Below are 57,671 nucleotides of genomic sequence, written 5' to 3'. Positions count from 1 at the left end.
TTGTGAGCTTCCCGTTCCCGGGTCTGATCCCTAAACACCAACACCACGCCGCGGCAACGCCCCTGGTCATCCTTGATGGGCGCCGCACTGTCGGCAATGGGATACTCCCTGCCCTGCCGGTGGCGCAGGACAGTGTGATTGGCCAGCCCCACCACCTTGCCCTCCTGCAAGACCCGGCGAACGGGGTTTTCCACCGGTTGGGCGGTGTGCTCATTAAAAATCGGAAAGATTTCTTCGATGGGACGCCCCACCGCTTCTTGCTGAGGCCACCCGGTCAGTTGCTCGGCGGTGGGATTCAAACTCACAATCCGTCCTTGCAAATCCGTCACCATGACGCCATCCGCAATGGAGCGCAGGGTGATGTCCAGCCGCTGATTGGTCTGGCGCAGCTCCGCCAACAACCGGCCAAGATCCTCCTGGTCAGCCAGGACTTTGCCGGCCAGCACCGTCAGCAGGGGGTAGGCCACCAAGATGGGCAGCGCCATTTTCTCCAGGGTCTTCCACCGCACGCTCACGGGCAATGTGATGGTCAGACACAACATCACCACATGCACCACCACGCCGAACAGCAACAACTGGCTCGCCCGGGGCGCATGTGGCTGCTGGCGCCAACGATAATGAAAGGCCAGTCCAATGGCCGCAGAGGTGATTACGGTCAACACCCCCATGTACACCCCATTCCCGCCCAGCCCGGCCCGATACAAGGCCGTGGGAATGACGCTGACCAGGGCCGCCCATGGCCCAAAAAACAATGCGCACAAGCTGAGCATCATGCTGCGGCCGTCAAAAAACACCCCCTTCTCCAACTCCATGGGACGGATCATGCCGATGATTGCCGCCGTGGCAAACAGGAGGCCTTGAATAACCGCGCCGGTGCTGCCCCGCGGATTGAACCGCCTCCCGAAAAATGTGGAAACCACCGTCAGCGCTACCAACAAACTCAGGTTGAGGATCAAATCCATCGCCATACGGCATCCTCCCTTAAAACGAAACCGCCTTCCACAGCCAGGCCCCGGGCGCGCTGAAAACAATTTACCACCCGTATTGGTGGAAGGCGATTCACGGCTACCTGCTTTGTTCCATCGCAGAAAAGGCCGCCAAAGTCCAGTTTGAACTGGAAGCTTCCGGGAAACTTTGCGGCAGCTCATGCCGGCCCCCTTGCTGCACGGCGCGCAACCCGTACCCAGCGGAAGCTGTCGGCTTTCGCGCGCAGGCCACGGGTCTTCAATGAGTTGCCTGTTTCAACCCGGTCATGCGGGGCTTACCGCATTAAAGTAAGAAAAAGAGGTTGGGGCATCATGGTAGTTAAGTTTTTTCCGCCCGGGTCCGCAGGGAACCTGTCTTGCATCCCTTCGTACCAGCCCGATTTGCAGCATTGACAAGGCCCGCCCCACCGGACTTGACTGAGGTCATGCGCTCCAGCATCGCGTGGTGCCTGATGGCCGTTGCCTGGCTCCTGCCGTGGCCGGTCCAAACCGCCCCGGCCCGGCCGCCGCTCAACATTCTCTTTTGTTTTGCCGACGACTGGGGCAAATACGCAGGCGCTTACGCCCCCCATGACCCGCAGCCTAATGTCAACGAAATCGTCAAAACTCCCCATCTGGACCGCGTAGCCCGCGAGGGCGTGCTGTTTCTCAATGCCTTTGTCAACTCGCCCTCCTGCACCCCCTGCCGCAGCTCCATCCTCTCCGGCCGCCATTTCTTTACCACCGGCCGGGGCGCCATTTTGCGTAATGCCGTTTGGGACGACCGCATCCCCAGCTTTCCCCTGCTCCTGCGCGACGCAGGCTACCATATTGGCAAAAGTTACAAGGTCTGGAGCCCGGGCCGGCCCGCCGACGCCCCCTATGGCGGACAGCAATACGCCTATGAGCGGGCAGGACGCGCTTTCAATGATTTTTCGGAAAACGTCACCCGCATGGTCGCCACCAACCTGCCCCTGGCGGAAGCCAAGGCGCGGGTGCTGCAGCAGGTGCGTCAAAACTTCGCCGATTTCCTGGCCGCCCGCCCGCCCGGCAAACCTTTCTGTTACTGGTTTGGCCCCACGCTGACGCATCGCACCTGGGAACGGGGCAGCGGCAAAGCCCTCTGGGGCATTGACCCCGACCGCCTCCGCGGCCGGCTGCCGCCCTTTTTGCCGGATGTGCCCGAGGTGCGCGAGGACTTTGCCGATTATCTGGGCGAAGTGCAGGCGTGGGATGCCGGCGTGGGCGTGCTGTTGGAAGAACTGGAGCGTGTGGGCGAACTGGAGCGCACCCTCATTGTCATCAGCGGCGATCACGGCGCGCCCGGTTTTCCCAACGGCAAATGCAACTTGTACGACTTCGGCGTGCAGGTGGCCCTGATCGCGCGCTGGCCCGGCGCCCGCGGCGGCCGCGTGGTGGAAGATTTCACCCTGTTGATGGACCTGGCCCCCACCTTCCTCGAGGCCGGTGGTCTGCCGCCCGCCCCCGGCATGCACGGACGCAGCCTCGTGCCCCTGTTGGTGAGCGATCGCTCGGGCCAGGTGGATCCCACCCGCACCTGGGTCATCACCGGCCGCGAGCGGCATGTGGATATTGCGCGCGAGGGCAACCTGCCCTATCCCCACCGCGCCCTGCGCACGCGTGATTTTCTCTACATCCGCAATTTCGCGCCGGAGCGCTGGCCCATGGGAGCCCCCCTGGCCGTCACGGCCACCAGCGCGCCGCCCTTTGAGGTGCTCGCCCGCAACACCATGATTGCCTTCCCCGATTTCGACGCCAGTCCCACCAAGGCCTGGCTCATCGCCCAACGCCACGCCCCGGAATGGCAGAAGTTTTACGACATCGCCTTTGGCAAACGTCCTGCGGAGGAATTGTACGATTTGCGCCGGGATCCCCATCAGACGCGCAACGTGGCCGGGCAGACGGAGTATGCCCAAATCCAACAACAGTTGTCCCGCCAGTTGATGGAGGAACTCAAACGCCTGGGAGATCCGCGGGTGACGGGGGACGGGTTGACCTTCGAGCGTCCCCCCTTCACTGACCTGGAGGCCACTGCTCCCCCGCCCAAAGCTGGCGCCGGCCAGAAAAAATCACCCTAGGAGCGGCGGCGTGACCATCCTCGAAGTCATTCAGAAAAGCACGGCTTATTTGGAGCGGCACGGTGTGTCCTCGGCGCGGTGGCAGGCGGAATGTCTGCTGGCGCATGTCCTGCAAACCCAGCGCCTGCAGCTTTACCTGCGCTTTGATCAAGCCGTCGCGGAGCCCGCCCTGGAACAAATGCGGCAACTCCTGCGCCGCCGCGCCGCGCGCGAGCCGCTGCAACATCTGGTGGGCACGGTGGCCTTTGGCGATTTTGAATTGCTTACCACCCCGCAGGCCCTGATCCCACGGCCGGAAACCGAATTATTATTGGAGCACGCCGCCCGCTGGCTGACGGCGCGCCTGGCGCAGCCGGGGGCACCGCCCTCCCCGCGCCTCCTTGACTGGGGCACCGGCTCCGGCTGCCTGGCGATTGGCCTGGCCCGACAATTCCCCCAGGCGCAAGTGACGGCCCTCGACCTCTCCTCCGAGGCCTTGTCCCTGGCCCGGCAGAATGCGGAAAAAAATGGAGTGGGCGGGCGCATTCATTTCCTGCTCAGCGATGGCTACGCCGCCGTACCCTCCGATTCCCGCTTTGATCTGGTGGTGGCCAATCCGCCCTACATTCCCACCGCGGAAATCGCCCAACTCGAGCCCGAAGTGCGCGAGCATGATCCACGGCCGGCATTGGATGGAGGCACCGACGGCCTCCTCTTTTATCGCCGACTGGCTCGAGAAAGCCCCCCCTACCTTGCCCCGGGCGGCACTTTGTGGATGGAACTGGGGCATGGCCAGGCCGCGGCAGTGAGCCAGATTTTCACGGCGGCAGGCTGGCAGATTATGGCTCTGGAGCAGGATTATCAGCGCATCGAGCGCGTCCTCGCCGTGAACTGGCCGGACACGGCCCGAGGGCCACTCCCCCAAAACGCGTAATGCCCGTCGCCCGTCGGCCATCCCCCATTCGGGATGGGGATTACGGCCCGCATCAACTCCCGGGAAAAAAAGAGGCCGAGGCTTGCCTAGCAACCCTCAGTAGCAGGGCGCGATTCCTCCACCACCCCCGCCGGAGCGGCCGGACATGAGGACGGCTCCTCCGCGGTAGGCGCAGCAGCCAGGGTTCCCCCCTCGGCCGGCAGGGAGGAGTTGGCCTCTGGCTCCGCAGCCGCAGCCCCTGCCGCATCAGGCGTGGGCGCGGTGGTGACGGCCTCTGCAGCCGCTGCGGCGGCACCAGCCTCCGCCGATCCCGTAGCCGCCACCTCCGCGGCCGGGGCGGCCGGCGCAGGAGCCGGAGCAGGTTTGGGCGGTTTGGGCGCGGGTTTTTTGGCGGTAAGCAGCACGCCGGTGGCCAGCTCCAAGACGTGCCCTTGATGCACCAGCCAGTGCAAATCGCTGATAATGGCCATCTGCTCCGGCGTGGGCTCCGGCGCCGGCGGCGCCGCAGGCTGGCCGCCTGGCGGGGCTTCGGCGGCAGCCGCCGTGCCCCCGGCTTGCCCGTCGGAGGCAGGCGCTTCCACGGCCGGGACGGCCGAAGGCGGCGCGGGTGCCAGCGCCTCGATGAGTTTCTGGCGGGTGCTGCCAGGATTTTGTTGAATGAACTGGATGATGCGGCGCACGTTGTCGGAGACAATGGACGTCTCCAAATCCAGGTAATGCGGCCGGGCCACGCCCACGTAAGTGATGTCCTTTTCCAGCTTGAAAAACTGCAACTTGCGCTCGTTGAACAGCGCGCTCAAGGAATGGACCAGCTCCAGCGGGAAGCGGCGCTGTTTTTCGATGAGCTGCAAGGCCAGCCGCCGCAGGCCGCGGCAGGGCAACTGCAGGGCCGCCTGCCCGTTGAGCGAGTGGGATTCCACTTCCTGCAACACGTTGGGCAGGTGCACTTCACGGAAGTGCGCCAACACACTCTCGCGGTCGGCCAGCCGGGGCGCCTCCGGCACGTTCAGGCACACGTATTCCGTCTTCCAGCTCTGGTCTTCAATCCACTTCTTGACCACGGCTTCATCGCGCACAATGCGAATCTTGGACTTGAAAACCTCCAGGGGCAGGTGCGCAAAGTGCTCGCGGTGCAGCCGGCGCAATTCCTCCTGATAACCGTGGTAATTGGGCGGGCCCAACACCGCCCCGTTGAGATCGCACACCGCCACAAAGGTGTACACCCCCTTGGGGGGCGCCGTGGGCGTGCGCTCGGCCTGATAGAACATGTCAAAATGCTTGTCCAGCAGGTACTGCACCGCCTCCTCCTTGTCGGTCCACACCGTTTCATCCAGTGCGCAACGGTAAAGCGGCTGCTCGATGGCCCCGCTCTGGTTTTTCAGGACGTGGAAGCGGATCAGAAAACGCTCGTTCTTTTGCAGAATCAAACGGGCCAGATCAAAAATGGGATACGAGCGCCCCGTGGCGCGGATTTGCCGGGCCAGGCTGTCCGCCACTTTCTCTTCAATGGTGATGCCCACCCTGACTTTGGGCAATGGCTCCCGCTCCACCGGCCGGGGCGGCCCGGAGCGGCGGTGATCCCGGCGTCCCCGCGGAGGCGGCGGGCGCTGCGCGCCCTGCTCGGCGGAGCGGGCGGGAGGGCGCTGGCCCTGACGCTCGGCTGCCGGGCCCGGTCCCCGGTCTCCACGGCGCGGTTCACCAAAACCTTCACGACGTCTCCCGGGACCACGGCGGCGGCCCCCGCTTTCTTCCTCGCCCGTGTAATGTTCAAAGCGGTTGGCGGGCGGCGCCTCTTTGGCCCAGGCCGGCAGGAACATCCGTTCCAAATCCAATAATGGCAGACTTTCGCTCATAGATACCCAAGGCCTGTTGTGGACTGCATCGAGTGCACAGCAGGTGTGTTGCCTTGCCCTTTTTCCTCAGGGCAATTCAATCTGAACAGCATGGGCTGTCGCGCACAGGATTGCAAGCGCGCAAATCACCCCCCCCCTCCGCCTCCTCCGCCCCTCCAGGGCCGTTCACGACAATGCCGCCTTCCTCGGAGGCCGCCAAATGTGTTGCTGAACTTGGCCGCCAGGCCGCGGGTTTTGTCCCCGTCCGCACAACGTCTCGCCCCCGCGGGGGGACAGCTGAAGGATTTACCCGCGGCACAAACCCGGCTCCGGCCCGCACACCGCCACACCCCCTTGAGCTCCCGTCCACGTCCCCCCTTGACAACTTTTGCGTTCAAGTTCTTACTACCTACCGTTAGGAAGGGAAGCGTCTCCGGCGGGATAAGCTCCCGCATAGAGAAGAAGCTCCCCATCTTTTGGACATCCGACACCCAAAAGTGCCTTTCGAGGTGGTTTTGGGTGTTTTTCTTTGTGGCAGGCATGGAGCATCGCGTCCAGCCGCGGTGGTGGGACGGCAATCCGCCAGGGATTGAACCGCAGGCCCGCACTGTGCCCGGAGCTCCTGCCCCCAGCGGTGAGCCGGATTTTCCTGCCGCCGCCTTATCCCGGGCGTCTTGAGACGCCCCAGCCCCTTTCTATCCATGCAATGGACCGTTCAAGATGTGGCTCGCGCTTTTGATGTCTCGGAGAAGACCATCCATCGCTGGGTCAAGGAACGCCAACTGCCGGCGTTCCGCGACGGCTCCTGGTTGCGCTTCAGCCGCGAGGAGGTGCTGGAATGGGCGGCCATGCAGCGGCTTCCGCTTTCCCCGCAGTTTCTCGCTGCAGCGGAGAACGATGCCTCGCCCCTGCCCACGCTGGCTGAGGCGTTGACCGCAGGTGGAGTGCATTACGGCGTGGAGGGGGCAGACAAGCAATCCGTGCTGCGTGCGGTGGTCAACCGGTTGCGGCTGCCCCCCAGCATCAACCGCGACTGGCTGTGGGCGCTGCTCTGGGCGCGGGAATCGCTGGAGTCCACCGCCGTGGGCGAAGGCGTGGCCATTCCTCATCCCCGCCATCCCATCGTGCTGGACCTTGCCAGGCCCCTGGTGAGCCTGTGCTTTCTCCGCCAGCCGGTGGACTTCGGCGCCCTGGACGGGCAGCCGGTGTTTGCGTTGTTCCTCCTGATTTCGCCCACGGTCAAGGTGCATTTGCATTTGCTGGCACGCCTGGCCTATGGCCTGCGCGATGCCCGCCTTAAAGCATTGCTGAGCGCGCGGGCCGGTGAGCAGGATCTGCTGGCCGCCGTGGCCGCCACAGAGGCCGGGCTGGCCGCCGCACGAAACACCCCCCCCGCCAAGAAATTATGAACAAGATGGGATTGGCCCTGAGCTTTTGGTTTTTCGGCGGTTTGCTGCCCCTGCTGGTGCGCCGACATCCCCGCTTGGCCATCCTCATGGGGATGGCCGCTCAAATGGGCGGCGCCCTCTTTGCGGGTGCCGCCGCCCTGGACGCCTTGCTCTCCGCGGAGGTCACGAGCTGGCGCCTGCAGTGGCCGTCGGCGGCTGGTCAGTTTCATGTGGCTGTGGACCCCCTTACAGCCTGGTTTCTGCTGGTGATTGCGTGGCTGGCGGCCGTCACCGCGCTTTATGGCGCAGGCTATGGGCAACCCGCACAAGGCCGGCGCTCGCCGGCCGCAGGCTGGTTTTTCTCCAACCTGTTGGTGGGCGGCATGGCCCTGGTGGTGGTGGCGCGGGATGCCGTGCTGTTTCTGGCGGCATGGGAGATCATGACGGTGGCTTCATTTTTCCTGGTCACCTACGAGGATGAATCACCCGCCCATCGCCGGGCCGGCTGGATTTACCTGGTCGCCTCCCATTTGGGGGCGGCTTTTCTGCTGACGTTCTTTCTCTGGCGGGGCCACTTGGCGGGTTCCATGGATTTTGCCGCTTGGGCGGCGCAACCGGTGGACGGCCATGCCCTGGGTGCCTGGTTTTTGCTGGCGATCCTGGGCTTTGGCGTCAAAGCCGGTTTCATGCCCCTGCATGTCTGGCTGCCGGAGGCTCATCCGGCAGCGCCCAGTCATATTTCGGCGCTGATGTCGGGCGTGATGATCAAAACCGGCATCTACGGGCTGTTGCGCAGCCTGAGTTTTTTCGCAAACTGGCCGGAATGGTGGGGCTGGCTGTTCTTTACGGTGGGATTGGTTTCCGGCGTCTTTGGCATTTTGCTGGCGCTGGCCCAAAAAGACCTCAAACGCCTGCTGGCCTATTCGAGCGTGGAAAACATGGGCATTATTACGCTGGGCGCGGGCCTGGGACTGCTGGGAGTCGCCTGGAAATTGCCGGCGCTGGCCGTGGCCGGTTGGGCCGGAGCACTGCTGCATGTCCTCAATCATGCGTTGTTCAAGAGTTTGCTCTTTTTGGGCGCCGGCAGTGTGCTGCACGGCGCCGGCACCCGCAACCTGGAGCAACTGGGCGGACTGCTCCGGCGCATGCCCTGGACCGCCGCATGCTTCCTGGTGGGGGCCATCGCCATCGTCGGCCTGCCGCCCCTGAACGGTTTTCTAAGCGAGTTTTTATTGTACCTGGGCGCGGTGGACGGGCTGAACAGCGCGCATGGCAGGGCGGCGCTGGCCGGCGCCCTGACGCTGGCCGGACTGGCTTTGATGGGCGGCCTGGCCCTGGTCTGTTTCACGAAGGCGGTGGGCGTGGCCTTTCTGGGCGAGCCGCGCAGTACGGCCGCCCTTCATGCACATGAATCCGGGCCGGCCATGCGCAGCGGGCTGCTGCTCCTGGCGGCGGCATGCGGGCTGGTCGCCCTGCTGGCTCCGCTGGGGTGGAAGATCTTGACGCCCCTGATCACCGCGCTTTGCCCGGTTCCTGGAATTTCCGGCAACGAGCGGCTGTTGGCGGTGCTGGCACGCCAGCAGGCACTGCTTTGGCGGCTGAGCGCCCTGGGCGGCGGCCTCATCATCCTCGTGGCCCTGGTGGCACTCCTGCGCCGGGTCTGGCTGCGGGCGCGGCCGGTGAGCCGGGCGGTGACCTGGGATTGCGGCTACGCGCAGCCCACGGCCCGGATGCAATACACCGCCTCCTCGTTTGTGCAGCCGCTCACCCTGCAGTTTCAGGCGCTCTTGCGGCCGCAAACCCAGGGCCGGCCGCCGGAGGGCTTTTTCCCGCGGCATGCCTCCCTGGCCACCGACACCCCGGACACCAGCCAGCGCGAGCTTTATCAACCGTTGTTTGGCCGGCTCCGGGAGACTCTGGGGCGGCTCCGCTGGTTGCAGCATGGCAATGTGCATCTCTATGTGCTGTACCTGGCGCTCACCCTGCTGGCCTTGTTGTTGTTTGCCTTGAGATAATGCCATGATCGCGTTTGTCCCACCTTTGCTGGGCCTGTTGCTCGCCCCCCTGCTGCTGGGGGTGATCCATCGTACCAAGGCCTTTTTTGCCGGACGCCAGGGGCCGCCCCTGCTGCAATTGTATTATGATCTGGGGAAGCTGTTGCGCAAAGGAGCGGTGTACAGCCGCACCACTTCCTGGGTGTTTCGCGCCGGGCCAGTCGTCGCGCTGGTGTGCACCGTGGCCGCCCTGATGTTGCTGCCTTTGCTCCACCTGCCGGCCCCGCTGTCGTTTGCCGGGGATTTCGTGGTGATGGCCTATCTGCTGGGCCTGGCCCGCTTGTTCATCGTGCTGGCGGCGCTGGATACCGGCTCCAGCTTTGAGGGCATGGGCGCCAGCCGCGAGGTGCAGTTCTCGGCATTGGCCGAGCCGGCCCTGTTGCTGGGGCTGGGCACGCTGGTGCTGATGGTAGGCGACAATTCCCTCAGCGGCATGTTGGGCCGGCTGAATGCAGGACACTGGCTTGCTTCCGGGCCATCGCTGATTCTGGTGGTGGCGGCCCTGTTTCTGGTGTTGCTGGCGGAAAACGCGCGCATTCCGGTGGATGATCCCAATACGCATCTGGAGCTGACCATGATCCATGAGGTCATGGTGCTGGACCACGGGGGGCCGGATTTCGCCCTGATTCAATATGCGGCGGCGCTGAAGCTCTGGTTGTTTGCCGCGCTGGTGGCCTCGGTGGCGCTGCCGTTGCAGGCGGGCTCCCCGTGGCTGACCCTGCTCACCGGCACGGCGGCCGTGATGGTCATCGGCATGGGGGTGGGGGTGGTGGAATCCACCATGGCCCGCCTGCGTTTGCTCACGGTGCCGCAGTTTTTGTGGGGCGCCACCGTGCTGGCGGCGGTGGCCCTGCTGCTGGCCGCTTCTCAACCCTGATCCCGGTTTATGTTGATTGATTTCCTTTTAATCCTGGTTTTATTGACCCATCTGCGCCTACTGGCCTCCAGCCGGCTCGGGGCCTGTATTCGCACCACCGCCCTCCAGGGCATTCTTCTCTCGCTACTGCCCTTGCTGGCGGGGGGCGAGACGCCGGGGATGCGGGGCGTGGCCCTGGCCCTGGGCAGCGCCCTGCTCAAGGGCTATGTCTTTCCCCGGTTGCTCTTCCGCACTTTGCGCGAGGCGGAGGTCAGCCGGGAGGTGGAGCCGTATGTGGGCTACGGTTTGAGTCTGTTGTTTGGCGTGCTGGCGCTGGGGGCCTCCTTCTGGATCGCCAGCCATCTGCCCCTGCCCGCGCCGCTGGCTTCGCGTTTTCTGGCCCCGGTGGCCATGCTGGGCATGTGGTGCGGGCTGTTTCTCATCATTGCCCGCAAACGGGCCGTAAATCAGGTGCTGGGGTTTATTGTGCTGGAAAACGGCATCTTCACCTTCGGCGCGGGCGTCATGGGCGAGCTGTCGCTGCTCATTGAAATGGGGGTGTTGCTGGATGTTTTTGTGGCGGTCTTTCTCATGGGCATCATGGTCTTTCACATCAGCCGGGAGTTTGACCACATGGATACCGACCGCCTCTCCCATTTGAGGGATTAATAATTATGATGACCTCTCTGCTTCTGCTGCCTGCGGTGGCCGGACTGGCGGCCTTTTTCCTCCGCCATGCCGGCGTGCGCCGCGGCTTGTGGGTGACGGCCGCCGCCGGTCATGCGGGATTGACGGCCCTTTGCTGGATTCAACGACCCCCGCCCGGGCTGGATGGCTGGCTGGCGGTGGATGCGGCCGGGCTGTTGTTCCTGAGCCTCACCAGCGTGCTGTTCCTGGCGGCAGCAGTGTATGGGGTGGGTTACCTGAATCAGCAGCACGCCGCGCCCGCCCCCCGCGAAACCGGCGAGCCCGAGCTGCTCAGCCCGGCGCCTGAATCCGTGTTTATCGGCTGCCAGTTGCTGTTTCTGGCCGCCATGACCCTGGTGGCCCTCAGCCATCACTTTGGGTTGTTGTGGGTGGCCATCGAGGCCACCACCCTGGCCAGTGCCCCGCTCATTTATTATCACCGCAACCGGCGCTCGCTGGAGGCCACCTGGAAGTATTTGTTGATCTGCTCGGTGGGCATTGCGCTGGCCTTGCTGGGCACGTTTTTCCTCGGCGTGGCCACCATCTCAACCGCCAGCGGCAAACCCCTGGCCCTGGTCGTGGAAAACCTGGTCCAGCACGGCGCAGAGCTGCAACCGCAATGGCTGAAGGCAGCCTTCATTTTGATGCTGGTGGGTTACGGCGCCAAGATGGGCCTGGCCCCCCTCCATACCTGGTTGCCGGATGCCCATAGTGAGGCCCCGTCGGTGGTGTCGGCGTTGTTGTCCGGCGCCTTGTTGAACTGCGCCTTCCTGGGGCTCTGGCGGTTGCAGGAGGTTTGCCAGGCGGCGGGGTTGGCCGAATTTGGACAACACTTGCTGCTCCTCCTGGGCTTGAGCTCGCTGGGGGTGGCGGCGGTGTTCATCCTCGGCCAGAAGGACTACAAGCGCCTGCTGGCTTATTCGAGCATCGAGCACATGGGCTTGCTGGCGCTGGGGGTGGGCGTGGGGGGCGTGGGGGCCATGGCCGCCCTGTTGCATGCCATTTTTCATTCGCTCGCCAAAGCCGGCCTGTTTCTCACCGCCGGCCTGATTTTGGATGCCTATCACTCCAAGGACATCAGCCGGGTGCGCGGGGTCTTGCGGGCGCTGCCCCTGCCCGGCGGTTTGTGGCTGGCAGGATTCCTCGCCATCACCGGGGCGCCGCCTTTTGGCTCCTTTTTTAGCGAATGGCTCCTGCTCCGCGGGGCGGTGGAACGGGGTCATTTGTGGGTGGCCGTGGCCGCCCTCGCCGCCCTGGCGGTGGCCTTCATGGGCATGGCCTCGGCGTTTTTGGAAATGGGCCAGGGTCCGTCCACCTGTCCTGCGCATGGTCCCGAGCAGGCCGTGGAAAGACGGACCTGGATGGCCATGCCTCCTCTGGTGTTAATATGCCTGGCCGCCGTCCTGGGCCTGTATCTGCCAGGCCCGCTGGCGGCGCTGGTGCGTGAAGCCGCGCGCGCGGCAGGAGGATTTTGACATGAAAACACCTGGTTGCAGGATCGCCAACGGTGGCATCGTGGCGGCGGCAGCAATTCCGGAGGCCACAGTTACCGAGTTTCGCCAACGCATTTGCGAGGCGGTGGCCGGCGGCGCCCGCCTCGCCGCGCTCTTCGGTCTGCCCGGCGAGGCGGAGGCGCTGCGGTTGATGGCGGTGTTGGCGCACGATCAGGAAGGCCGCCTGGAGCTGCTGGGTTCCGCACCCGTGGGGGAAAAGTACCCCGCCCTCACCCCTGATTGTCCCCAGGCGCACTGGTTTGAGCGCGAGATGGCGGAACAATGGGGCGTGCATCCTGAAGGCCACCCCTGGCTGAAGCCCATTCGGTTCCATCCCGCCTGGCGGCCGGCGGCCGGCACGCCCCCGGCGCCGGAGCCGGGGGTCACGGATTACTTTCGCGTGGAGGGAGAGGAGGTGCATGAAGTGGCGGTTGGCCCGGTCCACGCGGGCATCATTGAACCGGGCCATTTTCGTTTCCAATGCCATGGGGAGCGCGTGATGCACTTGGAAATATCTCTCGGCTACCAGCATCGGGGGGTGGAACCCGCGTTGCGCGGCGGCCCCAATCGCCGCACGCTCGCCATGATGGAAACTGTGGCCGGGGACACCACCATCGGCCATGCCACGGCTTATTGCCAGGTCCTCGAATCCCTGAGCCAGACGCCCGCACCGCCCCGGGCGCAGGCTCTGCGCGCCCTGGCACTCGAGCTGGAGCGCCTGGCCAATCACACCGGCGATCTGGGCGCGCTGGCCGGCGACGTGGGCTTTCTGCCCACCGCCGCCTACTGCGGCCGCATTCGGGGCGACTTTCTCAACCTGACCGCCCTGCTCTGTGGCAACCGCTTTGGCCGCGGCCTGTTGCTCCCCGGCGGGGTGCGCTTCGATGCCGGGGCCGACCGCCTGCAGGCGCTGGAAAAAGTTCTGGCCCAGGCCATGGAGGATGCGGCCAACGCCGTGGATCTGTTGTGGAACACTTCTTCCGTGCGCGCCCGTTTTGAAAATGCGGGGGCGCTGTCGCGCCAGACCGCCGTGGCTCTGGGGCTGGTGGGGCCGGCCGTCCGCGCCTGCGGCGTGGAGCAGGATGTGCGCCGGGACCTGCCCTGGGGCAGATACTGCTTTCAGCAAATCCCCGTTTCCACCTTTGCCACCGGCAACGTGTATGCCCGCGCTTTTGTGCGCTGGCTGGAAATGCAGCGCTCGGCGGCGTTCCTGCGCGATCTGCTCCACACCCTGCCCCCCGGCCCCATCCATGTCCCCCTTCCCCCGTTGGCCCCTCAGCAAGTGGCCGTCGCACTGGTCGAGGGCTGGCGCGGCGAAATCTGCCACGTGGCCATGACCGATGCCGCAGGCAGGCTGGCCCACTACAAAATCGTGGACCCCTCGTTCCACAACTGGTTTGGCCTGGCCATGGCCCTGCGGGAACAGCAAATCTCGGATTTCCCGCTCTGCAACAAAAGTTTCAACCTGTCCTATTGCGGACACGATTTGTAAGGAGGCCCCCATGCTAAGAGTTCTGGCCGCGCGCTGGCATCAAGGACACCGCACCCTGCCCTATCCGCGGGAGCTGCCGCCCCTGCCCGACCGCCTGCGCGGACGCCCGCAGTTGGACCCCACCCGCTGCCCGCCGGGCTGCCAGATTTGCGAAGAGCTCTGCCCCACGCAGGCCATCCGCCACACACCGCAGGGGCTGGCGCTGGACCTGGGCCGCTGCCTGTTTTGCCCGCTGTGCGAGCAAAGCTGCCCCGCGCAAGCCATCCGATTCACCTCCGAACACCGCCTGGCCGTCCGCCGGCGCGAAGATTTGCAGTTCACCGGCCACGAATATGCCCTGGCCCGGCAGCTCGACAAGGAATGCCGCCGCCTGTTCGGGCGTTCGCTCAAACTGCGCCAGGTCAGCGCCGGCGGCTGCAACGCCTGCGAAGCCGACACCAATGTGCTCACCACCGTGGGCTGGGATCTCGGCCGCTTCGGCATCCAGTTTGTGGCCTCCCCGCGCCACGCCGACGGACTCCTCATCACCGGTCCGGTGACCCGCAACATGGAGCTGCCCCTGCGCAAGACTTACGAGGCCGTGCCCCCGCCGCGGCTGGTGATTGCCGTGGGCGCCTGCGCCATTGCCGGCGGGCCTTTTGTGGAGCTGCCGCAGGTGCGCAATGGCGCCGCCGCCGTCGTGCCGGTGGATTTATTCATTCCCGGCTGCCCGCCGCATCCCCTGACGATTCTGGACGGACTCCTGCGTCTCCTGGGACGGCTGCCCAAGCCGGCCACGCCCACTTAACGCGCGGCCTGCGGCTGGGGTTGACCGCTGGCAATCGAGGCCTCCTCGGCCTCGCAAATTTCAATGGCGCTAAGCCCGTCGGCGGCCGTCACCACGCTGGGCGGCCGGCCGGCGAGGATGCTGTCCAGGAAATGCGCAATCTCGCCCACGTAACCATCAGGTCCCTCGCTCCTGACCACCAGGGGCGGCTGGCCCTCCACAAACACCTTGAGCGCCTCCTCACCGCGGGCCACGTCAAAATCCGCCGTGGCACGTTCGAAGTTGACGGTGTAACTCATACTGAAGCCAAAACCCGGCGCCATGGCCCACCCGCCCTCGGCGTGGACAATGGCCCCGCCGGCCACGCGGTACTGCGCCACCACATGGTCAATGGCGCCACTCAGGCAGGTGTAGCCGGTGGCAAACACGGATTGCGGCCGCCCAAAGCAATACTGGACAAAGTCCACATCGTGAATGTGCAAATCCAGCAGCGCTCCGCCCGATTTCTGGCCGTCCATGAACTGCGATTTGCTCCACGCGGGCGGCTCCGCCACGCGGCGGAAGCGGGCGGCAAGCACGCGCCCGTATTGGCCGCTGTCCACCACGTTTTTGAGCCAGGTCCACCCCGGCCAAAAGCGCATGCACATGGCGGGCATCAGATAACCCTGCGCCTGGCGGGCCGCCTCGACCATCTGCCGCGCCAGGGCGCTGGTGCGGGCCATAGGTTTTTCACAAAGCACATGCTTGCCCGCCGCCAGCGCGGCCAGGGCCACCTCGGGATGCAACGGCGTAGGCAGGCAGATGTCCACCATCTCCACCTGCGGGTCCTGCAACAGCTCGCGGTAATCCTGGTACACTCGCACCACGTTCATGTCCAGGGTCACCGGCCGGCCATCGCCCACATTGCCCCCGGCACTGATCTGCCCGTTCTCCGGCCGGCGCACCGCGTCGCACACGGCGACCACCCGCGCCTGCGGCAGTTTTTGCATGGCTTTGAGATGCGTCACCCCCATGAAGCCCAGCCCGATGACTCCGACATTAACCGTTTTGCTCATAATCTGAATGGTTGGTTGGAAGGTGTGGTCTTTACGGCAGCGTTTCCACCCACCGGCGCGCCGCGAGAATGTCGGCCACGCGCTGCTGGCCGGCCTCGCGCTCGATGCACAAATTGCCGTGGAAGCCGATCTCGCTCAGCGTCTGGAAAAAGCCGCGCCAGTTCACCTGGCCCGTGCCCACCGGCACCTCTTCGCCCCACGTGCCCGGCTGGCGCGTGCGGGTGGCGTCCTTCAAATGACACTGCTTCACCCACGGCCCCAGCAGCCGCAGCGCAAACACCGGATTGCCCTGATCATACAAAATCATGTTGGCCGGATCAAAGTTGACTCCCACATTCGGGCAGCCCAGATGCACTAAAAATTCGCGCAAAGTGGCCGCGCTTTCCTGCCCGGTCTCCAGCCCCAGCGTGATGCCCGCCTCCCCAAACAATTGGGCAATCCGCCGCAGCCGCTCCACCAATTTGGCAAACTCCGGCGCCTGGGCATCGTGCGGCAGAAAGCCCGCGTGAAAGGCCACATACTTGAGGCCCAGGCGTTGCGCCAGACGGGCGTTTTCCTGGATGTTGGCCCAGTTCTGCTCCCACGTGTGATCCGGCACCACCCCCCCGGTGCGCCGGATGCTTTCCAGCGTGCTGTAATCTTCTCCCACACACCCAAACATGCCGCTGACCACAGTCACCCCCGCCCGGGCCAGCAGCTCCGGCGCCCGGCCCCACACGGCGGGCTTTTCACGCAACGGATCCAGCCAAAGTTGAAGGCGTTTGAGGCCCAGCTCCTCCAGCTTCTCCACCAGGATTTCCGGCGTCTCCGGCTGCAGCGACCACGAGCACACGCCCAGATGCGGCACATAACGACGCGCATGCCCGGCGGGGGCGGTCAAGTCCACCCCCGTAAGTTTGTGAATAAACCGCACAAACGCCTCGGCCTGCGCCTCCAAGCGCTGCGCCAGCCCTTCCTGATTCAAATCGCCCGCGCCGTCCAGACAATCCCGGATGCCGGGCAGAAACACCCGCTCGGGCAGCAGATGGGCGTTGCGATAGGCAAAGATCTGTTGCAAGTGCTCCACCGCGCGCAAGGCGCCCCATTGACCGTTGGACAATCCCACAAACGCCACCGGCCGGGCCTGGAAACTCTCCGGGAACTTCAGCAGATCAATAAAGTATTTGAGCACACCGGGAAAACTGCCGTTGTACTCGGGCGTCACCACCACCACTCCCGCCGATTGCAGGATGGACTCGGTGAACGGGGCCAGGGCTTCGGGCTTCTGGGCATAAGCCCCGGGCGCAAAGGCGGCGGGCGGTAGCAGCCCCAAATCCATGACCTGCGCCGGAACGCCGCGGCGGCGGTAACACGCTTCGACCGCGCGCGCCACATGCGCGGTGTTGCTGCCGGGACGATTGGTGCCTGCGATGATGGTTATCATGTCCGGAGAATGCCTGAAGAACAGCAGGGCCGCAAGACTTCTGGCAGATGTTGGCATTGTCGTGCCATAAGACAATACCCCTGCCCTCCCCCGCCCCAACCGTTGCCCGCGCCATACCCCCAGAGTGCGAATCCGCCACCCGCTCCCCACGCCTGGACTTGCCCAAGTTACTGGTGGCACCCCGGCCCGATAAAACCCTCAGCGCGGAGTTGCAACCGCCGCTAAAACTGGCATGTTTGCACCATGCAAACCCCCGGCCATACCTCTTTTCTCTCCATCGCCACCGCGATGGCGCTGCTTGGCCTGACCCAGACGCCGGATTTGCCCGCGGCCACCGCCGCCGAGCTGGCGCAGCAAAAGCAGGTGACGGTCAAGGTCATTGTCATCAGCTTTGACCCCCTCCTCAAATCACGCGGCAACCAACGCCTGCACGCTTATTTTAAGTGGTCGGATCCCTGGAAGCTGTCGGAGACCATGGTGGAAGCCGCCCGCACCATCAGCCACGGCTTCGTGGACTACCGCATCGTCGAAAAAATTGATTTCGACGGCTTCCCCACCTTCCGCAACGGCTTCCGCTATACCGAGGAAACCTTTCTGGAGATGTGGGAAAAAGACCGCAAAAAAGCCAACCGGGGCATGACCAGCTTTCAATGGTTGTTCGAGCATTTCAAGCTGCCCGCCCTGCTGGAGAAACATCAGGCCACCGAAATCTGGCTGTGGGGCGCCCCCTATTTTCAATGGGACGAGCTGCATTGGAAAACCCCGGGCGATCGCATCCCGTACCCGACGGACAACCCCTGGTTTTACCGGCCTTATGACATTCCGGATGTCGGCAAGACCGTGTGGATCATGGGCTGGAACTACGAGCGGGGTGAGGGCGAAATGCTGGAAAGCTACGGGCACCGCATCGAAAGCGTCCTCTCCCTTACCGTCGGCCAGGGCCAATGGAATCCCAAAGGCAACCCCAGCAACGTCTGGAATCAGTTCACGCGTGTGGACAAGGATTTCCCCGGCGAGGCCGAAGTGGGCAGCATTCACTTTGCCCCCAATTCCCTGCGTGATTATGACTGGGACAACCTGACCGAGGTGTGGACCTACGCGGATGACTGGCTCACCTATCCGGATCTGCCGCGCCAGAAGAAAAAACTCAACGCGGTCACCGGCGGGTGGAAGGGCATCACCGCCCACCATCGCTGGTGGATGACCCGCCTGCCGCACCGGCCCGGGATCACCCAGGGTTTCTTCAACAACTGGTGGCAGTATATTGTGAATTACGATGCCGCCATCAAAGCCCTGCCCCCGCCGGGAGCCACCTTTGAAAAAGCCCGCCGCGCCATGTACGCCAGCCCCTGAGGCGCGGCCTCAGCCGGCGGCAGTGCCGGGCTTCTCCTCGTAATCCTTCAGGTACATCTCGTGCGTCTTGTCGAGGCGATCGTACCACGTGAACTTGAGGATCACGGAGGTCACCCCCAGCACGATGACGCACGCCCAGAAGCGCGGCCAGTTGCGGATGACCAGGTAAATCGGGGCCGCCACCATCGCCAACTGCCAGACCAGGCCCACGCCGATGTTGAGCCAGTCCCGCGCCGCGTCGCGATTGGCCTGCAGGCGCGGATGCTCCGCCGCGCACAAATCGTGAATGGGCCGCCACCATCCCCACGGACGCACCGTCAGATAAAACCGCTTGAGCACCGCCTGATCTTCGGGCGCGGTCAACAGGCAGACCACCACGGAAAAAATCATGCTGATGCCAATGATGACCAGCGAAGTCACCGTGGGACTGAGGGGCACAAACAACTTGATCACCGCCGCCGCCGTGCCACTCACCATGCCGGCAAAAAAGCCCCAGCCATTAAAGCGCCACCAGTGCCATTTGAGCACATTGGGCGCCACAAACGCCGGCACCAGCGCATTGGCCACCCACTCGGTCACCTTCTGCACCGAGCCGGTGTAAAAACCAAAACCAATGCCGGCCAGAATGACCATCAGGCTCCAAAAATACCCCATCCGCACCAGCCGCTGCTGGGAGGCGTCGGGCCGGAGGTAACGTTTGTAAATGTCGTTGACGATGTAGGCCACACCGGAGTTGGTGGTGGAAACAAACGTGCTCATGAAGGCCGCCAGCAGTCCGGCCAGAATCAGCCCCTTGGCGCCCACCGGCAGATATTGATTCACCACTTCCGGCAGGATTTTCTCAAAATCCAGCTTCTGCCCGGCTGCGGCCATTTTGGCCAGCTCGGGGCTGAAGTGCACCAGCCCAATGACCGCAATCCCGGCGATTAGCAGAAAACGCGGGGCCAGCGACACAATCGCCATCATGAAGTTTTCCAGCGCCGCCTCGCGCGGGCTGCGGGTGGAAAGCACGTGTTGAATGGCGTAATTGGGCGTCGGCCCGGCCATGCTCACCAGGATGCCTTTGAACAGCAGCATGCCGATGAACAGGAAATACAGCGAGTACCCATCTCCCTGGGTTCCGTAGATCTTGTCATTCAGTTGCGGCACCAGGCCGCTCCAGTCCAGATTCAATTTCCAGCCAAAAAATAATTCCTCCCAACCCGCCGGCACGGCGGCGGAAATCTGCTCCGGGGAGGTCACTGCCATGGCCACCGCGGCAATGATCACTGCGGCGAGCAGAATCAAACCAAATTGAATGACATCATTGAGCACCACGCTGTACATGCCGCCCAAAATGCAGTACAGGCCGGAAACCACCATGATCAGGGTGCCATAGACTTCCGCCGGCAACGGCCAGGGCAGGAACGATTTGGCAAATTTGCCAATGCCCTGAAAGGCGTAGCTCAAAAATCCCACCACACTGACCAGCGCATACAAAACCACGCTCAGGTAGGCCAGTTCCGAGCCCAGGTTTTTGCCAAAGCGCGTCCGCATCCATTCCGCCCCGGTCAACACATTCGAGCGTCGCACCCAGACCCCCAGATAAACCATCCGGAAAATGACGTTGAACAACGGCCAGATCCACAGCAGCCAGATGCCCTTGGCCCCATACACGTAGAGCATCGTCACAAACCACATCGTCCCCGTGATGTCCACCCCGCTGGAGCCATGCGCAATGCCGATGATCCACCACGGCAGGCTTTTGCCCGCCAGAAAATAGGACTCCGCACTCTGCGCCGCCTTCTTCGATACCCACACGCCCACCCCCACCATCAGGGCGAAATAGAGGACAATGATGAGGAGGTCCAGCCAGTGCATAAGCCCGGGCACGCCGGCGGCGGCGCCTTACACGAGCTGCTCCAAAATTTTCGCCGCCGCCCCCACAAACTGGGGGCACTGGGTGGCAAACAGCTTCCGATCCCGCGCCAGCGCCAGCCCCTCCGGCGTGCTGATGTCGCAGCCCAGCAGCTCGCGGCATTGCAACGTCTTGTGCCGCGCCCGAAATTGCCGGCAAAACTCCCGCACCGTATGGTAGGTGAACTCCTTGGCGTCCTTGTCCTGGGGATTGGTGGAACCATAACGCAGGCCAATGACGATGCAGGCGCCATTGACCGCCCCGCACGTCTGGCCCTGCCGCCCCAGTCCGCCCCCAAAGCCGGCCGCCGCCTTCAGGGCCGCTTCGGGACTCACGCCCAGTTTCGGCGCAAACGCCGCCACCACCGCCTGCGAACAGGCATAGCCTTGCTGGAAATGCGCCACCGCCGCCTCGGCGCACTGGCTCCGGGAGGGTTGAGTGCTCATACGTATGCGTACTCGTGTTGCTGTTGTGGCCGCATCATTTCCCATTCACGCCGGACATTGCAACAAATAATCCAGCAGTGCACCAAACGGACACGTGGCCAGGGCGCAGTATTTGTCCCCCGCGCCGTAATACACAAACAGGGTGTCATCCTTGACGATCGTCCCACAAGGGAAACACACCCCGCGGTAAAACCCCTCAATCTCGTAATCCGTCTCCGGCTGCATCAACCAGTCCGGCGTGCGATGCCGCACAATGCTCGGATCCTCCAAATCCAGCAGCAACGCCCCCAGCCGGTAAAACTTGTCCGGCCCCACCGCGTGATACAGGGTGAACCACCCGTACGGCGTGCGGATGGGCGGCGTATTGATGCCCAGTTTGGCCGCCTCCCACGGGTACTTGTTCTTGATCAACAGTTTGCTGCGCGCAAAAGGAAAGCCCATCAAATCATCACTGAACGCAATCCACGCGCATGGATGCTCCGTCCCATACGCCGGCCCCACCCACTCCAGCGGCCGGTGCATCAGCACAAACTGGCCGTTGATCTTCTCCGGGAAAAGAATCGCATCGCGATCATCCAGCAGCGGGTTGGTAATCCACCCCGCCCGAATCCAGTGCCGGAAATCCTTGGTCATGGCCAGCCCCGTCAGCGTGGCGTTAAGTCGCAGATAGCGCGGAAACTCCTCGCCTACCTCCGGCTTGATATACCGATCCCGGCCGCCCGGCACCCAGAACTGGCCAAACGGAAAATGCCGGCAGGCGTAAGTGACATAAAACCACTCCCCCATCTTGATAATGCGCGGGTCCTGAATGGTGGCCCCGTCAAAACCCTCATGGCTGATGTCCATGGCCGGACGGTCCGACACCCGCTCAAAGTGGTAACCATCCCGGCTCTTGGCCAGGCCAAAATAGCATTTGTAGTCGGGATGCGACTCCGCCGCTCGGTAAAGGAGCAGAACCTCCCCCTTCCCGGCATCGTACCACGCCGCAGGGTTAAACACCGCCAAATCCTCCCAGGGATGATCAGGATGGGGGGAAAGAATCGGATTGCCGGCAAATCGTTCTAGTTTCATGGCGCATCAATTATCGGCGGCATCCTGCCGCCCGCGCCTAAGCCTGACAAGCCCCAAACCCCGTCCCCGAGTTCGCCAGGCTCCGGCTGGGGGAAAACTGTGCGGATGACCCCAGGCGTCACCAACTGCTTCGCGTTGCGTGAAAATCCCGGGAGCCGGGTTTGACTTGCACCCTGAAATGTGGTAGGAGTGTTTTTGCCTGTCACGGAGTGTGGGTGTTTGATGCGAGGCGGTCAGCAGAGAATTATGCAGGGGCATATCAGCAAGGTGTGGGGATGCCTCGCCCTTGTCTTTTGCACCTGTCTGAACCATGCCGCGGTGGTCAGCATTACCACCGCCATGGGCCAGGGAGCGGATGCGTACGTGTGGGGCCAGCAACCCACCTTGAACTTCGGCAGCAGCGGCGTCATCAGCAGCCGCAACAACCCCGGCAATCCGGCGCGGAATTACAAGGACTATTTCCGTTTTGATCTCTCTTCCGTATCCGGCTACGACTGGGCCAACGCCACCTCGGTCACCCTGCGCTTCAGCTCCCAACGAGTGCTCTCAGGGGTGGCTTGGGAGTTCTATGGTTTGCCGGACGGTTTGCCAGGGGATGCTGCCGGAGGTTGGACGGAGTCGGGCATTAATTACAACAATGCTCCAGGCAACGTGTCAGATCCTGCCGCCCTGGGCTTCATCACCTCTGCGCCGGGGGATGAAAACGGCAATTACCTCACGCTCCTCGGCTCCCTCACCGGGCAAACCACCGGTGCCGGCACCGTCCACAATTTCAGCAGCAGCGCCTTGTTGGATTTGATCAAGAACGACCACAACGGCCTGATCACCATCGCCGTGCGGCGTCTGGACAACCAAGGCATCGTTCAGCTTGTTTCCAAAGAGTCCACCAGCGGTTTCCTCATTCCCACCCTGGTCATTGATGCCCCCTTGTCGGTGATCCCAGAGCCCGCGGAATATGCCCTGCTGGGGGTGCTGTTCCTCGGCGGCTGCTACTTGTGGCAGCGCCGCCGCTCCCCGGCCATCGCCCCGCCGGCAAACCGTTAGCCAAATTCATTGGGCACCTCGCGCCGGTCCGCCGCCGTGTCCCTTGCGCTTCACGGCTTCAACCAGCGCTCCCACTCCGCCGCGAGGGCCTGCCGGGCCTCCCCTTCAGCACGCGCCCCATGGACGCTGGCCATGATGAGCCGTTGCTCCGTGTTCAACGGGCGGGCCCCCCGGCGGATGGCCCGCAGCACCTCTCTCACCATCGCCCGCTTGTCCACTTGATAATTCACCCCATCCTGCCGGTCACGCCAGAGACAGACATAGACATAGACGGAGCGGCCGCGATCATCGAAAACGTAACTTTGGCAGGGCCATCCCTGCCCGCCAGCCCGCAGGGTGACCTCCGGCCCTTCGCGCAGGAGCACCATGCCCACGGCAGGCAGGCACACCGTGGGCGAATGACCTTGTGCCATCGAGGCACGTGCCATCGTCGGCCGCCACGTCGAAGGCTTCCACCGCATATAGGCAGCCTGCACGCGCATCCCCTCCGTGGTCATCCACGCCGCCATGGTGCCCTCATCGTAGCCCAGCATCTGCTGCGCCGCGGGGCTTAAGGGAACATGCCGGAAACCGGCAGCGTTCGTCGGCCACTGCATCTGCCACGTCACTGCTGCCCGGCCTGTCTCAGCCCGCGCAAACCACCCATAAATAAAGATCTCGCTCAGACATACCACCCCCCCGATCACCCCCAGCGCCAAGCCGGGCACAGCAAAACCTCCGCTCCGGGAAGAGCCAGGCTCGGTGTCCTCTGGAGCAACACCCCTGGCCAACCGATGGGCCAAGGCCATCAACACCAGGAAATTAACCCCCAAAACACCATAACCAGCCGGATCATGCCAGGCCTCCACCAAGCCGGCCCCCTCCCGCGCCGCCAGCCATCCCAGCCCCAGCGTGCGCAGAAAATTCGTGCACACCGCCACCCCCAAACCACCCCCCAACAATTGCAGGCGGCGCCAGCCGGGCAGCCGGCGCAATTCCCCCAAAACCAGGGCCGCCACCAGCGTGGCTTGCAGGGAACGAATGCCACTGCAGGCCTCGTCCACCCCCACCAGGCCGGTTTCCATTTCCATCACGCTGCCACGCGCCAGGGCCGGAATGCCCAAAACTCCCAAAGCGTGAATGACCGCCGCCACGTTGAACTGGACCAGGTGACTCATCACCCACTGCTCCAATCGCGTGGGCCAGGGGAGAAACACCAGCAACAACCATACTGGAAAAGCAAAATGTCGCACCCACAGCCGCCCCCCCGCCAGCCAGGCCACTCCCAGCGTGGCGGCCACCATGCCGCCCGCCAAAACCCATGCTGCCGGGCGCAGAATGGGCGCTACTTCCAGCGTCACCTTGCCCGCCACCAGGCCCGCCAAACCCAAAACCAAAGCCACCCAACCCCAGGCTTTTGTCCCGGGGGGCTCCGGCGCCGGACGCCGGCGCCAGCGCTCCCAAAACAACACGCCACACACCACCGGGGCAGCCCAGCCAAACGCATACTCCGGGCGCGAGGACCAAAGCGGCCCCAGCCGCCAGGCGGAGGTAATCCAAAGCAATACCAGCACCCCCCACCCGGCAACGGGGCCTGCCCACGAGTTGACGGCGGCATTCATGGTTTTCGGGGCGGTAGGGCGCCAGTCCGTTCCGTCCAGGGCAGGGCGCGGGCGCGCGCCAACGCCTGCTCCACCAGGGCTCTTTCTTCCGGCAACAACGGCGCCTCGCCCGCCCGTTCCAGGCAGTCGAGCGCCGCCTCCTTGCGGCCCGCGGCGGAGAGCAAAATCCCGTGATAAACCCTGATCACCGGCCGCTCCAAGGCCTGCCGGGGCAACCGCTGCAATACCATCAGGCCGTTGGTGGTCTGTCCTTGCAGATGCAGGGAAAAGGCGTAGGTGGTGGCGCAAAACTCATTTTGGGGCTGCTCCAGATACAACTGGCGGGCCAGGGCATGCGCCCGGTTGGTCTCACGCCCGGACAGCAGGCTGAGCGCCGCGTAATTATTCAAGATCAGCCAATGAGTCTGGCAGTCGCATAATCGCTGATAAAACCGCCACAAGGCCAGCGTGTCCCCTTGTTGCTCCAGCAGGGTGTGCCAGCGCAACACTTCATCCACGTCGCGACACAGCCAAGGCACCGCCAGTTCCGTGAGCGCTGGCAGCGCCTCGCGCCAGTCCCATTGCTGCGCCAGACGCGCGCTCTCCCACAACCAGGCCGGACGCTCACCGGCCACTTGCAGCAATTCCTCCCAGGTTTGACGCGCCTCGGCCTCGCGGCCCAATTCCCGCAACACCCGCGTTAACAGCAGCCGCCGCCGCCAGTCCTCCCGACCCCAATGCTGGCCGGCAAGCCACTGCCACAATTCCCGCCGGCGGCCGCCCTGGAGGTACACCGCAACCACCAGCGGCCGAAGCTCCGGATGTCCCTGCTGCGCTGCGGAGAGGCGCGACACGCCCTCCTGGGCCAGCGGGAGTTGCCCCGTTTCGAGGAGCCACTGCAAAAGAGCCGCCTGCCGTGCCGGATAGGTGGACACCTCCGCCCAGAGTGCCCCCACTCGCTCCGTCACGGCCTCCGGCGCAAACTGGCGCAGCGCCTCCAAATATTGCAATTGATCCCGAAAATCAGACCCCCTTTGCCGCAAGGCTCGCTGCGCCCAAGGTAACGCCTGGGCAGCCTGGTTCTCGCCCAGGTAATACTCGCGCAGGGAACGACACACAGAAAGCCCGTGCACCGGGTCATCGGCAAGGGCCTCCAGCCCCTGCGCGGCGGCGCGGGACACCTCTGCGTCCCGGGAAGCCAGGCGCACGGTCAGCCAGGCCACCTTCAAGGCCACGTCCTGGGGAGCCAGCCGCAAGGTCTCCTCATATTGGGCCTCCGCCCGCTGGGGCTGGCCGGTCTTGAGATAATACTCGGCCAGCAGTGCGCCATACACCCGATTCGAGCGCTCGGCAGGTGGAATGCTGAACAAGCCATTGCTGGCCAGCAAAAAGGGCGGGCGCTCATACCGCAAGGCCGTGCGCGCCAAGCCCAGACGGTCGTCCGTCGTGGCCGCCGGCTGGGACACCAACCGCCAGTACCACAAAAAAGCCGTGGGCGAATCTTCTTTTTCCGCCAGCCGGGCGATGAGGCGGGTGGCCTCGGGGTGTTGCGGTTGCAGTGCCAGCGCCTTCCGCAGCCGAAAAGCCGCTGCCGCCCTCTGCCCGGCCGCAGCAAGCTGCCCGGCCTGCCGCACAAATCGCTGCGCCTGCCATTCGTAGAGCACCGGCAGGACGGCGCGCTGGCCCAAAAACAAAGTCACCCCGATGCCCGCCAGCCAGGCCAGCCACGGGATAAGCCGCCCCCAAAAAGTCCATCGAATATGCTCCCACGACGGCCCCCATCCGGCCGCCCGCACCAGGGCATCCAAGCCCCGCCGCCCGGCGCGGCGCGCCGCCTCCTGGGCGGCCAGCAAGGCTTGATAAAGCCGGAACAACATGGCGGGCGCTTGTATGCCATGTGGCCGGGCCGGGCCGGTCCTGCCGCGGCCAGCCGGCACTCCTTACGCAAATTGATAGGGCTTGCGCGTCGAGCGAATCTTGAGATGGCGGTTGGCCTCGTTGTCCTTCACAAACTGCTCCTTCTTCGGATCCCACACCAGCTTGCGTTTCAACCGCACCGCCAGATCACTCAGATGGCACAAGATGTCCGCCTGCACCGAGTCCTCAATCGGGCAGACCGTGGGCTGCCGCGAACGCATGCACTCGATGAGGTTGCGCTGATGATGCGTGCTGCGATAGAGCGGCGTTTCATTGGGCCGCAACGGCTCCTGCACCGCTTTTTCCGGGTTGCTGAACACGCCACCGCGATACACATGCACCCAGCCCTCCTCGCCTTCAAAGGCCGTGCCGTGATCCACAATCTTGCCGTACCGCTGCTGCCAGTCGGAAAAATCGGTCATGGGCGTGGTCTCACTGTAACCGTTTTTCGTGCCGCGGTAGCGCAGCTTCACCCCGTTGGCAAACGTGAACCACACCTCCCACGCCACCGCCGTGTTGCAGGCTCCGGAGGTGGGAATCACCCCCTGGCCCTCAATCGTCACCGGCCCGTTCATCATCTCCGGCATGCCCCAGTACGCGATGTCCAGCGGATGCACCCCCCAGCCAGCGATGAAACCCAGCGCGTAATCGTAATTGAACCACCATGTCTTGTGCGATTTGGGCGTGTCAAACACCTTGCCCTCGGTGTAGGGCGTGAAGGGGGCCGGACCCAGCCACAAATCATAGTTCAGCCCGGGCGGCACCGGCACCACTTCGGTGGAGCCGCCGGGGCGGCTGGCGGAGCACCAGACGTTGATTTGCTTGAGCCGGCCGATGCGTCCGTTGCGCACGGCCTGCACCGCCGTGTGAAACTCACGGCTGGAGCGTTGCTGCGTGCCAAACTGGAAGATGATTTTGTTCTTCTGGCACCAGCGGCGCAAGAGTTGATCCTCCTCCAGGGACAGGCCCATCGGTTTTTCCAGGTACATGTCCTTTCTGGCTTTGGCGGCCGCCAGCGCCACCGGCACGTGCCAGTGATCCGGCGTGGCAATGGAAACCGCATCCACATCTTTGCGCTCCAGCACCGCCCGGTAATCGCCCGTGGTTTGCACCGCGTTATCGCGATAGTGCCCATTGACCTGCTGCACGGCGGCCTCGAGGTTGGGCTGATAAGGATCCGCCAGCAGGATGACCCGCACATCATTTTGCGCCAAAAATCCGCTCATCACGCCCCGCCCCTGCGGCCCCACGCCGATGCAGGCAAGCTGCACGCGGTTGTTGGGCGCACTTTGGCCGCGCAATGGAAAACTGACGATTTGCGGCGCCATGCCGGCCGCCGCGGCCAGCAACAAATTTTGCCGGATGAAACGCCGGCGATTCAGTTGGGATTTCATGGCGGCCATGCTGCCACCAGAAAGGAAACCGGTCAAAGCCAAACGCAGGGGCGGGGCCGCCAGCCGCCTCGCTGGCATTCCCGGCGGCCTCCCTCACAATTTTGACTTGTCACCCTGGCCGGTACATATTATATAAACCGCTGCGATAACGTACGCGGTCAAAGCGGGCGGCAACGCCTGCGACGGCTACGGGTGCCCGCGTGGCGGAATTGGCAGACGCGCTAGATTCAGGTTCTAGTGAGTAACATCGTACAGGTTCAAATCCTGTCGCGGGCACCATTTAATTTTACTAAACTTAAGCCCGGCAATTCTCTCGCGGGGATTGCTTTATCAGGCCGGCGGGCGGGTGGATCGCAGCAAGTGTCGCATGGCTGTTTCAATTCGACTGGCAGAAGCGCAAGATGCGGCCAAGTGGGTGGACCTCCTCCGGGCCACCTTGGGCGATGAATATCCCGCCAAAGAAGCCTACAACCCCGCCAGTGTCGCCGCCCAGCTCGACGCCCAATCCGGCAACGAAACCTGGATCGCCGAGGATGGCGACCAAATCCTCGCCAGCGCCACCGTCCTGCGGCCCATCGAGGGTAACATCAATCCCGTGGCCAACGTCGGCCGCAACCTGGCCCGCCCGGAGGCCTACAGCAACGGCGCAGCGGAGCTGCTGGTCCGAAGCCTGACGCAATTGCTCGACCAGCGGGGCCAGATGATTGTCGTCCGCATCCCCGCCAACGACAATCCGCAGCAAATCATTTACGAGCAAAACGGCTATGCCTGCGTCGGCTACCAGCCGCTCAAACACATCCTGCGCACCCGGCAGGGCGTGCTCTTTTACGTGCACTCCGCCAGCCCGGTCCTCACCTCACGCCAGCCCATCTCGGAATCCCTGCCACAAGTCAGCGACCTGGCCGCCCTGGTTTTTGAAAACCTGAACATCCCCAACCCGCTGACCGTCCGCGACGGCGCCACCGGCTATCCGTTGCAAACCGATATTCAAATCCACGAAAGCACCATCGAGGACTTTGAGTTGTGGAAAATGCAGGCCCGCGCCGCCAATCCCCTGCTGGAAGTCTCCAGTGGCGGCAACCGCGGCGCCGGCTTCCTGCGGCTCAACGCCGAGGCCCCCTGCAAGGCCATCCTCGGCCAGCGCGGCTCCCAAATCATCGGCGGCGTGGCCTTCTTCAATGATGAGCAGGATCGTTGCGTGCGCATCATGGACAGTTTCGCCACCGACGACCTGTCCACCGGCGCGCTCTTCCATCATGTGGTGCGCATCGCCCAGGAGCAGCTCAGCGCCGCCTACGTGGAGGTGGACATCCTGGCCAACTGCCCCAAGCTCCTCAAAAGCACCGAGCAACTGGGCTTTGTGCCCATCGCCTACCTGCCCGGTTTCTGCGTGATCAACAACCGCCCCTCCGACGTCGTCAAGTTGATCAAGCTCAACATGATGTACACCACCGAAACCGCCGCGCTCACCGCCCAGGCGGCCCGCATGGTCAAGGTGGTGGACACCAATTTCCAGGACCAGAAAATCGGCGTCGCCATCATCAACCTGCTGCGCACCCTGCCCATCTTCGCCGGCCTGGGCGACGGCGAGCTGCGCAAGATCGCCCGTCTCTTCACCCAGAAGCTTTATCGTCCCGGCGAGCGCGTCTTCAACAAGGGCGACGCCGGCAGCGAGGCTTACATTGTCATGCGCGGGCAGATTGACATCTGCCTCAATGAAGAATCGCGCCCCATTGCCACGGTCAACAGCGGGCAGGTGTTTGGCGAGCTGGCCTTCCTGGACGGCTCACCCCGCACCGCCATGGCGGTGGCCTCGCAGGCCAGCATCCTCCTCGTTGTTCAACGTCAGGCCTTCAACGAGCTGGTGCAGCGGGAGCCGCATCTGGGCATGGTGGTCATCCGCAACATCGCCATTGACCTCTCCAACAAATTGCGCCGGGCCAATACCGCGCTCTCGCCGGCGAAGAAATAATCGCGTCCCCTCGCGAGGACGCCCTTGATTAGCAAGTTGGGAAAAGCCCACGAAGAAGGCGCACTCTGTCTCCCACCCTCATCCCGGCCTGCCCTTTGCCAAGCCCGCCTCAGCCGTCAGACACACTGCGCCCCTTGCGCCTCATCGGCTGAAGCTTGAGACACCGGCCCGCGACTCCCTTGCCCTCCGTCTGCGGCTACTCCAAATCGTCCACAAACGCCCAGTCGGGATTGCGAAGAATGGCGTTTTCGCCCGGGCCAATTTCATTCCACGACGTGATGACGAACAAACTCTGCGGCCCCTTGCGCGCCAGGTCTTCGTCATAGTGGAAATTGAAGTGGCCGTTCATGAAAACCGTGGCGGTCACACTGGCGCCAATAAAGTCTTGCGTGTCATTCCCACCCCCGCCCAGTTTGAAGTCGGCGTTGGGCGCGTAGATGGTGCCGATAAAGGAGCCGTTGCCCTGGATGGTGAGCGATTTGTTGCTGGGAAGACCATAATAACCAAACGCATGCGCGCTGCCGTTGAGGTTGACCACGCCCTGCCCGGCAATCTTGGCGCTGCTGCCCGCCATGTAAACCTTCAGTGAACCCCGCGGGCCAATGGTGATGCCGCCCTTGCCGGTAAAATCCATGCTGTTCTGCACCAGCACCCGGACATCGCCCACCACATAAACACTGCCGCTCAGATTCGCCACCACATAATCGCCCGAGTCAAATACCATGTCATAAGTGGCCGTGGTGATCGTCACATTGGTGGAGGTGGGAATTTGGTACGTGTACGATTCCGGCACCTGATAGGAGTACTGATAGGTATTGTACGCGTAGGCCCCGTTATAAGTGAGCCGATAAGTGTAGGTTTGATACACATAAGAGGAAATGGCCTGATAGTCCTGGTACCATCCTTTGGGGTTGCTGTTTTTGTAATAGCGGGTGACCTCCCCCACATACGTCCCCGGATACGGCGGCTGCCAGGGCCCCGGATCACTGTTTTTATCCGGCATGGGCGAGTTGGGATAAGGCACCGTCGTGGCCGAGGTGTTCGTGCGCAACACCACAAAGGTGCCATTGGTGGGCAGCGCCACGTTGGTCACGGTGGTGATGTTGGTCACCACCGCCACCACATTGGACGGCAGCGGGCTGGGCAGCACACTGGATACCACCACCACCGTGGCTGTGCTCACCGGCCCGACGGCGTTGGTGGGATATTCCGTGCTCGTGCGGGCCACCAACGACGTGATCACCCCGCCCGGCGGCAACGGACTCGGCAAGGCATCTGTGGTGATGACGCCATAGTTGGTGGTGATCGGCCCGGCCGGCAGCGGACTGGGCAGCGTGGGGGTGGTCACCGTGGTCATGCCGTAGGAGATGTTGGTGGTGGAGATGGCCACATTCAGCCGCGGGCTCTTGCCGGAGGTAAATGGCACCTGCACATCCGGGAAATCCATGTTCATGTCATCGGTAAACCGTCCGGGTTCAATGCCCTTATTGCCACTCAGCACCCACGCCTTGGTGCCGATGCTGCTGTTGGGGCCGGTGGTAACCTGCCCACCGGGGCCGGTGGCCACCCGCCCCATGATGTTGGCGTTGCCCGCGTCGAACACATTCCCGCCGGAATTGGTGGCCACATCCCCATTATCGTTGCGCTTGTTCTTGTCGTAGCGCCCGTTGGTGCTGAAGTTCGGATCCGCCGAGTCAAAACTGTCGGAACTCACGTTGTTGCCATTCAGATTGATGCTGCCCTTGGCCACCATGCCCCGCGCAAACAACGGGCCGCCCCGTGTGTTCACCCGCACGGTGCGATACACATAGGTGCGATTCTTCCATCCCGCCGTCCCCGCCTGCCCCAGCAGCGTGGGCGACTGGGTGTTGGCCCCAAACAAAATCGGCGCCGGCGCCCAGGCCGTGCATTCGATCACCGGCCGCGCCGTTGGCGTGATGGCCACCATGTAGCGGCAGTCCCCCAACCAGCGCTTGCGCACCGCATATCCGTACTCATTCCGCCAGCCCTGGGTGAAAAGGTTGGTCAGGCCGTTCTTGTTCAGATGCGCCAGCGCCTCCTCAATTCCCGCCTCAATGATGGGGATGGTGCTGTTCCACGTCTGCGAGCGCACCACCGAGCGATTCTGCGCGCTCACCAGCGTGAGGTAACTGGCCAGACTGAAGCCAATGATGGCCGTCACCACCATCGTCACCAGCAACGCGCTGCCGCGCGCCCGGCTGGAGGAAGGATGTCTCGTTCTCATAGTCGCCTCACATTTGCTTAGTAGCGCGTGGCCTGTTGTTTGCGGATGATGACCCGCGCCGTCTGCACACTCTCCGTGTTGTAGCGCACCCCCAGCAACCGCCGCGAACACACCCAACTGATATCAATGGCCTTGCCTTCAATCACATCATTCGAGGGCACCAAATCAAACGTCCCCGGCGTCGTGTTGCGCTGAAACATCCGAAACTCCAGTTCATCGCACTCCGTCAGCAGCACCTTGCGATCATTGCCCTTGAGGCGGACCAGCGTGCGCGTCACGGGGCTGTACTCAAAGGTCAGCTCCGTGCCGTCCCCGTCAATGAACACCACCTTGTTCGAGCTGAAGTACTCCACATTGTTCACCTGCCGGATGTCCCGGGTCAAAATGTCCAGCGCCGTGCGGCTCCGGTTATCCAAATCCACGTAATTGGCCAGCGACGCAAAGCTGCGCCCGGTGTACAGCGTCAGGCTCGCCAGCGCCGCCATCGTCAGGCCGCCGATCGCCATCGCAATCAGAATCTCCGGCAGCGTGAAACCGCGCCGGCGGAGGCTGAAAAAGGAGTTAGAACACATAATTTTGCATGCCGTTGCGGGCGACATAGCTGCGCATGGTGCGCACGCGCGGCACCCCGCCGTTGGTCCAGGTCAGCGAAATGGTCACCAGCCGCAGTTCATCATCGTAATTGGTCCGCAAATCCACGTTGCTCACCGTCAACGTCCCATAGTAGGTGATTCCCCGATTGCTGAGGCGTTTGGGGTAAAAATCCTCCGTGAAGGTGGCGGGCACGTCCACGCCATTGGTCACCTGCTCCCAGGTCTTGATGCGCAAGGTCTCCATGCGCTCCACCAGAATTTGCGTGGCCCGCAGGTTCTCCCGCGCCAGTTGAATCACCTGCACGCCCGCCGTGATGCCCGCATAGAAACTGACAAACGAAATGCCAATAATGGCGGTGGCCACCATGATCTCCACCAGCGAATAGGCCGCTGCCCAACGATGTCCGCCGCCCCTGCCGCGCCCGGCTTGTTGTGCCTGAACTTTCATGTTGCCTTTGCAGAGTTAAAAAGAGCAATTGGGTTGCCGCAGATGAGGCGGTCCTTCGTCCGCCTCCCGGCAGCAGACAAAAAACCCGTTGATTACAAGCTAGTTAGAACAAAAGAAGTTCGCTAGGGACGTGCGGAATATTTTATGTCCCTAGTCCGGTAGGGTCTTCAGGACTTAGCGCCCCCCGGCCTGATGCTGTACAAAAATCGCGGCGGCCTGGCTGCGACGATTGATCTGCAGTTTCTCCATGGCATTGGCCAGGTAATTTTTCACCGTCTTGTCGCTCAGTCCCAGCGCCAAACCAATCTCCTTGTTGGTCTTGCCTTCGGCCACCAGCGCCAGCACGCGTTTTTCCTGGGCCGAAAGTTGATCCAGCGGCGTGGGAGCCTGGTGCAGGGTCCCCCGCTTGAGCTGCTCAAACACCCGCCGGGTCACGGCCGGATCGAGGATGGACTGGCCCGCGTTCACTTTTTCAATCGCCGCCACCAGTTCATCCGGGTGCACATCTTTCAGCAGAAAGCCATCAGCCTCCACCATCACCGCTTGCATCAACACTTCATCGTCGCTGTAGGAGGTCAAAAACAGGACACGACTGTCCAAATTATGTTGGCGCATCTGCCGGCACGCGTCAAAACCCGTGCCATCGGGCAGACGCACATCCATCAACACCACATCCGGCCTGAGCCGCACGGCTTCCTCCACCCCCTGCACCACACTGGCCGCCTCTCCCACCAGCGCAATCTGCGGATAACGCCCCAAAACCGCGCGCAAACCCACCCGCACCAGCTCGTGGTCATCCACCACCAACACTCGAATTGGCGAGGTTTCCATAGTGCTCATCTAGACAAACTCCATCTGTGGCCCTTTTCGGCCGCTTTGTCCAGCCCGGAAAAAAACGGGCCGGATGACCCATTAAGGAATAGACGCGCTGAAATCCTGGTCCACCCGGCGGGCCTGACACTCGTAAAGGCCAGCTCCAGAGGCTTCTCCGCCATCCGCGCCTTTCCACCTTGCGCCTGCCGTCATCGCTTTGCCCGGGACAGTGTCAGCCATCTACCCGAAATTTTTTGGGGTTTTTCCTACAAGCCGGTGGGATGATCCAGAAACACCCACGGCACCTTGAAGCGGCGGGAAAGCGCTTCAGCCAGCGCCTTGACCCCGAAAGTCTCCGTGGCGTAATGGCCCGCGTAGAGCACATTCAGGCCGCATTCCTCCGCCAGTGCATACGTCCAGTGTGGGCCTTCGCCGGTAATAAACGTGTCCACGCCCTCCGCCGCCGCCAATTTAAGTTCGCCACCCGCGCCCCCCGTGACCAGCCCCACCCGCCGGCAAATTTCCGGCCCGCCGGGTATGACCTTCACCGGTCCTCCCACCACCCGCTCCACCTGCCGCACCAAATCCAGGAGCGGCAGGCGCAGTCGGGTCTCCAGCCCGAGGCACTGATTTTTCCACTTGAAGAAGGGCGTGCATTTGCGCCATCCCAAGGCGCGGGCCAGGCGGGCGTTGTTGCCCCACTGCTCATGCATGTCCAGCGGCAGATGCGCGCTGTACACCGCCAGATTGTGCTCCAGCAACAGCCGCAGCAGCTCCCGCCGGCGGCCCGTCCAGGGCACGGTAGCCCCCCAAAACAAGCCGTGATGCACCACCAGCAAATCCGCCTCCGCCTTAATGGCCAGCTTCACCGTGGCCAGGGAGGCATCCACCGCCGCCGCAATGCGGCGCACGCGGCCGTCATTCTCCACCTGCAACCCGTTGTGGGCGCCCTCATAATCCTGAATCGTGTCCAGGCGGAGCTCCCGATCACAAAAATCCACGATGGCCTTCAAGGATGCTATTGCCATGCCCCCAATCTACCGCAACCCGGCCAGACCCGGCGAGCGAACAATCGCCTCCGTCGGCTTTGCGGTTGCCAGCGCCCCGCCCAACGGCTAAGAAACTCCCATGCGCTGGCCCGCTGATTATCATACGCACAACGCCTTGTGCCGCCACGCCGCCGGTGCCCCGTGGGAATACGCCGCCCGCGCTGTGGCGCTGGGACTTCAGGAAATCGGCTGCTCCGATCACGCCCCCCTGCCCCAGGACGACTTCGACAACTGGCGGATGTACCAACGCCAGCTCGATGAATACGTGGCCGCGGTGGAGGAGGCCCGCCAACGCTTCCCGCAACTGACCATCCGCCTGGCCTTGGAGGTGGATTTTATTCCGGGACAGGAGGATTGGATCCATCAACTGGCCGCGCGCCATCCCTGGGATTATTTCATCGGCTCCGTGCACTACGTCGCCGAGGGCTGGGACGTGGACAATCCCAACAAAATGGACGAGTGGGCCAACCGCTCTGTGGACGCCGTGTGGGAAGAATACCTGAACCGCCTCCAAGCCTCCATTGGCAGCGGCTTGTTTGACATCATTGGCCACTGTGATTTGCCCAAAAAATTCGGCCACCGGCCCCAGAAGGACTGGTTGCCGCGCTACCGAGAAATTATGCACGCCGCCGCCGCCGCCAATGTGGCCATTGAAATCAACACCGCCGGCTGGCGGAAGGACTGCCGCGAGCAATATCCGGCGCAGGCCATTCTCACCGCGGCCCGCGAGGCGGGCGTCGCCCTGACTTTTGGCTCCGACGCGCATGCACCCGCCGAGGTGGGCGCCGGTTGGACGGAGGCCATCGCGCTGGCAAAAGCGGTGGGCTACACCCATTGGCGGCAATTTTGCCGAAGAAAACCCCAAGCCATTCCCCTTGAATGAATCAGCCGCCCCCTCGTGGGGCAACCGGCAGACTGTGAATATGAAAAAAACGATAAAGCGCACTCCAATCGGCGGAATGAGTCCCGCGGCCCTCGTATTTGTAGGCACAGTGGTGCTCATGGCCGTGTTGATCTGGTGGCTGCGGCGCCCCCCTACCTCTCCCACCCAGACCGGGGTGCCGCTGGTGGTGTATTGTGCGGCCGGCTTGAAACCGCCCATCGAGGAAATCGCCCGCCAATACCAGCAACAGTACGGCGTGGCCGTGCAGCTTCAATATGGCGGCTCGCAAACCCTGCTGGCCGCCCTGGAAGTGGCCCGCCGCGGTGACCTGTACCTGCCGGGGGATGATTCCTTCATCCAATTGGCCCGGGATAAAGGACTGGTGGCGGAAACCATCCCCCTGGCCCGGATGCAGGTCATCCTGGCCGTGGCACGGGGCAATCCCAAAAAGATCCACCGGCTCGAGGACTTGCGCACCCTTCCCGTCACCCTCGCCCAGGCAAGTCCGGAGGCCACCGCTGTCGGTCGGCTGACCCGGCAGGCCCTCGAGAAAGCCGGCTGTTGGGAGGCCGTGGCCGCCCGCACCCGGGTGTTCAAGCCCACGGTCAATGACGTGGCCAACGACTTGAAGCTTGGCACGGTGGATGCCGGGTTTATCTTTGATGCCCTGCTGGCACAATACCCCGAACTCGAGGCGGTGCCGGTGCCCGAACTGGAGGGCTGCACCGCCACCGTCATGGTGGGCGTGCTGACCTCCAGCCAGCAACCCACGGCGGCCCTACGCTTCGCCCGCTACCTGGCCGCGCGCGATCGCGGAACGCCCATTCTGGCCAAACATGGTTACCGCGCCACCGGCGGCGACCCTTGGAGTGAAACCCCCGAGCTGACCCTCTACGCCGGCGCCATGCTGCGTCCGGCCATCGAAAAAACTATTCAGGAATTTGAGCAGCGCGAGGGCGTCAAGGTCAATCGCATCTACAACGGCTGCGGCATCCTGGTGGCCCAAATGAGGGCCGGCCAACGGCCGGATGCCTACTTTGCCTGCGACAAATCCTTCCTCACCATGGTGGCCGACTTGTTTGCCGAAGGCGAAGACATCTCGTCCAACCCCATCATCATCCTGGTGCCCAAAGGCAACCCCAAGGGCATCCGCGAATTGCGCGACCTCGGCCGCCCCGGCCTGCGGGTGGGCGTGGCCCATGAACAGCAGTCCACCCTGGGCGCCTTGACCCGTACCTTGCTCCAGAAGCATGGCCTGTACGACCTCATCCGCCCCAATGTCAAAGTGGAATCGGCCACGGGCGATTTTCTGGTGAATCAGTTGCGCGCCGGCTCGCTGGATGCCGTGATTGTGTATGTGAGCAACGGCGCCCTGGTCAGCCAGGAAACCGTTTCCCTCCCGATCCCTCTACCCGAGGCCTTCGCCATCCAGCCCTATGCCGTGGGCAAGGAGGCCCGCTACCCGCAACTGGCCACGCGCCTGCATGAACGCATCCGTGCGGCGGAATCCCGGCAACGCTTCATAGACCTGGGGTTTGGCTGGCGGCTCGGCCCCAACCCCGTGGAACCCAAAATGCCGCCCCCGCCCCCGCCCCCGCCCTGACTGCCGGGAAGGTGTATGCCCCCGGCTGGGCAGGCCGTTCTTTCCCGCGGGCCGGCAGGCCAACGTCCAGAGGACGCTTGAGCGCCGCCACGGCTGCGGTATAATAAAGGCAGCGTATGCCAATTTACGAATTTCATTGTGAAAAGTGTGGCAAGGACAGCGAGATCCTGGTGCGCTCGGCGCAATGGGAGGGCACCCTCTGCCCGCATTGCGGTTCGACGCGCCTGAGCAAGAAACTTTCGGTGTTTGCTTCAGCCACCACCGGCAGCAGCTCCACCGGGGGCGGGGATAGCGGTTGCGGCGGCGGCGGCTGTGCGTGTGCCTGCCGGGGAGGGGCGCACCGTCATTAAACGAAAAGGCTGGCCCGGCCCTGACGCCGGGCGTAAGCTCAGCCGGTGATGCCCCCAGCGGACAGCAGTAGCGGTGAGGCGGCCTCGGCCGTGGTGCTCATCGTGGAGGATGATGACATCATCCGGGATTTGCTGTGTTCGCTGGTGCGGCAGATGCACCTTACCCCCCTGCCGGCCTGCAATGGCCTGGAGGCGCTGGAGGCGCTGGAGTTTCAGCGGTTTGATCTGGTGCTGCTGGACCTCGCCATGCCGGAGTTCGACGGCTACGATGTCCTCCAGCGCATCAAAAATGATCTGCGCCTGCGCCGCGTCCCGGTGATTGTGCTTTCCGGCATGACCGATGTGGAGACGGCCATCCGCTGCATCGAGATGGGGGCGGATGATTTTCTCACCAAGCCGATCCAAACCACCCTCCTCAAAGCGCGCATCCGCACCTCCCTGCAGCACAAGCGGCTCTATGACATGGAGGCGGATTTTCTGCGCCGGCTCGAGCAGGAGCAGGAACGCAGCGAGCGGTTGTTGCTCAACATCCTGCCCTCCTCCATCGCCCAACGCCTCAAAGAGGGCGAGGAACACATCGCCGAGCATTTTCCGGAATGCACCGTCATGTTTTCGGATTTGGTGGGCTTCAGCCGGCTGGCCAACCGCATCACCCCGGCCGAGCTGGTGCAGGTGCTCAACACCATCTTCAGCGCCTTTGACCAACTGGCCGACAAGCACGGGCTGGAGAAAATCAAAACCATCGGCGATGCCTACATGCTGGTGGGCGGCGTCCCCACCCCACGCCCGGATCACACCGAGGCCGTGGCGGAGATGGCGCTGGAAATGCAGGAAGTCATGCGCACCATGCACACCCGCACCGGCCATCTGCTGCAAATGCGCATTGGCATCCACACCGGCCCCGTGGTGGCGGGCATTATTGGCACCCGCAAATTCTCCTACGATCTCTGGGGGGAAACGGTGAACATCGCCAGCCGCATGGAATCCACCGGCCGCCCCGGGGTCATCCAGGTCAGCGCCGCCACCGCCGAGCGCCTCCAGCACAAATACCAGTTCGCTTCCGCCGGTACGGTGGACGCCAAGGGCATCGGGCCGGTGCCCGCTTATTTGCTGCTGGGCCGGCTGGGCGCCGGGGCTTGAGGCGGCCCGCCCGGAGCCGCCGCCGGAGGGGCATTGGTGAGCGGGCTTAGGTTGACCAACCCCACGGTTTCATCACTGATGAAAAACCCCGAACCCCACCCCAGCCGCGGCAGGTAAAGGCCCTGAAAAGCCGTGCGTTTGCGTGTCACCGGATGCACAAACGCGCCCTCAAACATCCCCGGCGCGGCTTCCATCCGCAGCTCCATTTTTTCGTACGCCGCCAGGGCAAAGCGCGGGCGCCCCCGTTCATCCTGCTCCAGAATGCTGCCCAAAGGCTCCGGCAATTGCCCCCCCATGAAGGTGAGCACGGCCTGCGCGGCGCCCAGCCCCTGGCTGCCGGGCCGGTTTGGCTCCACACGCTGCCCGCATACCACCAACTGGCCGGCAGCGCCCTCAGGAAGCAGCTTGTCCTTCGGCGATGCGGCTTTGAACCAGACCAACTGGCCCGTGACGGGCACCGGCTTGTTGATGTCCACTTGACACCATCCCAGCAACGCGCCACGGCCCCCATACAAGGGCAGGTAAATGGGGCACCGGCCATCTTCCAGCACGGCGAAGGCGCCTTCCAACGGGGTGTTGTCGCTCAACCGTCCGGCAAGGGTGAGCTGATGCGGCGGACTGAGCCGCAGCGTCAACCAGCCGTCGCCCTGCACCTGGGGCGGCAGACCGCGAGGAATCAACACGGCCGCATAAGTGCCCGCCGGGGCCTGCGCCGGCAGCGTGCCGGCAGCGCGCAGCGCGGTCAGGGGGGAGGTCCAGTCCCCGGCCCGCACCCAACCCAGCAGGGCGTTGGTGGGAGCCTCCGGCAGCCGGTGGGTCAGGCTGACTTCAAAGCTGAGGGTGGTTTCGCCGCTTCGTGCCAGGAGCTGGCGGGCGCGGCCCTCCGCATCAAACTGGCCGCGCAGGGAATGCATCTGGCCATTCCAAAAAAGATGGCCCTGGAGGCGGCCTTCCACGTCCACCTCGAATTGGGCCAGGCCGCTGTTGTCCATGCCCACGGCCGTGGGCACCCAGGCCAGACCGTCGTAGCGGCCCTGACGAACAATAAACGGCCCCGGCTCGAACACGGCCTCCAAGTTCACGTTGGAGCGCAACAGCAAATGCACCTCCGGGTCGCCTGAAGCCAGGCTCCCGCGCCATCCCGCAAACCGATGGCCGGGCGCAGGCCGGGCCTGCAGGCTGAGGGTTTTCCCCGCAGCGTATTTGCGGCCGCGCGTATCGGGCGTCACCGTCCCGGAGCCGGACACCGCCACACTGACCGTCAGCCCGGGGCGCTCGGCGAGAGCAGGCGGGGCTGGCTCGGTGGATTCTTTGGGCGCAGTGGTTTTCGGGATAAAATTGGCGATCAGCACCAGATTGCTGCGCATGACAAACTCCAGCGTGGCCTTCTCGGAATTCACTCCGCCCGTCCAGCGGGCAAAAGTCCAGCCACGCTCCGGTTTGGCGGTGAGGGTGTAGGTGCGGCCGATCTCGAGCAGTTCCCGCGAAAGATTGGGCGTGACCTCCCCCTGGCCCAGAATCTGCAACAGCAGAGGACTGGCCAGCACATAGTCGCACTGCACTTCCACCCAGTCGGAAACCAGGCCGGCCAGATCCACGGCACGCACGCGCACACGATGCGCCCCGGGCGTGACTTGCTGGCGGATGGTCCATTCCCCCAACCCCTCGGCGGCTTGCAGCTCGCCCTGGTCCAATTGATACTCCACCCGCGCCAGCCCCTCGTTGTCCCGCGCCGTGCCGGTGATCACCAACAGGGGATTGGTCAGGCGGGTCCTGGGCTCGGGCGAGCGCAAGGTGATTTTGGGCGGCGTGCGATCGTTGCGAATGCGCTCGCTGGGCGGGCGCCGCGGCGGTGGCACCGGTTTGACCACCACGGTTTCATTGCTCAGAATCAGCTCGCGCGGCGTGCTGCTGAGATCCGTAAAGCGAATTGGCGGCGGCGTGGCGCGGTTGGTAAAGGTGGGCTGGCGCACCGGCGGCAGGATGACCTCCGGTTCTTCCGGCGGAGGCGGGGGCGGCGGCAGGGTCGCCGCAATGGCCGGCGGCCGGCCCTCCGGCGCCAGGGAGCCGGTGCGCCGCACGTTGGCGCGGAACAGCGGCCAGGGCGTTGACGCCAGACCGGCATCGGCCTGCACGGCGTAAAAACGCCCATCCCATCCGCCGAAATACAACACACCATTGGTGGTGAGCAGCGGCGAGCTGCTGATGGCGTCGCCGGTGGCCAGCGCCCATTTCTTTTTGCCCTGCGCATCCAGGGCGTAAAAACGCCCGTCATACGAGCCGAAATAAATCGAGCCGTCCGCCGCCACCGCGGGCGTGCTGCGAATCCAGCCCTCCGTGGCAAATTCCCACAAGGTGCGCGCCTCCGGCGACACCGCGCGCAGCTTGCGATCATCCGAACCAAAAATGACCACGCCATTGGCGGCGAGCACCGGCGAGCCGCGCACCGGGCCGCCGGTCCGCACTTCCCAGAGCCGCTCGCCGAAGGGACTTACCGCATGCAAGTATTGGTCATTGCTGCCAAAATATACGTTGCCCTGCGCGTCAATCGCCGGCGAAGAGCCAATTTTATCCCCGGTATCCACGTACCACCGGCGCGAGCCATCCGGGTTCACGGCGTAAAAATTGGTGTCATACGACCCAAAATAAAGCACCCCGGCGGCGCTGATGGCCGGGGAGGAAATGATGTTGCCGTTGGCGGGAAAATCCCACTTCCGCAAACCCGCCGGCTCAATGGCAAACAAAGTGCCAAACACCGAGCCCGCGTACAACACGCCCTCCGGTCCCAGCGCCGGCGAGCTGACATAGCCGCTGCCCGGCATCACGCGCCATTTCTCCTGCCCGTTGGGCAGCAACGCATAGATCAGCCGGTCCGTCCCCGCCAGGTAGATGACGCCGTCCGGCCCCACCACCGGCGTGGCCGCCACTGCCCCGGAGGTGCGAAATTCCCATTTCTTCTGGCCGTCCGGCCGCAACGCATACAACGCGCCGTTGTCGGCGCCAAAATACAGCGTGCCATCCGGCCCCTGGGCGGCCGACGACTGGATTTTCACCCCCACGGGAAACGTCCACAACACCTCGCCGGGCACGGCCGCCGGCGCGGCAGGCAGGCCGGCCAGCAAGGCGAGTCCGACCCCCAGGCATCGTCCCAAATGCCGCATCACATCCAGATTGCGTTGGCTCATGCGCTGACCTTGTTCCATCACCAATCCATGCCCATCCAAACCAGCGTGCCCACCGGCAGCAAGTCAAAAAGCAGCAACAAATCCTCCGTGCCCACATGAATGCAGCCATGCGACGCCGGCCGCCCCAGGGCCAGGGGATCACTGAACCCGTGCAGGTAAATGTAGCGCCGGAAGCTGTCCACCGTCCCCCCCTGGTTGACGCCCGGCTCCAGTCCGGCCAGCCAGAGGATGCGATGCACGATCCGCGCCTGTGGCTGGCCCTGCCATGTATAACCGCACATCTGCCGCGCCTTGAACACGGCGCCCACCGGCCAGCCGCCGCCGATTTTGGCGGCGATCCGATGCAGCCCCAGGGGCGTTTGATTCGAGTTCTCCTGCTGTCCCACCCCAAAGCGCGAAGTGGAGATCCGCATCTCCCGCACCTGCATCATCTCAGGCCGCGGCAGCCCCCCGCGCCGCCACGGCACCCGCACATACAGGCGCATCCGCTGCCGGCGCACGCTGACGGCCAGGGCGTACTCGGTGGGCAGCACGCCACGCCTTTCGCAGGCGCGTTCAAAGGCCGCCGGCAGGCGGTTCCAGGCCAGGTGGTTCATGCCTCCAAAATGGCCACCGCCGCGGCGTATTGGGTGGTATGGGTGAGGCTGATCAGCACCTGCCGCCCCCCACGGGTGGCCAGCAACACCAGCCCTTCCTCGTGCAACGTGATAAACGGCTCGCCCGAGGGCCGCCGCTCCACCTCGATGGCCTGCCAGCTTAATTGCGCGCCAATCCCCGTGCCAAACGCCTTGGAAACCGCCTCCTTGGCGGCAAACCGCGCCGCCAGATGCGGCCCGGGATGCTTGAAGCTCAGGCAATAGGTAATTTCCGCCGGCCGAAGTATCCGCTGTAAAAACCGCTCCCCAAACCGCTGGTAGGACTGCTCTATGCGGGCAACTTCAATAATGTCTATGCCCACCCCCAGGATCATGCCGCACCGCCTCCTGCCGGATAATCCCGCATGGCGGCCAGCATCTCCTTCACTGCGGCCGGCAGGCCCACCATGACCGCGCGGCTGATGATGCTGTGCCCGATGTTCAACTCCACCAGATGCGGCACCGCATACAAATCGCGAATGTTTTGGTAATGAATGCCGTGGCCCGCATTCACCCGCAAACCCGCCCGGTGGGCCAGCTCGGCGGCCTGCCGCAGCCGCTCCACTTCCACCCTCCGCGTCGCCGGATCAGGCCATGCCTCCGCAAAGGCGCCTGTGTGCAGCTCCACAAATTGCGTGCCCGTTTCGGCCGCCGCCTCCACCTGCGCGGGATCCGGCGCAATAAACAGGCTGACCTCAATCCCCGCGTCATTCATCCGCTGGCGGGTCTCCTTGATCGCTTTCCGTTGCCCCACCACATCCAGCCCCCCCTCGGTGGTCACCTCCTGACGGCGCTCGGGCACAAGGCACACAATGTCCGGCTTCAGCCGCAGCGCAATGCCGATGATCTCCGCCGAGTTGGCCATCTCCAAATTCAGCCGGGTGGTCACGATTTCCCGCAGTTTCCAGACATCCCGGTCCTGGATGTGCCGCCGGTCTTCGCGCAAATGCGCCGTGATGCCATGCGCCCCCGCCTGCTCACACAGGCGGGCGGCCTCCACCGGATCAGGCTCGCCCTGTCCGCGGCCCCGGTAGCGGGCCTCCCGCACCGTCGCCACATGATCAATGTTCACTCCCAGCTTGAGCATGGTGTTACTTGGGCACTGGCGCCTTGGGCGGCGGTTTTTGCAGCTTGCCGAAATCCGCGGGCTGGCCCCACAAGTCCAGCGCCCGCGCCAGCAGATTCAATTCGAAACCCGTCAGCCCCACCGGCCCGCGGCGCACAAAGTTCATCTTCTGCGGCGAAACAAACGTAATTTCCGTCACCGTGTTGCCCAGCAAGGGGGCCGCCGCCTGCAGCCACGCCTGCCCCGGCAGATTGGCCGGCACCTGCCGCACCTCGCTGAACAATGGCAGCAACTGAAACCACTGCCGCCAACTGTTCACCCGTTGCTCGGTGATTTCCCAACTGTAATACACCAGGTTGGGCCGGTTGCTCACCTGCGCAAACAGCTCCGGCGGCGCGTTGGTCCCCACCGCCGGCGCGGGAAACATCTGCACCCACACAAACTCGCCCTCGGCCGTCCGCGTGGCCTTCAGCAACGGCGACATCAATGGCAGCCCCTGCCACAGCAGCTCCGCCCGGTTGCTGACCCAGAAAAAGTCCCCCACCTTGTTGCCCCCGATGAGCTGGTAGGCCACCGCCGGCAGCTTGTTGGCCAGCCGCGTCACCGTGTTCGTCGCCTCGTCCATCCGCGCCGCCGCCTGCACCAGCAATGGCATGCCCGACTGGCTCCAGCCATACACCTGATTCGGCGCAGTCTTCAGCTCCAGACCCTGAAACCACCGGGTCTTGCTCAGCCACGGTGCCACCCCGTTGGCCGCGGTAAAGCTTACCAGCGGCTCATGGATGAGAGGCCGCGGAATGCGCCACGCCTCCGGCTTCCACGCCACCGCCCGGGCAAATTGAAGCGTCCCCTGCACCCGCACATCCTCGCCCTTCGTGGAAAACTCCAAATCAGCCTCCGGCCACTCCGCCTCCACCGGCAGGCCCAGCGCCGGAGCCAGTGCCCCCCCATTGAACCGTGCCTGCAACCACACGTCCTGGGCCAGCGCCGGGGCTTTGCCGGATTTAACCTGTGCCGTCCAACGTTTCACCGCTCCGGCCGCGTCCGCCCCCCCGGCCGCCACCAACCACGTCCCCTCCTCTCCGTAGACCAGTTGCGCGCCGGCAGACGACTTGAGGGAATCCAACGTCTGTTTCCACACCCCGCGCCGCTCCGGGGGAAGCCGCGTGGCCACCACCGTTTGCCGCTGCACCGCCTGCCCTCTGACCTCCAGCCATCCGCCATACTGCCACCAGTCACTCACCAGCGGACGCAATTGCGGCGCCGCATTGGTGGAGACTCCCAGATTGAAAACCGCCGGCCCCAGCCGTGCCACCTTCGCGGCCACGTCCTCCTCCCACTGCCGCGCCGCCGGAAGCGCCTCCGCCTTCAACAGCCGGCTGCCGGCGGCCATTTTCTGCAGCGCCTGCGCCCCCGCAAAATGCACCTGCGCCAGGGGACCCTCCGCCGCCTGCGTTAATTGCACGTTCACGGCGAACCACACCGCGCCGGCCGCCATCGCCCATGCCATTGCTTTCGTCATAAATCTCGCCTGTTCATTGCCAAAGAACCGCAATAAACGCAACCAAATTGCCTTCCCCCCACACTCTCGCCAGCCCACGGCCTCCCCCATCTCAAACCCACCTCCCGCCAGTCACCAAAAACACACCTCCCATCCCAACAACGCCTGAGAGAATTCCCCCTTCCCATAACAATCTAAACCTTTAGTTGCCATCCTCTCCATTGCCCGCACGCAAGACGTGCATATTCCCCCCCCCCGGCGCCCCGCCCGCTGCAGATTCACCGTCACAGTGGCCGCGCCGTGGGCGCTCCCGTGGATGTTCACAAAACCCGGCACGCGGGACGCTTGCGCTCCCCGAGACCGAGAGGGAAGGCAGAGTGGGAAATGCAAAATGCAAAGTGCAAAACCGGAGAATTGTCGCAGGCGAGGGTGCAAAACGGTGGGCATCAGTTCTATTGTTAATCCCTGCCGGATTAGTTTGGCTTCGGTGGGGACGAAGCCTGTTTGATGACGTGAAAACTTAGGAGACCTGCCGCGGGGGGCACTTAGAGCGAGCTGGTCGATTGGGGCTGGACGGTCGCCAACATCCCGGTGATGGCTCTCGACCCCGACCAGCTTTGGGAATACGATCCGGCCACCCCCAAGTATTACCTCGACCGGCATCGTAAACTACCGCCCGAAGTCGCCGCCGTGGTCAACCAGACCGAAGCAGCAGCTACGGCGGCTAAAGGATCGTCAACCTCGGCATCACCGTGACCGCCATCGCGCCGATCCGTGTCCGGCGGCTCAGATGCACGATCCTCTTGACTAGGCGGTCAAGAGGCTTCGTCTGCGATCACGCGCCCTGGATGGGGCTTGTAACCTCAGCAAGAAACGATTCCTGGGATTTACTCATCATGCCGAGGTCAGGTGGCGTGTCGCATTGCTGCGCCAGGATCATCACCGTCACGGTCGCCCAAATCGGGGCCAAGCCGCCGCCCCTTCTGCGCCTGGCCCAGCTCGATCTGCCTTCCCGGTGATGGTATTGGCGGGGGATGTGTAACTGTCCTGGTGGCTGCAGACAGACTCCGAAAGCTTCAGTTTGGTGAAACTTCTTGGGGAGTTCCACTTGGCGTCCGATGCAACAATCGGTTCCATACTGTTCCGAGCAGCCATCCCCAAACGAAAAACTGGATGCCACCAAAGACCAGGTGGAACAGATAGTAAGGCGTGTGATAGGTATCTTGGGCTGTTGCGCCGGACACCTTTGAGTATGCCTCATAGAAGTTGTCCAAGAGCAGACTCACCGGCAGGTCAGTCAGGCGCATGTGCTCCCACAGTGCCCCAAACTCGATGTTCCTTACGGAGACACGCCAGAGTGCCGTGACAAGAAGACCATGCCCGCAAAACAGCAAGGTTCCGAGGATTATCGGAAGTTTTAGTTGCAATCGAGTCCGCATTTGCTTGCCGCTTCCTTGGCCCAGTCCAGGCAGTTATACTGTCCCTTCCCAGTGGGCTTGTAGGGCTTCGATGTTGGAACCTCCGAGATACAGTCGAGAATCTCGGAGTCAGTGGCTTCGGTGCCCTTTCTGCCAGGGGCACCGTATTGCAGAAGGGATGCCGTCCGCTTGCAGGGTTTGCAGTCAGTGGGATTGAATTTCTTCTCCTGAATAGGCGGAGCGCCCGGTTTTGTCCCACCGATCCCCCAACCAACTCTCTCACACGTGTCGCAGTGCTTGTAGTGCAGATAAGCGTGGTCGGTTGGGGTTTGGGGATGGAGAATCCGGAAACCAATCAGCAAAAGACTTTCTCCCAATCCCTCCGGATTTACGTTTCGCATGCAGAGCGCAAATCCAACTGGGTCGGGCGGCGGGGGCGGCAAGGGCGGCGGTTTGCAGACATGAGGCTTCGGATCGAACGGGGAGATCGGCATCAAGCAACTTGGGCAAATGGCTACGATGTCCCGTCCGTCCCGGTCGAAATACCTAAGAGGATCGTTTGCGATGAACCCATAGAGGTTTGGCCCGCCCTTCTCTCCGATGGGGTCTCTGGATGGCCACCAGGCGACAACGCGACAGCCCGACCTCCGGCACGACGCGCGACGATGGCGTGGTGTAGGCATAGATCGCCGTGCCCGTCGGGCGGTCCGGCCGCCAGAATCGTCACCACACTGTCGTTGTAGTTGTAGTTCCACCGTCACCATCGTCATGCCTGCAACTCCATTCCGTTGCCGCACTCCGCAGCGAAGACGCAGCGTCCAGGGCTGTGCGGCAGGCGCGGGTGGCCGACCTTCTATCGAGCCGGCCTGAGGCGAGCCAGATCCTTCACACCTCTTGTTCGGGACAGCCGGCGCTATTTCGATTCGGGAGAATTCTGCTGCGTGGCAGAGAAAGTGAACCGTGTGGCATTGCCCGCGCCTGTGGACAAGACCTTGAACGTGTCGCTGCCGTATGCAAAAGCGTTTTGCGATTCCAAACCTTGGAAGTCGCCGAGCGTGCGCGGCAACTTCACATGGCGAACCACTTTGTTGCTCTTGACGAAGACCAGCAGATAGAACGTGTCGGACGAATCAATGTGCGTCTTCTCTGCTTCCGACCACTTGAAGCCCAATTGAGCATGGATTTTGTCAACCGGAGTGTATGGGCTAAAAATAAACAGTTTGTCCCACGCGAAATCCGTCACAGCAGAGACGGCTACAATCGGATTCGTGGTTGCGGTCGCGGCCAGTGCCGAACGCTCTATTGCCCTCACGATGCCGCTCTCAGATTTGGCGCACGCAAACAGACCAAATGCAGCGACTGCCGCCGAGATTGCCATGAAAACTCTGCGAGACTTCATGGCGTGATGACTTTCAGTTTGCCGTCATCAAGGGCCTTTTGGCAAAGGTCAGCGCAGTTGCCAGTCTGAGATGCAAGCCCGCGTCCAGCCGCGTTGTTGTGTTCATCCATTTCTCGCTCGTTCTTGGGCTGCCCTTTTCGGTCGCCAGCATTTTCGTGATTGTCGCCAATGGATTTTGCACATTTTTGGCCGATTGCTCTAGCCATCTCACAACTCCAGAAGCAATGCCGCCAAGCATCCGCCTTGTCGTTGTGAAGTGACATTCCAGGAAAGCGCTTCTGCGTTTCTTCCAATGCTTGTCCGGCCAGTGCTGCGGCCTTCTTGGACTTCTCCGCACCGCAATCCCACCAACACGCAAATTTCTCCTGAAAGTCAGCGTTGCCACCTCCGTAGTAGTCCAAGCCGAGAGGATCAATCCGACTGATCGGGTTGTTTCCTACGAAGCCGTAAAGGTTGATTCCCCCTCGTTCCCCGATGGGGTCTCTGTTTGGCCACCTGCCGGTGGAAGGGTTGTAATACCTGTGGCCGTAGTAGAGGAGGCCGGTTTCCCAGTCGTGGTATTTGGTGGAGAAGAGGTAACTGAAGGTCTGGGAGAGGGGGCCGGTGGCGCGGAGGAGTTCGCCAAAGGGGCCGTACTCATATTGCGCCACCAACAAGCCATCCGCCTCCCGCACATACCCCATCACATCCCCATTCCCATCATAAAACGGAAAATACACCCCCGCCTTCGGGCCATGATGAATCACCGTCGCCAGCAAACCACCCGCGTTGCAAGCGTCGTTCAGAGGAGAGGAATCCTGTGGGATGGGATTTGCCTCCTCCCTGACTTTCAATGTGCCGATGGTTCCCCACGCTTGCATGGTTTTCGGCTGACCCGGAGCCAATATCTCCCAAAACCGCCCTTCCTTCAAGGCCATTTATGGGGAGGGGGAAATGCAAAATGCAAAGTGCAAAATGCAAAGTGCAAAATGCAAAGTGCAAAATGCAAAGTGCAAAATGCAAAGTGCAAAATGCAAAGTGCAAAACCGGATAGTCGCAGGCGAAAGTGCAAAACGGTTGGCATCAGTCCTGATGTTTAATCCCTGCTGGATTGGTATGGCTTCAGGGGGCCGAAGGCGGCACGCGGGACGCGCGTTTTCCAAAACGTTAGCCAGTCTGTTGTTCCCGAATCCTGCCGCAATGTGAGTTGCGCCCGGGTTGGTGTCGGGTCAGCTTCTCCGCTTGTCAAGGTGTGCCTGGGCGGCTAGGGTAAGGCTTCAAACATGCTCGTATTTGGCCTCGCCATATTCAGCGGCGCGTTTCTGCTGTTTTTGATTCAGCCATTGATGGCCAAATTCATTCTGCCCTGGTTTGGAGGCACCCCCGCCGTCTGGACCACCTGCATGTTGTTTTTTCAGGCAGGGCTGCTGGTGGGTTACGCTTATGCGCATGGGTTGACGCGCCTGTTGTCGTGGCGGCGGCAGGTGCTGGTCCATCTGGGGTTGCTGGCACTTGCCCTGATGTTTGCGCGCATCATCCCTCCAGATACCTGGCAGCCGGCCAACGGTACCGCGCCCACCGGGCGGATTCTGCTGCTGCTGGTGAGTTGTCTGGGGCTGCCGTATGTGGCGCTGGCAGCCACCAGTCCCCTGCTGCAAGCCTGGTTCAGCCAGGCCCACCGCGGGGTGTCGCCGTATCGGTTGTATTCGCTTTCCAATGCCGGTTCCTTGCTGGCGCTGCTGGCGTTTCCCTTTGTGCTTGAGCCTCATCTTTCGCGGCAGGCACAGGCCATGGGATGGAAATGGGGTCTGGTCGTTTTTGTTATTTGCATGGCCTTCTGCGGCTGGCGCGTCTGGCGCGTCCAAGAGCAAGCTGTTGCCGTGCCTTCCGCCAGCCCGCCCGCCGCCGAGGCCGGTTCGTCTGCAGCCGCCAGCCCGGACGCCCCAGTCTCTGCGCCATCGCCACCCCTGACCGAGTCGCACCCGGCTGCCGGGTTGTGGCTGGCGTTGCCAGCTTGCAGCACGGCGCTGCTGCTGGCCATCACCAATCGCCTTTGTCATGACATCGCGGTGATTCCTTTTCTCTGGGTGTTGCCGCTGGGGTTGTATTTGATTTCTTACATTATTTGTTTTGACAATCCCCGTTGGTACGCACGATCTGTGTGGCTGCCGCTGTTGGTGCTGGCGCTGCTGGCCGCCACGGGCAATTTGGTGGGCGACCGCATCAATCTGCCGCAGAGCTGGTACTGGTGGCCCTTGCGCCAGCCGCTGGAGTGGCTGTCCAACTTGTCCCTGTTCAAGGCCATCGTCCTGTATTTGGGGGTGCTTTTTTGCTGCTGCATGGTTTGCCACGGTGAGCTGTACCGCCGGCGGCCGCCTCCCGAGCGCCTGACCACCTTTTACCTGGTGGCAGCCGCAGGGGGCACTTTGGGCGGCTTTTTCGTGGCCATTGTGGCGCCGGCGGTATTTCGGGGCTATCACGAGCTGCATTTGACATTGTGGCTCACGGGCGTGCTCGCCGCCGTGGCTGTGTTGGGCTGGCCCGGCCGGCACCCCGCCCGGTGGCGCACCTGGCTGGCCTGGCCCGCGGTGGCGGCCGCGCTCGCGTTCCAGGCGGCGGGCTTGTGGACGGATGTCCACTACAGCACCCGCACCGCCCGGACCGTCCAGCGGAATTTCTACGGTGTCCTCAAAGTCAAGGAATACTCCGTGGACGATCCGCACTGGCACAAAGTGACCCTGCTTCATGGCACCACCACCCATGGCCTGCAATATGTGAGCGAGGACAAACGCTGGTTGCCCACGTCCTACTACATCGGCTCCAGCGGCGTCGGCCTGGTCATGCAATACCATCCGCGCCGCACGCAGCGCCGGGTGGGCATTGTGGGACTGGGCACCGGTTCCATGGCTGCCTGGGGGAGAAGCGGTGACTATTTTAAGTTTTACGAAATCAACCCCGCCGTCGTGGAACTGGCCCGCCGCGAGTTCACCTATTTATCCCACTGCCCCGCCCAGGTGGACATTGTGCTGGGCGATGCCCGGCTTTCGCTGGAGCGCGAGCCAGCCCAGGAGTTTGATGTGCTGGCCCTGGACGCCTTTAACAGTGACGCCATCCCGGCCCACCTGCTCACCCGCGAGGCCTTTGGGGTCTATTTGCGGCACTTGCGCCCGGGCGGCGTGCTGGCCGTGCACATCTCGAACAAGTACCTGAACCTCGAGCCCGTGGTGCGCGCCGCGGCCCGGCACTACCGGCTGCAGGCCGCCCTGGTGCGTAATCAGGAGGAATCCACCGCCGCCGATGATCCCACCCGCGAGGATTTTTATCATTCGGACTGGTTTCTGCTCGCACGCGAATCGGACCTGCTAACCACCGGGGCGATCGGCGCCGCCGCCGCGGAAACGGATCCGAATGCCCCCTTGTTGGAATGGACCGACGACCGCAGCGATCTCTTCCGTATTTTGGTGTTGGACGATGACGGCTGGCTGGCCACCGTGCGCCGCTGGCTGCTGCCCGACACGCGCTAACCCTCAGGACTTGTTTGCAAAGGGATTTCCCTGCGGCGCCGCGGACCCGGCCGCCCGGGGCAGACAACAAACCGCCAGCGGCACGTACACCCATGCCACCATTACATGGAAAAGGGTCACCAGCCCCAGCCGGATCAAATCCACCAGTCCCCAGCCATAAGCCACGATGCCCAGCGTCATGATCAACGCCCCCGGCATCAACGCTGCCGCACACAAACTCCACGCCGCTCCCACCCCCAGCTCCGCCCCCCGCAGCCATGCCACCACCCGCGCCAGCGGCACATAGCCCAGGGCCAGCACACCCCAGATGAGCAACAAGCCCATGGTCGTCCCCACCCACACTCCCGCCAAAATGGCCTGGCTCCATGCCCCCCACCAGGGCACCGCCTCGCGCTGGTTCAACGGCACCCGGTAATCCGGCGGATACGTCACCGCCACGTACCCCAACACCCCCCGCACATATAAATTAGTGGCGCCGAACTCAAGCTGCACATCCGCCGGCGGGGTCTGTTCCCCCGTGTGCTCCAAATCCACTGCCAGGGATAAAAACTGATTGTCCGCCAGCGCCTGCGGTTGCGCCAGGGGCACCTGCAACCGCCCCTCCACAATCTCCCCCGCAAGCGGCAGCGCCGCCACGGCTTGGCCGAGGGGCGGAAACCACGCACTCCGCACAAACCACGCCATCACCAGCCCGATCAGCACCCCCATCACCATGAGCAGCGCCAAGGCGCGACCCATCCCCGCCCGGGCAAAGGCCGCCACCCCCAGCGGCGTGAACGGCTGCCACGCCTGCGGCCGGGCTGGTTTCCCCGCCTCATCATCCTGACGTTCCGCACTCATCTGCAACGCTCCACCATAACCTTAATTGCGGTTGCAAACCAAGCCTGGATCACCTGGCCGGCGCAGGCCACGCCAGCCCTCGCCCTCCCCTCCCTGTGTTGCTTCCAAGTTTTGGGCTGATTGGGTTACTGGATTGCAGCCCCCTGTTGCGGCCGGAGAAATGTTCCGGCAAGACCGGCTCCGCACCCGCGCCCCCTCAATTTTCATCTTGCGACACGCCTATTTTTTACTTTAATAAACTCACCGTAAACCAGTCTATCATCCCGGCTGCCTGCCCAACTGCGGCAGAACGGGGAGGGGAAATTTTTATGGCGAAAATCTCTGGCACAGCGCGATGCGGCCTGTTGGCCGGCGGCAATTGGATCATTGACCAGGTCAAAATCATTGATGCCTACCCTCAACCCGAACATCTGGGCAACATCCTCGACCAATATCAAGGCACCGGCGGCGCACCCTACAACGTGCTGGTGGACCTCGCCAAACTGGGCGTGGATTTCCCCCTCGCCGGCGCCGGCCTGGTGGGCCAGGACGCCCTCGGCGAAGCCATCCTTGCCGACTGCAAGGCCCACAAAATTGACACGCGCTTCATTGAAACCACCACCGCCGCCCCCACCTCATTCACCGATGTCATGACCGAGCAGGCCAATGGACGCCGCACCTTCTTCCATCAGCGCGGCGCCAACGCACGCTGGGACGCCAAGGGCCTGGATTTTACCAAGACCAAAGCACGCATCTTCCACCTCGGCTACCTTCTGCTGCTCGATAAACTGGACCTGCCCGACACCAAATACGGCACCAAAGCCGCGCGCCTGCTTGCCGAAGCCCAGGCCGCCGGACTCAAAACCTGTGTGGATGTGGTCAGCGAAGACAGCGAACGCTTCAGCGCCATCGTCCCCCACGCCCTCAAGCACGTGGATTATTGCATCCTTAACGAAATCGAGGCCGGACGCACCGCCGGTTTCAAACCGCGCACCCCCGACGGCCAGATTGACACCGTGGCCCTCCGCCACACCGCCGGCACCCTCCTGCAACAAGGCGTGCGTGAGCTGGTGGTCATCCACTTCCCCGAAGGCTGCTTCGCCCGCACCCGCCGCGGAGAAGATGTCTGGCAAGCCAGCCTCAAACTGCCCGACAAATACATCGTCGGCACCGCCGGCGCCGGCGACGCCTTTTGCGCCGGCGTCCTCCTCGGACTGCACGAAGGGTGGGATTTGCAACGCTGCCTGCTTGCCGGCGTTTGCGTGGCCGCCATGTCCCTTTCCCACGCCACCTGCACCGCCGGCATGAAATCCCTCAGCGCCTGCCTGGCCCTGGCCAAAAAATATGGCTTCCGTCCCCCGCTGGTGGCGGAAGACTAATCAATGGCCCCGCCGCCGGCAGTGCCGCTGCCCCAAATCTGGACAAGCACCGTCAAAACGGGACAAGTGTCCTCACCCTCTGCCGCCAGCCGTTCGCACGATTAAGAATAGCTCTTCGCGCCACTTGCACTTTTGCAAAAAAAGCCGACGACTTTCCCAATTCTACGAAACCTCACTCCCCCCTGCGACCGATGCTTGGTCTTTCAAGTACCTGTAAATGCTGCAACTTCATGCGCTCTGCGCACCGGCCCAATGCAAAGCTAATTTCCCATTGATGGTTGGCACGGGGGCTGCTATTCTCATAGCCGCGGTTGGCATATGGCAATAAGTGAACAGAAAGTGTTATCATCGTAACGGCCATATGCTGTTGTTCACGCCGCACGTAAAAAACAACAAAACAACAACCCAAGACAGGAAAGGACAGCATATGCGTATCAATCGTAATCGTAAATCCGGCTTCACGCTGGTGGAAATCATGATCGTGGTGGCCATCATCGGCCTGCTCGCCGCGATTGCCATTCCCAACTTCGTGAAAGCCCGCACCACGGCGCAGAAGAATGCGTGCGTCAACAACCTCCGTCAGATTGACGGCGCCAAGGAACAGTGGGCCCTGGAAAACGGCAAGAAGGGCACCGACACCCCAGGCGATGCCGACCTGTTCGGCGCTGGCAAGTACATCAAACAGAAACCTGCCTGCCCGGCCAACGGCACCTACACCATCGGGGACATGCAGACCAAACCGACCTGCAGCGTGACCGATCACACCCTGCCCTAAGGCGCAGTCTTAATCTCACACGCCCGGAGGCTCACCCCTCCGGGCTTTTTTATTCCCGCTTTGCCCTCAACCCGGTGGCGCACCACAACAAACGAGCCCACCACTGGCCTGCGCTGAGCCACCTGGAAAATTAAATTGTGATTGGAATGTGGCACAAAGAGTGCTATATTATTTCTTGCGGTTAGCTTGAGGCAATAAGTGAATAAAAATTGGAATCGTTTAACGGGCCTCCTGCCGAAGTTCACGCCGCAAACAACAAAAAGCAAAAACCAGAACGTCAAGACCAAAACTTATGCGTATCAATCGTAATCGTAAATCCGGCTTCACGCTGGTGGAAATCATGATCGTGGTGGCCATCATCGGCCTGCTCGCCGCGATTGCCATTCCCAACTTCGTGAAAGCCCGCACCACGGCGCAAAAGAATGCGTGCGTCAACAACCTCCGTCAGATTGACGGCGCCAAGGAACAGTGGGCCCTGGAAAACGGCAAAAAAGGCACCGACACCCCCACCGATGCTGACCTGTTTGGCGACGGCAAATACATCAAACAGAAACCTGCCTGCCCGGCCAACGGTAGCTACACCATCGGAAACATGGATACCAAACCGACCTGCAACGTGACCGACCACACCCTGCCCTAAAGCGCAAGCTTGACCTCGCACGCCCGGAGGCTCACCCCTCCGGGCTTTTTCTTTGCCCGCTGCCAGTCCCCGCCGGGGGGCCATAATTCCCTTCACCCCGAGGTTGACAGCCCCGCCCAGTCCGCTATTACTTAACCGCGTTTCAACGCGCGCCAGTGTAGCTCAGCGGCAGAGCAACGGTTTCGTAAACCGTCGGTCGTCGGTTCGATCCCGACCACTGGCTCCAACAGAATTACCAAGGATTTGCACCAGATTAACTTTCCCCCCGCAGCCCTGTGAGCTTTAGTCACTTGACGGTGACTTGACACGATGTTGGCCTTTCATTCTGAACAACTGCGACTGATAATGGACATCTGAGTCTTCGAAGGGCGGGCGTCCAGCGACACTCAAGCAATAGCGTGACCCTAAGCTGACCTTGGACCGCATCACCGTTGTGATGCGTTTTATCGCGGCAATGACTCCAGTCTAAATCCCTCCTGCCGATGCGCGTCGGCCTCGACCCCTCAGGTACTGCATTGTGCCTTTCGATGATGCCCGCTTCCCTTCGGTCTCGGGAAGCGCACGCGTCCCGCGTGCCGGCTTCGGCGTTCCGCCGAAGCCTTCCTCCTGCCACCAGCTTGCTAATCATCTCCCTACGCCCCAGCCCAGTTCACCACCGTTATCCCGCACCGCGAAACCAGCGCTCCACTCCCGCTTCTGGGGGCGTCCATCCGCGCCCTTGTGAACAACATTGGAAACGGTATCAGGCGAGACAGATTCCTTCTCACCGTTTGGCGGGACACCGGCGTTAGGTTCAGTGTTCACCGGCCAGCGAAGTCCGAAGTTGCGCCAGCCAATTGCGAATGGGAGTTTCCGTTGGCAGGTAGTAGCAAAGCAACTCCTCATGCAACATCCGCCTGAGTTCGTCCTCGGGTAACGACAGCGAAAGGAGTTCGTCGAGTTCTACGACAACTTTTTGAACCTCCTCTGCCGGGTTCTTGTCGAGGAATCGTTCAATCACAGCTTCGGGTGTTGGGGCATCAAGGCGCCAATCTTGATGGAAGCAAGCCCCGAAGAACTGAACAAGGTTGTTGAGTTTCCGGTCGGTCATTTGGGATAGGCGGTTGTGACTCGGAAGCAGAGACCGCTTTGCGGCGCAACCTTGTCGAGAACAACAACTTCACGGGCTGCCATTGGACTCCCTGCGCCTCGCGGCAGCACAACTCCGACGGGACTGCCAGCAGTGTGAGTAACAACCAAACGATTAGCATTGCCCGACAACCAAGCGCAGATTGCTCCTTGGTTCGCTTCCAGTGCTTCGACAACTGCTTTTTCCGCGACCGCACGGCTGGCAAAAGCTGAGACAGCGGGGATACTCGCATCTGCTGCAAGCCGAGCAGCCAAGGCAGCCTGCACTTGTGCCGCAGTTGCTGTTCCTTGCGGAACATGGCGACTGAGCGCATGTCCGCCAGCAGCTTCGTGCGCACCCAACCCACCACCTGGGACAAGTCGGCTGCACACTGGTTTACACAAACACTTGGCCAAGCCTTGAACCAGGTTCGCGGACAGAACGACGCCAAGGTCAGCAAAGGCGAGGATGTTGTCTCCCGTGAACCCTCCATAAGTTGGATCGCCAGGGCCAGGAGCATTTGCGTATTGCTCCGTGCTGAAATAGACGCCAGCAATCGCCGCCACGATGAGAATGGGCACGATGCGACCATCCTTATCAACCAGGTTGGGCGGGTTGTTGTAAACGAAGCCGTAAAGATTCAATCCCCCATTCTCAGCGATGGGGTCTCTGGATGGCCACCGGCCGGTAGAAGGGTTGTAATACCTGTAGCCGTAATAGTAGAGGCCGGTTTCCCAGTCGAGGGGTTTGGTGGAGAAGAGAGGGTTGAAGGTCTGGGAGAGGGGGCCGGTGGCGCGGAGGAGTTCGCCCAAGGGGCCGTACTCGTATTGCGCCACCAACAAGCCATCCGCCCCCCGCACGTAACCCATCACGTTCCCATTCCCATCATAAACCGGAAAATACAACCCTGCATTCGGGCCATTAATGATGAACGTCATCAATAACCCGCCCACGCCGCCCGCGCCTTGCAGGGTGCCGCTCAAGCCCGCCCCCCAGACGTGCGTTCGCACCTCGCCCGTCACTTCTTCCACTTCGGCGATCATGTTCCCTCCATCATACCCATATTTTCACCATCTTTGCAACCGCCCCAACCCATGCACATTGTTAACCTCGCGGCCATAACCCTTGGTCTCGGGGAGGGCACGCGTCCCGCGTGCCGGCTTCGGCCCCCGCCGAAGCCTCCCTTCCCGCCGCGGCCTGAGCGCGGCTAGATTCCTTTACACCTTTTGGCGGGACAGCCGGTTGGGTCACTTCGGCTGCTGGAGGTCAGTCAAACTCCAGTTGGCAATTTCGATTCCTCCTTCCAGCCCATCTTTCTTTGAGTAGGCCATGCCTTGAAGCTTGTTTGTGAACATCCCGGTTTGGGTGTCGTATTCCGCAACCCTCTTGTCGCCGTCGTTCACGATGACGAGAGTGCCCTCA

At 62.8% G+C, this 57,671-nt stretch carries 46 protein-coding genes and 2 tRNA genes (1 of these 48 running past the window's edge); 23 read left to right on the top strand and 25 right to left on the bottom strand.

Features of this window, described 5'->3' with window-relative positions:
- Positions 1 to 968, bottom strand: partial view of a PAS domain S-box protein gene (locus N3J91_08795; protein ID MCX8156527.1) — the 5' portion only. 1,915 nt of this gene lie to the left of the window's left edge; only the first 968 of its 2,883 coding nucleotides appear in the window; it begins with the start codon at positions 966 to 968; the stop codon falls past the left edge of the window.
- A gap of 443 nt (positions 969 to 1,411) precedes the next feature.
- On the opposite strand from N3J91_08795, the gene N3J91_08790 reads away from it, so the two are divergent.
- Together N3J91_08790 and prmC are read left to right on the top strand one after the other, a co-directional pair.
- Entirely contained in the window at positions 1,412 to 3,064 is a 1,653-nt protein-coding gene (locus N3J91_08790; protein ID MCX8156526.1) for a sulfatase, read from the top strand.
- Positions 3,065 to 3,074: 10 nt separating this feature from the next.
- A complete protein-coding gene (gene prmC, locus N3J91_08785) occupies positions 3,075 to 3,977 on the top strand; it encodes a peptide chain release factor N(5)-glutamine methyltransferase (GenBank protein ID MCX8156525.1) in 903 nt (300 codons plus the stop codon).
- A gap of 86 nt (positions 3,978 to 4,063) precedes the next feature.
- Here the strand turns inward: prmC and N3J91_08780 are convergent, their stop codons facing one another.
- A complete protein-coding gene (locus N3J91_08780) occupies positions 4,064 to 5,830 on the bottom strand; it encodes a hypothetical protein (protein MCX8156524.1) in 1,767 nt (588 codons plus the stop codon).
- A gap of 701 nt (positions 5,831 to 6,531) precedes the next feature.
- Here N3J91_08780 and N3J91_08775 point away from each other — a divergent pair.
- Genes N3J91_08775 through N3J91_08745 form a run of 7 tightly spaced genes read left to right on the top strand, consistent with a single transcriptional unit; the run spans position 6,532 to position 14,566 of the window.
- Positions 6,532 to 7,218: a PTS sugar transporter subunit IIA gene (locus N3J91_08775; protein MCX8156523.1), complete on the top strand. Its 687-nt coding sequence runs from the start codon at positions 6,532 to 6,534 to the stop codon at positions 7,216 to 7,218.
- Positions 7,215 to 9,212, top strand: coding sequence for a proton-conducting transporter membrane subunit (locus N3J91_08770; GenBank protein MCX8156522.1), 1,998 nt, complete (start codon positions 7,215 to 7,217; stop codon positions 9,210 to 9,212). The genes N3J91_08775 and N3J91_08770 overlap by 4 nt, the downstream gene beginning before the upstream one ends.
- Before the next feature lie 4 nt (positions 9,213 to 9,216).
- The gene (locus N3J91_08765) at positions 9,217 to 10,128 is read left to right on the top strand and encodes an NADH-quinone oxidoreductase subunit H (protein MCX8156521.1); all 912 of its coding nucleotides are present in this window, start codon (positions 9,217 to 9,219) and stop codon (positions 10,126 to 10,128) included.
- Between the two features lie 9 nt (positions 10,129 to 10,137).
- Positions 10,138 to 10,776: a hydrogenase gene (locus N3J91_08760; GenBank protein ID MCX8156520.1), complete on the top strand. Its 639-nt coding sequence runs from the start codon at positions 10,138 to 10,140 to the stop codon at positions 10,774 to 10,776.
- 5 nt (positions 10,777 to 10,781) lie between these two features.
- Entirely contained in the window at positions 10,782 to 12,269 is a 1,488-nt protein-coding gene (locus N3J91_08755) for a proton-conducting transporter membrane subunit (GenBank protein ID MCX8156519.1), read from the top strand.
- A gap of 1 nt (position 12,270) precedes the next feature.
- The gene (locus N3J91_08750; GenBank protein MCX8156518.1) at positions 12,271 to 13,779 is read left to right on the top strand and encodes an NADH-quinone oxidoreductase subunit C; all 1,509 of its coding nucleotides are present in this window, start codon (positions 12,271 to 12,273) and stop codon (positions 13,777 to 13,779) included.
- 10 nt (positions 13,780 to 13,789) lie between these two features.
- Positions 13,790 to 14,566 (top strand): hydrogenase, encoded by a 777-nt coding sequence (locus N3J91_08745; protein ID MCX8156517.1) that lies wholly within the window; start codon positions 13,790 to 13,792, stop codon positions 14,564 to 14,566.
- On the opposite strand, the gene N3J91_08740 is transcribed toward N3J91_08745, so the two are convergent.
- Positions 14,563 to 15,600, bottom strand: a complete 1,038-nt coding sequence (locus N3J91_08740) for a Gfo/Idh/MocA family oxidoreductase (protein MCX8156516.1) — start codon at positions 15,598 to 15,600, stop codon at positions 14,563 to 14,565. The two genes, N3J91_08745 and N3J91_08740, sit on opposite strands and share 4 nt — an antisense overlap.
- Positions 15,601 to 15,631: 31 nt before the next feature.
- Positions 15,632 to 17,023: a TIM barrel protein gene (locus N3J91_08735; protein MCX8156515.1), complete on the bottom strand. Its 1,392-nt coding sequence runs from the start codon at positions 17,021 to 17,023 to the stop codon at positions 15,632 to 15,634.
- A 243-nt stretch (positions 17,024 to 17,266) separates the two neighbouring features.
- Between N3J91_08735 and N3J91_08730 the strand changes: the two genes are divergently transcribed.
- Positions 17,267 to 18,376, top strand: coding sequence for a hypothetical protein (locus tag N3J91_08730; protein ID MCX8156514.1), 1,110 nt, complete (start codon positions 17,267 to 17,269; stop codon positions 18,374 to 18,376).
- A gap of 9 nt (positions 18,377 to 18,385) precedes the next feature.
- Here the strand turns inward: N3J91_08730 and N3J91_08725 are convergent, their stop codons facing one another.
- Genes N3J91_08725 through N3J91_08715 form a run of 3 tightly spaced genes read right to left on the bottom strand, consistent with a single transcriptional unit; the run spans position 18,386 to position 21,790 of the window.
- A complete protein-coding gene (locus tag N3J91_08725) occupies positions 18,386 to 20,236 on the bottom strand; it encodes a Na+:solute symporter (GenBank protein MCX8156513.1) in 1,851 nt (616 codons plus the stop codon).
- A gap of 27 nt (positions 20,237 to 20,263) precedes the next feature.
- The gene (locus N3J91_08720) at positions 20,264 to 20,719 is read right to left on the bottom strand and encodes a C-GCAxxG-C-C family protein (GenBank protein ID MCX8156512.1); all 456 of its coding nucleotides are present in this window, start codon (positions 20,717 to 20,719) and stop codon (positions 20,264 to 20,266) included.
- Between the two features lie 45 nt (positions 20,720 to 20,764).
- The gene (locus tag N3J91_08715) at positions 20,765 to 21,790 is read right to left on the bottom strand and encodes a glycosidase (GenBank protein ID MCX8156511.1); all 1,026 of its coding nucleotides are present in this window, start codon (positions 21,788 to 21,790) and stop codon (positions 20,765 to 20,767) included.
- Between the two features lie 246 nt (positions 21,791 to 22,036).
- On the opposite strand from N3J91_08715, the gene N3J91_08710 reads away from it, so the two are divergent.
- Positions 22,037 to 22,834: a DNRLRE domain-containing protein gene (locus tag N3J91_08710; GenBank protein ID MCX8156510.1), complete on the top strand. Its 798-nt coding sequence runs from the start codon at positions 22,037 to 22,039 to the stop codon at positions 22,832 to 22,834.
- Positions 22,835 to 22,884: 50 nt separating this feature from the next.
- Here N3J91_08710 and N3J91_08705 read toward each other — a convergent pair whose 3' ends face one another.
- From N3J91_08705 to N3J91_08695, 3 genes are all read right to left on the bottom strand, one after another.
- Entirely contained in the window at positions 22,885 to 24,435 is a 1,551-nt protein-coding gene (locus N3J91_08705) for an exosortase/archaeosortase family protein (protein MCX8156509.1), read from the bottom strand.
- Positions 24,432 to 26,291 carry a hypothetical protein gene (locus tag N3J91_08700; protein ID MCX8156508.1) on the bottom strand — a complete coding sequence of 620 codons (1,860 nt, stop codon included), beginning with the start codon at positions 26,289 to 26,291 and terminating at the stop codon, positions 24,432 to 24,434. The genes N3J91_08705 and N3J91_08700 overlap by 4 nt, the downstream gene beginning before the upstream one ends.
- A gap of 63 nt (positions 26,292 to 26,354) precedes the next feature.
- On the bottom strand, positions 26,355 to 27,725 hold the full coding sequence (locus tag N3J91_08695; GenBank protein MCX8156507.1) for a Gfo/Idh/MocA family oxidoreductase: 1,371 nt from the start codon (positions 27,723 to 27,725) through the stop codon (positions 26,355 to 26,357).
- Positions 27,726 to 27,919: 194 nt separating this feature from the next.
- Between N3J91_08695 and N3J91_08690 the strand changes: the two genes are divergently transcribed.
- Positions 27,920 to 28,004: transfer RNA gene (locus tag N3J91_08690), tRNA-Leu, on the top strand.
- 88 nt (positions 28,005 to 28,092) lie between these two features.
- On the top strand, positions 28,093 to 29,697 hold the full coding sequence (locus N3J91_08685; GenBank protein MCX8156506.1) for a cyclic nucleotide-binding domain-containing protein: 1,605 nt from the start codon (positions 28,093 to 28,095) through the stop codon (positions 29,695 to 29,697).
- Positions 29,698 to 29,893: 196 nt separating this feature from the next.
- Here the strand turns inward: N3J91_08685 and N3J91_08680 are convergent, their stop codons facing one another.
- From N3J91_08680 to N3J91_08660, 5 genes are all read right to left on the bottom strand, one after another.
- Positions 29,894 to 31,942, bottom strand: coding sequence for a hypothetical protein (locus N3J91_08680; GenBank protein ID MCX8156505.1), 2,049 nt, complete (start codon positions 31,940 to 31,942; stop codon positions 29,894 to 29,896).
- Between the two features lie 17 nt (positions 31,943 to 31,959).
- Positions 31,960 to 32,514: a prepilin-type N-terminal cleavage/methylation domain-containing protein gene (locus N3J91_08675; GenBank protein MCX8156504.1), complete on the bottom strand. Its 555-nt coding sequence runs from the start codon at positions 32,512 to 32,514 to the stop codon at positions 31,960 to 31,962.
- The gene (locus N3J91_08670; protein ID MCX8156503.1) at positions 32,504 to 32,983 is read right to left on the bottom strand and encodes a hypothetical protein; all 480 of its coding nucleotides are present in this window, start codon (positions 32,981 to 32,983) and stop codon (positions 32,504 to 32,506) included. The genes N3J91_08675 and N3J91_08670 overlap by 11 nt, the downstream gene beginning before the upstream one ends.
- A 174-nt stretch (positions 32,984 to 33,157) precedes the next feature.
- On the bottom strand, positions 33,158 to 33,814 hold the full coding sequence (locus tag N3J91_08665; protein ID MCX8156502.1) for a response regulator transcription factor: 657 nt from the start codon (positions 33,812 to 33,814) through the stop codon (positions 33,158 to 33,160).
- A 248-nt stretch (positions 33,815 to 34,062) separates the two neighbouring features.
- Positions 34,063 to 34,824 (bottom strand): Nif3-like dinuclear metal center hexameric protein, encoded by a 762-nt coding sequence (locus N3J91_08660; protein ID MCX8156501.1) that lies wholly within the window; start codon positions 34,822 to 34,824, stop codon positions 34,063 to 34,065.
- Between the two features lie 100 nt (positions 34,825 to 34,924).
- On the opposite strand from N3J91_08660, the gene N3J91_08655 reads away from it, so the two are divergent.
- The 4 genes from N3J91_08655 (at position 34,925) to N3J91_08640 (ending at position 38,821) form a co-directional block, all read left to right on the top strand.
- Positions 34,925 to 35,728, top strand: a complete 804-nt coding sequence (locus N3J91_08655; GenBank protein MCX8156500.1) for a histidinol-phosphatase HisJ family protein — start codon at positions 34,925 to 34,927, stop codon at positions 35,726 to 35,728.
- Between the two features lie 40 nt (positions 35,729 to 35,768).
- A complete protein-coding gene (locus tag N3J91_08650) occupies positions 35,769 to 37,331 on the top strand; it encodes a substrate-binding domain-containing protein (GenBank protein MCX8156499.1) in 1,563 nt (520 codons plus the stop codon).
- A 116-nt stretch (positions 37,332 to 37,447) separates the two neighbouring features.
- The gene (locus N3J91_08645) at positions 37,448 to 37,681 is read left to right on the top strand and encodes a zinc ribbon domain-containing protein (protein MCX8156498.1); all 234 of its coding nucleotides are present in this window, start codon (positions 37,448 to 37,450) and stop codon (positions 37,679 to 37,681) included.
- A 48-nt stretch (positions 37,682 to 37,729) separates the two neighbouring features.
- Positions 37,730 to 38,821, top strand: coding sequence for a response regulator (locus N3J91_08640; protein MCX8156497.1), 1,092 nt, complete (start codon positions 37,730 to 37,732; stop codon positions 38,819 to 38,821).
- Here N3J91_08640 and N3J91_08635 read toward each other — a convergent pair.
- From N3J91_08635 to N3J91_08615, 5 genes are read right to left on the bottom strand one after another with little or no spacing between them, the layout of a single operon-like run.
- A complete protein-coding gene (locus N3J91_08635; GenBank protein ID MCX8156496.1) occupies positions 38,785 to 42,006 on the bottom strand; it encodes a PQQ-binding-like beta-propeller repeat protein in 3,222 nt (1,073 codons plus the stop codon). The two genes, N3J91_08640 and N3J91_08635, sit on opposite strands and share 37 nt — an antisense overlap.
- A gap of 17 nt (positions 42,007 to 42,023) precedes the next feature.
- Complete coding sequence (locus N3J91_08630) at positions 42,024 to 42,602, bottom strand: L,D-transpeptidase (GenBank protein ID MCX8156495.1); 579 nt, start codon at positions 42,600 to 42,602, stop codon at positions 42,024 to 42,026.
- Entirely contained in the window at positions 42,599 to 42,976 is a 378-nt protein-coding gene (gene acpS, locus N3J91_08625) for a holo-ACP synthase (GenBank protein MCX8156494.1), read from the bottom strand. Before acpS ends, N3J91_08630 begins: the two co-directional genes overlap by 4 nt.
- Positions 42,973 to 43,728 carry a pyridoxine 5'-phosphate synthase gene (locus tag N3J91_08620; GenBank protein ID MCX8156493.1) on the bottom strand — a complete coding sequence of 252 codons (756 nt, stop codon included), beginning with the start codon at positions 43,726 to 43,728 and terminating at the stop codon, positions 42,973 to 42,975. The genes acpS and N3J91_08620 overlap by 4 nt, the downstream gene beginning before the upstream one ends.
- A gap of 4 nt (positions 43,729 to 43,732) precedes the next feature.
- A complete protein-coding gene (locus tag N3J91_08615; protein ID MCX8156492.1) occupies positions 43,733 to 45,229 on the bottom strand; it encodes a hypothetical protein in 1,497 nt (498 codons plus the stop codon).
- 573 nt (positions 45,230 to 45,802) lie between these two features.
- On the opposite strand from N3J91_08615, the gene N3J91_08610 reads away from it, so the two are divergent.
- Positions 45,803 to 45,964, top strand: coding sequence for a hypothetical protein (locus N3J91_08610; GenBank protein MCX8156491.1), 162 nt, complete (start codon positions 45,803 to 45,805; stop codon positions 45,962 to 45,964).
- A gap of 1,575 nt (positions 45,965 to 47,539) precedes the next feature.
- Here the strand turns inward: N3J91_08610 and N3J91_08605 are convergent.
- Positions 47,540 to 48,025, bottom strand: a complete 486-nt coding sequence (locus N3J91_08605) for a hypothetical protein (GenBank protein ID MCX8156490.1) — start codon at positions 48,023 to 48,025, stop codon at positions 47,540 to 47,542.
- Positions 48,022 to 48,885 (bottom strand): RHS repeat-associated core domain-containing protein, encoded by an 864-nt coding sequence (locus N3J91_08600; protein MCX8156489.1) that lies wholly within the window; start codon positions 48,883 to 48,885, stop codon positions 48,022 to 48,024. The genes N3J91_08605 and N3J91_08600 overlap by 4 nt, the downstream gene beginning before the upstream one ends.
- Positions 48,886 to 49,287: 402 nt before the next feature.
- Between N3J91_08600 and N3J91_08595 the strand changes: the two genes are divergently transcribed.
- Entirely contained in the window at positions 49,288 to 51,528 is a 2,241-nt protein-coding gene (locus N3J91_08595) for a fused MFS/spermidine synthase (protein MCX8156488.1), read from the top strand.
- A 3-nt stretch (positions 51,529 to 51,531) separates the two neighbouring features.
- Here the strand turns inward: N3J91_08595 and N3J91_08590 are convergent, their stop codons facing one another.
- Positions 51,532 to 52,368 carry a hypothetical protein gene (locus N3J91_08590; protein ID MCX8156487.1) on the bottom strand — a complete coding sequence of 279 codons (837 nt, stop codon included), beginning with the start codon at positions 52,366 to 52,368 and terminating at the stop codon, positions 51,532 to 51,534.
- A 308-nt stretch (positions 52,369 to 52,676) separates the two neighbouring features.
- On the opposite strand from N3J91_08590, the gene N3J91_08585 reads away from it, so the two are divergent.
- The 4 genes from N3J91_08585 to N3J91_08570 all read left to right on the top strand — a co-directional run bounded on the left by N3J91_08585 (position 52,677) and on the right by N3J91_08570 (position 55,367).
- Positions 52,677 to 53,726: a carbohydrate kinase family protein gene (locus tag N3J91_08585; GenBank protein ID MCX8156486.1), complete on the top strand. Its 1,050-nt coding sequence runs from the start codon at positions 52,677 to 52,679 to the stop codon at positions 53,724 to 53,726.
- A 427-nt stretch (positions 53,727 to 54,153) separates the two neighbouring features.
- Complete coding sequence (locus tag N3J91_08580) at positions 54,154 to 54,501, top strand: prepilin-type N-terminal cleavage/methylation domain-containing protein (GenBank protein ID MCX8156485.1); 348 nt, start codon at positions 54,154 to 54,156, stop codon at positions 54,499 to 54,501.
- 292 nt (positions 54,502 to 54,793) lie between these two features.
- Positions 54,794 to 55,141, top strand: coding sequence for a prepilin-type N-terminal cleavage/methylation domain-containing protein (locus N3J91_08575; GenBank protein MCX8156484.1), 348 nt, complete (start codon positions 54,794 to 54,796; stop codon positions 55,139 to 55,141).
- Positions 55,142 to 55,292: 151 nt separating this feature from the next.
- A tRNA-Thr gene (locus N3J91_08570) sits at positions 55,293 to 55,367 on the top strand.
- A gap of 567 nt (positions 55,368 to 55,934) precedes the next feature.
- Here the strand turns inward: N3J91_08570 and N3J91_08565 are convergent.
- Positions 55,935 to 56,231, bottom strand: coding sequence for a contact-dependent growth inhibition system immunity protein (locus N3J91_08565; protein ID MCX8156483.1), 297 nt, complete (start codon positions 56,229 to 56,231; stop codon positions 55,935 to 55,937).
- Positions 56,228 to 57,292 carry a hypothetical protein gene (locus tag N3J91_08560; GenBank protein ID MCX8156482.1) on the bottom strand — a complete coding sequence of 355 codons (1,065 nt, stop codon included), beginning with the start codon at positions 57,290 to 57,292 and terminating at the stop codon, positions 56,228 to 56,230. Before N3J91_08560 ends, N3J91_08565 begins: the two co-directional genes overlap by 4 nt.
- Positions 57,293 to 57,671: the final 379 nt, after the last annotated feature.

Source organism: Verrucomicrobiia bacterium, from assembly GCA_026414565.1.
Taxonomy (GTDB): Bacteria; Verrucomicrobiota; Verrucomicrobiia; order Limisphaerales; family Fontisphaeraceae; genus Fontisphaera.
Note: the sequence above shows the minus strand (reverse complement) of the source record. Positions and strands in the feature narration are given on the sequence as shown.

Excerpts from the sequence above, each read along its gene's own strand:
- N3J91_08790 (MCX8156526.1), top strand. The coding sequence starts at position 1,412 with ATGCGCTCCAGCATCGCGTGGTGCCTGATGGCCGTTGCCTGGCTCCTG.
- N3J91_08780 (MCX8156524.1), bottom strand. The coding sequence starts at position 5,830 with ATGAGCGAAAGTCTGCCATTATTGGATTTGGAACGGATGTTCCTGCCG.
- N3J91_08770 (MCX8156522.1), top strand. The coding sequence starts at position 7,215 with ATGAACAAGATGGGATTGGCCCTGAGCTTTTGGTTTTTCGGCGGTTTG.
- N3J91_08765 (MCX8156521.1), top strand. The coding sequence starts at position 9,217 with ATGATCGCGTTTGTCCCACCTTTGCTGGGCCTGTTGCTCGCCCCCCTG.
- N3J91_08760 (MCX8156520.1), top strand. The coding sequence starts at position 10,138 with ATGTTGATTGATTTCCTTTTAATCCTGGTTTTATTGACCCATCTGCGC.
- N3J91_08755 (MCX8156519.1), top strand. The coding sequence starts at position 10,782 with ATGATGACCTCTCTGCTTCTGCTGCCTGCGGTGGCCGGACTGGCGGCC.
- N3J91_08750 (MCX8156518.1), top strand. The coding sequence starts at position 12,271 with ATGAAAACACCTGGTTGCAGGATCGCCAACGGTGGCATCGTGGCGGCG.
- N3J91_08745 (MCX8156517.1), top strand. The coding sequence starts at position 13,790 with ATGCTAAGAGTTCTGGCCGCGCGCTGGCATCAAGGACACCGCACCCTG.
- N3J91_08740 (MCX8156516.1), bottom strand. The coding sequence starts at position 15,600 with ATGAGCAAAACGGTTAATGTCGGAGTCATCGGGCTGGGCTTCATGGGG.
- N3J91_08735 (MCX8156515.1), bottom strand. The coding sequence starts at position 17,023 with ATGATAACCATCATCGCAGGCACCAATCGTCCCGGCAGCAACACCGCG.
- N3J91_08730 (MCX8156514.1), top strand. The coding sequence starts at position 17,267 with ATGCAAACCCCCGGCCATACCTCTTTTCTCTCCATCGCCACCGCGATG.
- N3J91_08725 (MCX8156513.1), bottom strand. The coding sequence starts at position 20,236 with ATGCACTGGCTGGACCTCCTCATCATTGTCCTCTATTTCGCCCTGATG.
- N3J91_08720 (MCX8156512.1), bottom strand. The coding sequence starts at position 20,719 with ATGAGCACTCAACCCTCCCGGAGCCAGTGCGCCGAGGCGGCGGTGGCG.
- N3J91_08715 (MCX8156511.1), bottom strand. The coding sequence starts at position 21,790 with ATGAAACTAGAACGATTTGCCGGCAATCCGATTCTTTCCCCCCATCCT.
- N3J91_08710 (MCX8156510.1), top strand. The coding sequence starts at position 22,037 with ATGCAGGGGCATATCAGCAAGGTGTGGGGATGCCTCGCCCTTGTCTTT.
- N3J91_08705 (MCX8156509.1), bottom strand. The coding sequence starts at position 24,435 with ATGAATGCCGCCGTCAACTCGTGGGCAGGCCCCGTTGCCGGGTGGGGG.
- N3J91_08700 (MCX8156508.1), bottom strand. The coding sequence starts at position 26,291 with ATGTTGTTCCGGCTTTATCAAGCCTTGCTGGCCGCCCAGGAGGCGGCG.
- N3J91_08695 (MCX8156507.1), bottom strand. The coding sequence starts at position 27,725 with ATGAAATCCCAACTGAATCGCCGGCGTTTCATCCGGCAAAATTTGTTG.
- N3J91_08685 (MCX8156506.1), top strand. The coding sequence starts at position 28,093 with ATGGCTGTTTCAATTCGACTGGCAGAAGCGCAAGATGCGGCCAAGTGG.
- N3J91_08680 (MCX8156505.1), bottom strand. The coding sequence starts at position 31,942 with ATGAGAACGAGACATCCTTCCTCCAGCCGGGCGCGCGGCAGCGCGTTG.
- N3J91_08675 (MCX8156504.1), bottom strand. The coding sequence starts at position 32,514 with ATGTGTTCTAACTCCTTTTTCAGCCTCCGCCGGCGCGGTTTCACGCTG.
- N3J91_08670 (MCX8156503.1), bottom strand. The coding sequence starts at position 32,983 with ATGAAAGTTCAGGCACAACAAGCCGGGCGCGGCAGGGGCGGCGGACAT.
- N3J91_08665 (MCX8156502.1), bottom strand. The coding sequence starts at position 33,814 with ATGGAAACCTCGCCAATTCGAGTGTTGGTGGTGGATGACCACGAGCTG.
- N3J91_08660 (MCX8156501.1), bottom strand. The coding sequence starts at position 34,824 with ATGGCAATAGCATCCTTGAAGGCCATCGTGGATTTTTGTGATCGGGAG.
- N3J91_08655 (MCX8156500.1), top strand. The coding sequence starts at position 34,925 with ATGCGCTGGCCCGCTGATTATCATACGCACAACGCCTTGTGCCGCCAC.
- N3J91_08650 (MCX8156499.1), top strand. The coding sequence starts at position 35,769 with ATGAAAAAAACGATAAAGCGCACTCCAATCGGCGGAATGAGTCCCGCG.
- N3J91_08645 (MCX8156498.1), top strand. The coding sequence starts at position 37,448 with ATGCCAATTTACGAATTTCATTGTGAAAAGTGTGGCAAGGACAGCGAG.
- N3J91_08640 (MCX8156497.1), top strand. The coding sequence starts at position 37,730 with ATGCCCCCAGCGGACAGCAGTAGCGGTGAGGCGGCCTCGGCCGTGGTG.
- N3J91_08635 (MCX8156496.1), bottom strand. The coding sequence starts at position 42,006 with ATGAGCCAACGCAATCTGGATGTGATGCGGCATTTGGGACGATGCCTG.
- N3J91_08630 (MCX8156495.1), bottom strand. The coding sequence starts at position 42,602 with ATGAACCACCTGGCCTGGAACCGCCTGCCGGCGGCCTTTGAACGCGCC.
- acpS (MCX8156494.1), bottom strand. The coding sequence starts at position 42,976 with ATGATCCTGGGGGTGGGCATAGACATTATTGAAGTTGCCCGCATAGAG.
- N3J91_08620 (MCX8156493.1), bottom strand. The coding sequence starts at position 43,728 with ATGCTCAAGCTGGGAGTGAACATTGATCATGTGGCGACGGTGCGGGAG.
- N3J91_08615 (MCX8156492.1), bottom strand. The coding sequence starts at position 45,229 with ATGACGAAAGCAATGGCATGGGCGATGGCGGCCGGCGCGGTGTGGTTC.
- N3J91_08610 (MCX8156491.1), top strand. The coding sequence starts at position 45,803 with ATGGCTCTCGACCCCGACCAGCTTTGGGAATACGATCCGGCCACCCCC.
- N3J91_08605 (MCX8156490.1), bottom strand. The coding sequence starts at position 48,025 with ATGAAGTCTCGCAGAGTTTTCATGGCAATCTCGGCGGCAGTCGCTGCA.
- N3J91_08600 (MCX8156489.1), bottom strand. The coding sequence starts at position 48,885 with ATGCAAGCGTGGGGAACCATCGGCACATTGAAAGTCAGGGAGGAGGCA.
- N3J91_08595 (MCX8156488.1), top strand. The coding sequence starts at position 49,288 with ATGCTCGTATTTGGCCTCGCCATATTCAGCGGCGCGTTTCTGCTGTTT.
- N3J91_08590 (MCX8156487.1), bottom strand. The coding sequence starts at position 52,368 with ATGAGTGCGGAACGTCAGGATGATGAGGCGGGGAAACCAGCCCGGCCG.
- N3J91_08585 (MCX8156486.1), top strand. The coding sequence starts at position 52,677 with ATGGCGAAAATCTCTGGCACAGCGCGATGCGGCCTGTTGGCCGGCGGC.
- N3J91_08580 (MCX8156485.1), top strand. The coding sequence starts at position 54,154 with ATGCGTATCAATCGTAATCGTAAATCCGGCTTCACGCTGGTGGAAATC.
- N3J91_08575 (MCX8156484.1), top strand. The coding sequence starts at position 54,794 with ATGCGTATCAATCGTAATCGTAAATCCGGCTTCACGCTGGTGGAAATC.
- N3J91_08565 (MCX8156483.1), bottom strand. The coding sequence starts at position 56,231 with ATGACCGACCGGAAACTCAACAACCTTGTTCAGTTCTTCGGGGCTTGC.
- N3J91_08560 (MCX8156482.1), bottom strand. The coding sequence starts at position 57,292 with ATGATCGCCGAAGTGGAAGAAGTGACGGGCGAGGTGCGAACGCACGTC.